The sequence below is a fragment of the Pelosinus baikalensis genome (genome assembly GCF_020819555.1).
In the GTDB taxonomy this organism is placed as follows: domain Bacteria; phylum Bacillota; class Negativicutes; order DSM-13327; family DSM-13327; genus Pelosinus; species Pelosinus baikalensis.
Genome location: NZ_JAJHJB010000006.1, coordinates 115,344 through 173,014 on the forward strand (window position 1 = coordinate 115,344; position 57,671 = coordinate 173,014).

At 37.2% G+C, this 57,671-nt stretch carries 58 protein-coding genes, 1 tRNA gene and 2 riboswitches (2 of these 61 cut by a window edge); of the genes, 55 read left to right on the plus strand and 4 right to left on the minus strand.

Features of this window, described 5'->3' with window-relative positions; all coding sequences use genetic code 11:
• The 29 genes from rpoZ to fusA all read left to right on the plus strand — a co-directional run.
• On the plus strand, positions 1–180 hold the 3' portion of the coding sequence (rpoZ, locus tag LMF89_RS06665; RefSeq protein ID WP_007934668.1) for a DNA-directed RNA polymerase subunit omega. Its footprint begins 27 nt before the window's first position; 180 of the gene's 207 nt are visible here — the last part of the coding sequence; the start codon falls outside the window, past its left edge; its stop codon occupies positions 178–180.
• 9 nt (positions 181–189) lie between these two features.
• Complete coding sequence (gene coaBC, locus LMF89_RS06670; RefSeq protein ID WP_229534435.1) at positions 190–1,386, plus strand: bifunctional phosphopantothenoylcysteine decarboxylase/phosphopantothenate--cysteine ligase CoaBC; 1,197 nt, start codon at positions 190–192, stop codon at positions 1,384–1,386.
• A gap of 56 nt (positions 1,387–1,442) precedes the next feature.
• Positions 1,443–1,545: riboswitch (SAM riboswitch) on the plus strand.
• 60 nt (positions 1,546–1,605) lie between these two features.
• On the plus strand, positions 1,606–2,796 hold the full coding sequence (metK, locus tag LMF89_RS06675) for a methionine adenosyltransferase (RefSeq protein WP_007934666.1): 1,191 nt from the start codon (positions 1,606–1,608) through the stop codon (positions 2,794–2,796).
• A gap of 227 nt (positions 2,797–3,023) precedes the next feature.
• Positions 3,024–5,456, plus strand: a complete 2,433-nt coding sequence (gene priA / locus LMF89_RS06680; RefSeq protein ID WP_229534436.1) for a primosomal protein N' — start codon at positions 3,024–3,026, stop codon at positions 5,454–5,456.
• 41 nt (positions 5,457–5,497) lie between these two features.
• On the plus strand, positions 5,498–5,992 hold the full coding sequence (gene def / locus LMF89_RS06685; protein WP_036680144.1) for a peptide deformylase: 495 nt from the start codon (positions 5,498–5,500) through the stop codon (positions 5,990–5,992).
• A gap of 5 nt (positions 5,993–5,997) precedes the next feature.
• Positions 5,998–6,939, plus strand: a complete 942-nt coding sequence (gene fmt, locus LMF89_RS06690; protein WP_229534437.1) for a methionyl-tRNA formyltransferase — start codon at positions 5,998–6,000, stop codon at positions 6,937–6,939.
• Positions 6,940–6,952: 13 nt separating this feature from the next.
• The gene (locus LMF89_RS06695; protein ID WP_229534438.1) at positions 6,953–7,720 is read left to right on the plus strand and encodes a DUF116 domain-containing protein; all 768 of its coding nucleotides are present in this window, start codon (positions 6,953–6,955) and stop codon (positions 7,718–7,720) included.
• A gap of 19 nt (positions 7,721–7,739) precedes the next feature.
• Positions 7,740–9,071, plus strand: a complete 1,332-nt coding sequence (rsmB, locus tag LMF89_RS06700; protein ID WP_229534439.1) for a 16S rRNA (cytosine(967)-C(5))-methyltransferase RsmB — start codon at positions 7,740–7,742, stop codon at positions 9,069–9,071.
• Between the two features lie 10 nt (positions 9,072–9,081).
• A complete protein-coding gene (gene rlmN / locus LMF89_RS06705) occupies positions 9,082–10,125 on the plus strand; it encodes a dual-specificity RNA methyltransferase RlmN (RefSeq protein WP_007953036.1) in 1,044 nt (347 codons plus the stop codon).
• A gap of 229 nt (positions 10,126–10,354) precedes the next feature.
• Positions 10,355–11,122 (plus strand): FHA domain-containing protein, encoded by a 768-nt coding sequence (locus LMF89_RS06710; protein ID WP_229534440.1) that lies wholly within the window; start codon positions 10,355–10,357, stop codon positions 11,120–11,122.
• A complete protein-coding gene (locus tag LMF89_RS06715; RefSeq protein WP_007953032.1) occupies positions 11,123–11,593 on the plus strand; it encodes an FHA domain-containing protein in 471 nt (156 codons plus the stop codon).
• Positions 11,594–11,599: 6 nt separating this feature from the next.
• The gene (locus tag LMF89_RS06720; RefSeq protein WP_229534441.1) at positions 11,600–12,319 is read left to right on the plus strand and encodes a Stp1/IreP family PP2C-type Ser/Thr phosphatase; all 720 of its coding nucleotides are present in this window, start codon (positions 11,600–11,602) and stop codon (positions 12,317–12,319) included.
• Between the two features lie 2 nt (positions 12,320–12,321).
• Positions 12,322–13,587 carry an FtsW/RodA/SpoVE family cell cycle protein gene (locus tag LMF89_RS06725; protein ID WP_229534442.1) on the plus strand — a complete coding sequence of 422 codons (1,266 nt, stop codon included), beginning with the start codon at positions 12,322–12,324 and terminating at the stop codon, positions 13,585–13,587.
• The gene (locus LMF89_RS06730) at positions 13,577–14,989 is read left to right on the plus strand and encodes a peptidoglycan D,D-transpeptidase FtsI family protein (RefSeq protein ID WP_229534443.1); all 1,413 of its coding nucleotides are present in this window, start codon (positions 13,577–13,579) and stop codon (positions 14,987–14,989) included. The genes LMF89_RS06725 and LMF89_RS06730 overlap by 11 nt, the downstream gene beginning before the upstream one ends.
• A gap of 17 nt (positions 14,990–15,006) precedes the next feature.
• Positions 15,007–16,887, plus strand: a complete 1,881-nt coding sequence (pknB, locus tag LMF89_RS06735; RefSeq protein ID WP_229534444.1) for a Stk1 family PASTA domain-containing Ser/Thr kinase — start codon at positions 15,007–15,009, stop codon at positions 16,885–16,887.
• 14 nt (positions 16,888–16,901) lie between these two features.
• A complete protein-coding gene (gene rsgA, locus LMF89_RS06740; protein ID WP_229534445.1) occupies positions 16,902–17,777 on the plus strand; it encodes a ribosome small subunit-dependent GTPase A in 876 nt (291 codons plus the stop codon).
• A 5-nt stretch (positions 17,778–17,782) separates the two neighbouring features.
• A complete protein-coding gene (gene rpe, locus LMF89_RS06745; RefSeq protein WP_007953020.1) occupies positions 17,783–18,430 on the plus strand; it encodes a ribulose-phosphate 3-epimerase in 648 nt (215 codons plus the stop codon).
• A 42-nt stretch (positions 18,431–18,472) separates the two neighbouring features.
• A riboswitch (FMN riboswitch) is annotated at positions 18,473–18,604 on the plus strand.
• A gap of 110 nt (positions 18,605–18,714) precedes the next feature.
• Entirely contained in the window at positions 18,715–19,845 is a 1,131-nt protein-coding gene (ribD, locus tag LMF89_RS06750; RefSeq protein WP_229534446.1) for a bifunctional diaminohydroxyphosphoribosylaminopyrimidine deaminase/5-amino-6-(5-phosphoribosylamino)uracil reductase RibD, read from the plus strand.
• Complete coding sequence (locus tag LMF89_RS06755) at positions 19,814–20,473, plus strand: riboflavin synthase (protein ID WP_229534447.1); 660 nt, start codon at positions 19,814–19,816, stop codon at positions 20,471–20,473. The genes ribD and LMF89_RS06755 overlap by 32 nt, the downstream gene beginning before the upstream one ends.
• Positions 20,474–20,488: 15 nt before the next feature.
• A complete protein-coding gene (locus tag LMF89_RS06760; RefSeq protein ID WP_007953014.1) occupies positions 20,489–21,697 on the plus strand; it encodes a bifunctional 3,4-dihydroxy-2-butanone-4-phosphate synthase/GTP cyclohydrolase II in 1,209 nt (402 codons plus the stop codon).
• Between the two features lie 4 nt (positions 21,698–21,701).
• The gene (ribH, locus tag LMF89_RS06765; RefSeq protein ID WP_007934637.1) at positions 21,702–22,166 is read left to right on the plus strand and encodes a 6,7-dimethyl-8-ribityllumazine synthase; all 465 of its coding nucleotides are present in this window, start codon (positions 21,702–21,704) and stop codon (positions 22,164–22,166) included.
• Positions 22,167–22,205: 39 nt separating this feature from the next.
• Positions 22,206–22,760, plus strand: coding sequence for a phosphodiesterase (gene yfcE, locus LMF89_RS06770; RefSeq protein WP_229534448.1), 555 nt, complete (start codon positions 22,206–22,208; stop codon positions 22,758–22,760).
• Between the two features lie 15 nt (positions 22,761–22,775).
• The gene (gene hslO, locus LMF89_RS06775) at positions 22,776–23,651 is read left to right on the plus strand and encodes an Hsp33 family molecular chaperone HslO (protein WP_229534449.1); all 876 of its coding nucleotides are present in this window, start codon (positions 22,776–22,778) and stop codon (positions 23,649–23,651) included.
• Between the two features lie 439 nt (positions 23,652–24,090).
• A complete protein-coding gene (locus tag LMF89_RS06780; protein WP_229534469.1) occupies positions 24,091–24,399 on the plus strand; it encodes a hypothetical protein in 309 nt (102 codons plus the stop codon).
• A 350-nt stretch (positions 24,400–24,749) separates the two neighbouring features.
• Positions 24,750–25,823, plus strand: a complete 1,074-nt coding sequence (locus LMF89_RS06785; protein WP_007953000.1) for a M42 family metallopeptidase — start codon at positions 24,750–24,752, stop codon at positions 25,821–25,823.
• A 3-nt stretch (positions 25,824–25,826) separates the two neighbouring features.
• Complete coding sequence (locus LMF89_RS06790; protein WP_229534470.1) at positions 25,827–26,336, plus strand: gamma carbonic anhydrase family protein; 510 nt, start codon at positions 25,827–25,829, stop codon at positions 26,334–26,336.
• Between the two features lie 21 nt (positions 26,337–26,357).
• Entirely contained in the window at positions 26,358–26,774 is a 417-nt protein-coding gene (gene ndk / locus LMF89_RS06795) for a nucleoside-diphosphate kinase (RefSeq protein WP_007952996.1), read from the plus strand.
• 160 nt (positions 26,775–26,934) lie between these two features.
• Positions 26,935–27,441, plus strand: a complete 507-nt coding sequence (locus tag LMF89_RS06800) for a cob(I)yrinic acid a,c-diamide adenosyltransferase (protein WP_007952994.1) — start codon at positions 26,935–26,937, stop codon at positions 27,439–27,441.
• Positions 27,442–27,767: 326 nt separating this feature from the next.
• Positions 27,768–29,852, plus strand: a complete 2,085-nt coding sequence (fusA, locus tag LMF89_RS06805; protein WP_229534450.1) for an elongation factor G — start codon at positions 27,768–27,770, stop codon at positions 29,850–29,852.
• Between the two features lie 298 nt (positions 29,853–30,150).
• On the opposite strand, the gene LMF89_RS06810 is transcribed toward fusA, so the two are convergent.
• A tRNA-Gln gene (locus LMF89_RS06810) sits at positions 30,151–30,226 on the minus strand.
• 103 nt (positions 30,227–30,329) lie between these two features.
• On the opposite strand from LMF89_RS06810, the gene LMF89_RS06815 reads away from it, so the two are divergent.
• Entirely contained in the window at positions 30,330–31,025 is a 696-nt protein-coding gene (locus LMF89_RS06815) for a C40 family peptidase (protein WP_229534451.1), read from the plus strand.
• Positions 31,026–31,218: 193 nt separating this feature from the next.
• Here LMF89_RS06815 and LMF89_RS06820 read toward each other — a convergent pair whose 3' ends face one another.
• A complete protein-coding gene (locus LMF89_RS06820) occupies positions 31,219–32,898 on the minus strand; it encodes a DUF4127 family protein (RefSeq protein WP_229534452.1) in 1,680 nt (559 codons plus the stop codon).
• Positions 32,899–33,082: 184 nt separating this feature from the next.
• Between LMF89_RS06820 and rsmD the strand changes: the two genes are divergently transcribed.
• The 3 genes from rsmD to LMF89_RS06835 all read left to right on the plus strand — a co-directional run bounded on the left by rsmD (position 33,083) and on the right by LMF89_RS06835 (position 34,813).
• Positions 33,083–33,652, plus strand: coding sequence for a 16S rRNA (guanine(966)-N(2))-methyltransferase RsmD (gene rsmD / locus LMF89_RS06825; protein WP_007952987.1), 570 nt, complete (start codon positions 33,083–33,085; stop codon positions 33,650–33,652).
• Positions 33,652–34,134, plus strand: a complete 483-nt coding sequence (gene coaD, locus LMF89_RS06830; protein WP_007952985.1) for a pantetheine-phosphate adenylyltransferase — start codon at positions 33,652–33,654, stop codon at positions 34,132–34,134. The genes rsmD and coaD overlap by 1 nt, the downstream gene beginning before the upstream one ends.
• Positions 34,135–34,360: 226 nt before the next feature.
• Positions 34,361–34,813 (plus strand): ATP synthase subunit B family protein, encoded by a 453-nt coding sequence (locus LMF89_RS06835; RefSeq protein ID WP_007952983.1) that lies wholly within the window; start codon positions 34,361–34,363, stop codon positions 34,811–34,813.
• A 110-nt stretch (positions 34,814–34,923) separates the two neighbouring features.
• On the opposite strand, the gene spoVV is transcribed toward LMF89_RS06835, so the two are convergent.
• Positions 34,924–36,183: a dipicolinic acid transporter SpoVV gene (gene spoVV / locus LMF89_RS06840; RefSeq protein ID WP_229534453.1), complete on the minus strand. Its 1,260-nt coding sequence runs from the start codon at positions 36,181–36,183 to the stop codon at positions 34,924–34,926.
• Between the two features lie 108 nt (positions 36,184–36,291).
• Here spoVV and LMF89_RS06845 point away from each other — a divergent pair, with 108 nt between their 5' ends.
• Entirely contained in the window at positions 36,292–37,116 is an 825-nt protein-coding gene (locus LMF89_RS06845; RefSeq protein ID WP_007952979.1) for a patatin-like phospholipase family protein, read from the plus strand.
• Here the strand turns inward: LMF89_RS06845 and LMF89_RS06850 are convergent.
• The gene (locus LMF89_RS06850) at positions 37,058–38,305 is read right to left on the minus strand and encodes a nucleotidyltransferase (protein WP_229534454.1); all 1,248 of its coding nucleotides are present in this window, start codon (positions 38,303–38,305) and stop codon (positions 37,058–37,060) included. The two genes, LMF89_RS06845 and LMF89_RS06850, sit on opposite strands and share 59 nt — an antisense overlap.
• Positions 38,306–38,588: 283 nt before the next feature.
• Here LMF89_RS06850 and LMF89_RS06855 point away from each other — a divergent pair, with 283 nt between their 5' ends.
• From LMF89_RS06855 to LMF89_RS06955, 21 genes are all read left to right on the plus strand, one after another.
• Positions 38,589–39,785 (plus strand): acetate/propionate family kinase, encoded by a 1,197-nt coding sequence (locus tag LMF89_RS06855; protein ID WP_255711052.1) that lies wholly within the window; start codon positions 38,589–38,591, stop codon positions 39,783–39,785.
• Positions 39,786–39,883: 98 nt separating this feature from the next.
• A complete protein-coding gene (locus LMF89_RS06860; RefSeq protein WP_229534455.1) occupies positions 39,884–40,378 on the plus strand; it encodes a YceD family protein in 495 nt (164 codons plus the stop codon).
• Positions 40,379–40,464: 86 nt separating this feature from the next.
• A complete protein-coding gene (rpmF, locus tag LMF89_RS06865) occupies positions 40,465–40,647 on the plus strand; it encodes a 50S ribosomal protein L32 (protein ID WP_007934595.1) in 183 nt (60 codons plus the stop codon).
• Between the two features lie 150 nt (positions 40,648–40,797).
• Complete coding sequence (fapR, locus tag LMF89_RS06870; protein WP_229534456.1) at positions 40,798–41,358, plus strand: transcription factor FapR; 561 nt, start codon at positions 40,798–40,800, stop codon at positions 41,356–41,358.
• Positions 41,359–41,372: 14 nt separating this feature from the next.
• On the plus strand, positions 41,373–42,398 hold the full coding sequence (plsX, locus tag LMF89_RS06875; RefSeq protein ID WP_229534457.1) for a phosphate acyltransferase PlsX: 1,026 nt from the start codon (positions 41,373–41,375) through the stop codon (positions 42,396–42,398).
• Positions 42,382–43,401, plus strand: coding sequence for a beta-ketoacyl-ACP synthase III (locus LMF89_RS06880; protein WP_229534458.1), 1,020 nt, complete (start codon positions 42,382–42,384; stop codon positions 43,399–43,401). Before plsX ends, LMF89_RS06880 begins: the two co-directional genes overlap by 17 nt.
• Entirely contained in the window at positions 43,391–44,329 is a 939-nt protein-coding gene (gene fabK, locus LMF89_RS06885; protein WP_229534459.1) for an enoyl-[acyl-carrier-protein] reductase FabK, read from the plus strand. The genes LMF89_RS06880 and fabK overlap by 11 nt, the downstream gene beginning before the upstream one ends.
• A 24-nt stretch (positions 44,330–44,353) precedes the next feature.
• Positions 44,354–45,298, plus strand: a complete 945-nt coding sequence (fabD, locus tag LMF89_RS06890; RefSeq protein WP_229534460.1) for an ACP S-malonyltransferase — start codon at positions 44,354–44,356, stop codon at positions 45,296–45,298.
• A gap of 1 nt (position 45,299) precedes the next feature.
• Positions 45,300–46,043, plus strand: a complete 744-nt coding sequence (gene fabG / locus LMF89_RS06895) for a 3-oxoacyl-[acyl-carrier-protein] reductase (protein WP_229534461.1) — start codon at positions 45,300–45,302, stop codon at positions 46,041–46,043.
• A 29-nt stretch (positions 46,044–46,072) separates the two neighbouring features.
• Complete coding sequence (locus tag LMF89_RS06900; protein WP_007934581.1) at positions 46,073–46,309, plus strand: acyl carrier protein; 237 nt, start codon at positions 46,073–46,075, stop codon at positions 46,307–46,309.
• Between the two features lie 96 nt (positions 46,310–46,405).
• On the plus strand, positions 46,406–47,356 hold the full coding sequence (locus tag LMF89_RS06905) for an NAD(P)H-dependent flavin oxidoreductase (protein ID WP_007952965.1): 951 nt from the start codon (positions 46,406–46,408) through the stop codon (positions 47,354–47,356).
• Between the two features lie 16 nt (positions 47,357–47,372).
• On the plus strand, positions 47,373–48,614 hold the full coding sequence (gene fabF, locus LMF89_RS06910; RefSeq protein WP_007952964.1) for a beta-ketoacyl-ACP synthase II: 1,242 nt from the start codon (positions 47,373–47,375) through the stop codon (positions 48,612–48,614).
• Between the two features lie 6 nt (positions 48,615–48,620).
• Positions 48,621–49,349 (plus strand): ribonuclease III, encoded by a 729-nt coding sequence (gene rnc, locus LMF89_RS06915; RefSeq protein WP_229534462.1) that lies wholly within the window; start codon positions 48,621–48,623, stop codon positions 49,347–49,349.
• Positions 49,350–49,439: 90 nt separating this feature from the next.
• Positions 49,440–50,498, plus strand: a complete 1,059-nt coding sequence (locus LMF89_RS06920; protein ID WP_229534463.1) for an elongator complex protein 3 — start codon at positions 49,440–49,442, stop codon at positions 50,496–50,498.
• A gap of 81 nt (positions 50,499–50,579) precedes the next feature.
• Positions 50,580–50,840, plus strand: coding sequence for a stage V sporulation protein S (locus LMF89_RS06925; RefSeq protein WP_007934571.1), 261 nt, complete (start codon positions 50,580–50,582; stop codon positions 50,838–50,840).
• A gap of 193 nt (positions 50,841–51,033) precedes the next feature.
• Complete coding sequence (smc, locus tag LMF89_RS06930) at positions 51,034–54,591, plus strand: chromosome segregation protein SMC (RefSeq protein ID WP_229534464.1); 3,558 nt, start codon at positions 51,034–51,036, stop codon at positions 54,589–54,591.
• 20 nt (positions 54,592–54,611) lie between these two features.
• Positions 54,612–55,529 (plus strand): signal recognition particle-docking protein FtsY, encoded by a 918-nt coding sequence (gene ftsY / locus LMF89_RS06935; RefSeq protein ID WP_229534465.1) that lies wholly within the window; start codon positions 54,612–54,614, stop codon positions 55,527–55,529.
• A gap of 96 nt (positions 55,530–55,625) precedes the next feature.
• Positions 55,626–55,970 (plus strand): YlxM family DNA-binding protein, encoded by a 345-nt coding sequence (gene ylxM / locus LMF89_RS06940; RefSeq protein ID WP_007952947.1) that lies wholly within the window; start codon positions 55,626–55,628, stop codon positions 55,968–55,970.
• A 1-nt stretch (position 55,971) separates the two neighbouring features.
• The gene (gene ffh / locus LMF89_RS06945; protein WP_007952945.1) at positions 55,972–57,321 is read left to right on the plus strand and encodes a signal recognition particle protein; all 1,350 of its coding nucleotides are present in this window, start codon (positions 55,972–55,974) and stop codon (positions 57,319–57,321) included.
• Between the two features lie 36 nt (positions 57,322–57,357).
• Positions 57,358–57,639: a 30S ribosomal protein S16 gene (rpsP, locus tag LMF89_RS06950; protein WP_007934559.1), complete on the plus strand. Its 282-nt coding sequence runs from the start codon at positions 57,358–57,360 to the stop codon at positions 57,637–57,639.
• A gap of 6 nt (positions 57,640–57,645) precedes the next feature.
• Positions 57,646–57,671, plus strand: the 5' portion of a protein-coding gene (locus LMF89_RS06955) for a KH domain-containing protein (RefSeq protein ID WP_007934558.1). Its footprint extends 202 nt past the window's final position; only the first 26 of its 228 coding nucleotides appear in the window; it begins with the start codon at positions 57,646–57,648; its stop codon lies beyond the right edge, outside the window.

A 57,671-nucleotide genomic window follows, 5' to 3' on the forward strand; every position in this document is an offset into this window, starting at 1 on the left:
GTTACTAAAGTTGATAGTAAATACACTTTAGTAGTACTTGCGGCAAAACGGGCTCGTGAGATTATGGATGGGGCGACTTCTTTAGTTGAGAGTAAATCCAATAAACAGGTGACGATTGCTTTAGAAGAAGTTGCGCAAGATAAAATTTCCTATGAACGGACCAAAAGTGGTATAAAATAGGAGGTTTCCATGTTGAAAGGAAAAAATATTGTAGTTGGTGTTGCTGGCGGCATCGCTGCTTATAAAATAGTAGACCTTGTAAGTCAATTAAAAAAGCAAGGTGCAAATATATATGTTATCATGACTCAGTCAGCGGCTAACTTTGTTACGCCGTTGACTTTTCGTGAAATAAGTGGACAGCCAGTTGTTGTTGATATGTGGGCTGAAACTACCAATTGGAATGTTGAGCACATTGCCTTAGCAAGTAGAGCAGATTTATTCATATTAGCGCCTGCCACAGGCAATATGATTGGTAAAATAGCAAATGGTATTGCCGATGATATGTTAACAACTACGGTAATGGCAACAACGGCCCCGGTTTTATTTGTTCCAGCTATGAATACCAATATGTATTTAAATCCGATCGTTCAAAAAAATATCAGTAGTTTAACAGAGTTAGGATATCATTTTATGATACCAGAGAGCGGGATGTTAGCATGTGGTGTAGAGGGAATAGGACGCTTACCTGATTCTAAAGTGATTTTAGAAAAAGTCCATCAGTTGATAGTTGCCCAAAATGATTTTGCAGGTAAAAAAGTCTTGATTACGGCTGGTGGTACGAAAGAAGCGATTGATCCTGTAAGATATATTGGCAATCGCTCTAGCGGGAAGATGGGATATGCTTTAGCAAGTGCTGCTGCTGCAAGAGGAGCAACTGTTACGTTAATATCAGGACCTACCAATTTAAAAGTTGCCTGCGGAATTAAAGTCGAATATGTAGAAGCCGCATCAGATATGAGGACTGCTGTATTGGCGCATTATAATGAGAGTGACATTGTAATCAAAGCTGCTGCTGTAGCCGATTATCGTCCACAAAGTACTGCAGAACACAAAATTAAGAAGACTGGCGATACATTACAGCTTGTGTTAGAAAGAAACCCTGATATATTATTAGAACTTGGTCAGTTGAAAAAACAGCAGATGCTAATTGGCTTTGCTGCGGAAACTCAGCAGCTGGTTCTCCATGCTCAAGAGAAACTAGCAAAAAAAAATCTGGATATGATTATTGCTAATGATGTATCTGTTCCAGGCGTTGGGTTTAATGCAGATCACAATATAGCGAAGGTGTTATACCGTGATGGGCGGATTGAAGAGTTATCCAAAATGTCCAAAGAACACATGGCAAACATTATTTTGGATAAAATTCTCGCAGAATGTCGAAAATAGGTTGATTTTTTTATTATTTTACATTAGTATTTAATTTGATACAATTTTATATGATATGCTCATCAAGAGTTGGTGGAGGGATTGGCCCAATGAAACCGCGGCAACCATTTGGAATCCAAAACGGTGCCAATTCCTGCGGAATAATCCGCAAGATGGGAGAGTGTAACACCCTCCCTATGGGTGTTTTTTATTGTTTATTAATAAATGGGGGTATGATTTGTGAAAAAAAAGAGAGTTTTATTTACATCAGAATCAGTTACTGAAGGCCATCCAGATAAAATAGCAGATCAAATTTCAGATAGTGTATTAGATGCAATCATGGCAAAAGATCCAATGGGACGTGTAGCTTGTGAAACTCTTATTACGACAGGGCAAGTACATGTAGTTGGTGAAATCACTACAAGTTGTTATGTGGATATCCCAAAAATTGTACGTGACACGGTGAAAGAAATTGGTTATACACGTGCAAAATATGGTTTTGATGGAGATACATGCGGTGTGCTGGTTTCCATTGGAGAACAATCAGCTGATATTGCTTTAGGCGTTGATAAGTCTTTAGAGGCCAAACGAGGTCAAATGGACGAAATTGAATCCATTGGGGCTGGTGACCAAGGAATGATGTTTGGTTATGCTACCAATGAAACTCCTGAATACATGCCATTAACAATCGCTCTAGCTCATAAATTGGCTCGTCGTTTAGCAGAGGTGCGCAAAAATGAGGAAGTAAGTTATCTGCGTCCTGATGGTAAAACTCAAGTTACAGTAGAATACGAAGACGGTAAACCCCTTCGCGTTGATACCATTGTTATATCGACTCAGCATGGCCCTGAAGTTGAACTGGCAACCATTGAAAAAGATCTGATTGAGAAAGTAATTGCTCCTATTGTTCCAGCAGAATTATTAGATGAGAAAACCAAATACTATATCAATCCGACAGGTCGTTTTGTAATCGGTGGACCACAAGGTGATGCTGGTTTGACTGGTCGAAAAATAATTGTTGATACCTATGGCGGAATGGCTCGTCATGGTGGTGGTGCTTTCTCTGGTAAAGATTGTACCAAAGTTGACCGCTCTGCAGCTTATGCTGCACGTTACGTAGCTAAGAATGTTGTTGCAGCAGGATTGGCAGATAAATGTGAAATTCAGCTAGCCTATGCTATTGGTATGGCTCATCCAGTATCGATTATGGTAGAAACTTTTGGGACTGCTAAGGTGGATGAAGATGTAATTGCTGAGCTTATTAAAAAGCATTTCGATTTGCGTCCGGCTGGTATTATTAAAGCGTTAGATTTACGTCGCCCTATCTACCGCCAAACAGCGGCTTATGGGCATTTTGGTCGTACGGATGTGGATTTACCATGGGAAAGGACCGATAAAGCAGAAACGCTTCGTAAAGAGGCTAATCTATAATTGGGACGTTAGCTGTTTTAGCAGGATTTTTCTGAATTTCATGGGAATTGTATATGCTATAGCCAAAAAAGAGGGAACAATGAGCTTCCCTCTTTTTAATTTTATGATAATTATGAAGGTAAAAATCAGTTATATGCTACAAAATCGTGTTAAGATATAAATAGGCAAGCTGAATCCTCTAAAAGGAATACCTTTAAAAGACTATTTAATAGCGAATGGTGGTAAATATGCAACGTATTGCTCAAGTTTTAATAAACATTACAACTAAAAATATTAATAAAGCTTTTTCTTATAGCATTCCTGAACATTTGGATTATGTTGATGCAGGATGGCGTGTTTTAGTACCTTTTGGTAATCGTAAATTAGAAGGTTTTATTATTGATATTATAATAGAGGAAGACTCGAATAGTATTGAGTTAAAGTCAATTATCGATATATTAGATAATGACAAATGGTTTGATGAGCATATGATGCATACAGCTAGATGGATTAGTGAATATTATCTTTGTAATTTAGTAGATGCCATGCGTTTATTTATTCCAGGAAAATCGGGTGTGAAAAGTGTTGTTGCTTATTCTATCGAGATGGAAGTGGACACAGAAACAACACTAGTTGCCTTATCTGCTAAATATCCAGAATATAGCCAAGTACTGTCATATATAGAGATGCACAGCCCTATTCTTTCCGTTAAGCTGGAAAAGAAATTTGGCCCAAGCGTTTTAAAAGCGATAAGATACTTAGTGAGGAATAAGATCATAGTCGCTGAATCAATTGCCAAAAAAATGGGTACACACCGTTATAAAACGGTAATGAGTTTACTAATGGATGCCGAAGCAACTCGAGAGCAAATTAACAAGTTGGCAAAAAAGCCAGCACAATGCCGTTTGCTGCAATACTTGATAGATCACGGGCAATTGGCATCTGATGAATTGAAAAAGAGTAATACCAGCCATGACACTGTAAAAAAATTAGTACAGGACGGTCTTATAAAACTTGAAAAAGTTCAAGTGGTACGTGATAGTTATGCGGATATATGTAAAGTAAGGAATAATATATCATTAACAGTAGAGCAGCAGCAAGCATTAGAAAAAATTATGCCAAAGATGGAAGCAAAGGAGTTTCAATCGTTTTTACTGCATGGTATTACTGGCAGTGGAAAGACACAGGTGTATATTGAAGCGGTAGCGGCTGCGCGTCAAAAGAATCGCCAAGCCATTGTTCTTGTTCCTGAGATTGCTCTTACTAGCCAAATTGTCTCAAGATTTAAAGCTAGATTTGGTGATGATGTTGTTGTAATGCATAGTAAATTGTCTACTGGCGAACGTTATGATGCTTGGCAGCGACTTCGAGGCAAGCAAGCTGGTATTGTAATTGGTGCACGTTCTGCCATTTTTGCGCCCTTGCCAGATCTCGGTATTATTATTATGGATGAAGAACATGAATTTACGTACAAACAAGAAGAAACACCTCGTTATCATACAAGACAAGTCGCTATTACAAGAGCGACTTTGTCTGGAGCGGTGGTCATTATGGGCAGCGCTACGCCAGCAATTGAGACTTATTTTCAGACTCAAATGAGTCAACATACCTTGTTGCTTATGTCAAAGCGCATTGCTAATGCAAATTTGCCTGCAGTCACTATCGTTGATATGCGGGAAGAATTGCGTAAGAAGAGACGAAGTGTCATATCACTTCCCTTACAAGAACTGCTGCAAGAGACTATAAGTCGTGGAGAACAAGCTATTATTTTACTGAATCGTCGTGGTTATGCTACCTTCGTCATGTGTCGGGAATGTGGACATATTGTACGTTGTAAGCATTGCGATATTTCTCTTGTGTATCATTCTGTAGGGAAGAAGCTGAAGTGTCACTATTGTCAGTGTATTGAAACGGTTCCGGATATTTGCCCTGAATGTAATAGCCGCTATATTCGGTTTTTTGGAACCGGCACACAAAAGCTACAAGAGGAAATAGTAACATTGTTTCCCCATATTCGTGTAGTGCGAATGGATCAGGATACAACAGGTGGAAGAATGGCCTATGATCGTATTTTAGAGGCATTTGCTAAAGGAGAATATGATCTTTTACTGGGGACACAGATGGTGGCTAAAGGGCATGACGTGAAAAACGTGACGGCCGTTGGCATTATAGCAGCTGATAGTATCTTAAATTTACCGGATTTTAGAGCAGCGGAGCGTGTATATGCGTTGCTAACTCAGGCAGCAGGTCGTGCAGGTCGCGGTGATAAAGCAGGAAAAGTCGTAGTACAGACGTATAATCCTGAACACTATGCAGTACAGGCAGGAGCTAATCAGGATTATCAAAGTTTTTATGAAGCTGAGATTGTGTATCGTAAAGCGCTTTGTTATCCACCTTATGGACAAATCATAAAATTAACTGTTCAGGCTAAAGAAGAAAGTATGGCTCGCAGCCAGGCTGATCAAATAATCAAAGAATTGCGAAGTTTAATGGCGGAAAGTAAGACTGTAGAAATAATAGGGCCGTTTCCCGCTCCGATTGCTAAAGTCAATGATATATTTCGTATGAACATTATTATAAAAGCAAAGGATCTCACTAGTGTGAGGACTCACATAACATCTATGGGATTAACCATACGTCCAGATGTTATGATTGATGTGGAACCTGTTAGTATCATGTAGAATAATTTGTTTAGTATAGGCGTGGATTTTTGTATAGTTCTATGATAAAATTTGTGCAGGATTTATCCAAGGTAGGAGGGTATTATAACTGTATGGAAATTAGAAAAGCTGGTGACAAAGTATTAAAAGAAATAGCTGAGCCTGTAGCTCGCGTTGATAGAAAAATAAGGAAACTTATTGATGATATGGCTCAAACTATGTATAATGCTGATGGAGTTGGATTAGCAGCTCCGCAGGTTGGCGTATCTCTTAGGGTGATTGTTTTGGATGTGGATGACGAGCTGATCGAATTAATAAATCCAATTATTATAAAAAGTGAAGGCTGTGAATTAGGTAATGAAGGATGTTTAAGTGTCCCTGGGGTTTTTGGTGAAGTTGAGAGGTTTTCTGAAGTTACCGTTACAGGATTAAATCGTTTTGGTAAAAATATAACTATTACAGGGACTGGTTTGTTAGCTAGAGCCCTGCAGCATGAAATTGATCATTTGGATGGCATATTATTTATTGAAAAAGCAAAAACCATTCATAAGGGGTAATTGATATGTCAAAATTAAGAGTCGTATTTATGGGGACGCCAGATTTTGCTGTTCCTTGTTTAGATGCATTAGTTAAAGAAGAATATAATGTTGTTGCAGTGGTAACTCAGCCTGATCGACCTAAAGGGCGAGGACAAAAACTGGCAGAGTCCCCAGTAAAGCAGGCTGCAATTTCTTATAAATTACCTGTATTGCAACCTAATAAAGTAAAAGACCCTGCATTTCAAGATGTATTGTTCTCTTTAAAACCTGATATTATTGTTGTTGTTGCTTTTGGACAGTTATTGCCCAAAACGCTATTAGATTTACCTCCTTTGGGTTGTATAAATGTGCACGCATCTTTATTACCTTTATATCGGGGAGCTGCACCCATCCATTGGTCAATTATTAAAGGTGATAAAGTAACTGGTGTCACCACAATGTTTATGGATATTGGCATGGATACAGGGGACATGATATTAAAGGAGAAGGTATCCATTTCTGAAATGGATACTACTGGCGATATCCATGATAAGTTAAAAAATATTGGTGCAAAGGTGCTTAGTGAGACGATGAAATTAATTGTGGATAAGAAAGCTCCACGTATTGCACAAAATAATGAAGAGGCTACCTATGCTTCTATGTTGACAAGGGAATTAGAACGTATCAATTGGCAAGAACCGGCAGCTGCCATTCATAATTTGGTTAGAGGTCTTAATCCCTGGCCTGGCGCTTATTGTTTCTATCAAGATAAAAACTTAAAAATCTGGCAAACTAGGATTTATCCAACAGATGATATAGTAGCTCAGTCAGGGAGAATCGCTAAGATTACTGCAGAAGGTTTTGTAGTAGAAACAAGGCAGGGCTTGCTGGAAATTTTAGAAGTTCAGCCTGCCAGTAAGCGTCGTATGAGGGCAATTGATTTTATATGTGGTTATGGGTTAAGTGTTGGCGATATCTTAGAATAGAAGGTGAATTTTCATGATAGAGGTGATGGCTCGTCCCAAGAAACGCTTGTTTTTGGCACTTATATTAGCTAGTTTGTTAGTGGCTACTCTTTCTACTTATGGATTGTGGATGGTAAGCTTCCCAGGATTAGCAAATATCAGCACTCACTTGCCGATTATTCTTGGCGTTTTCTTGGCATTATTTATCTTGGCTATTGGAATTGGAGTTGGTGGAATCATTCTAGCTATTTTAGGTTTTTCTACTCTAGCTTTATTCCAAGGACCTGCTTGGTCTGCTATTAATTTATTATTTCCCCTTGCCATTCGAATTGGTAAAATCTTTGATGTGGAAAAGGAAAGAGTCGAACGTTCCTTTATTGAAGTTAGTAATTACTTAATACAGCAAAAAAGAATTAAAGTTGCACCTGAGAAACTCTTAATTCTTACACCACATTGTATTCAAAAAGAGATGTGTCAGTATAAAGTGACTCACGATATTAGTAATTGTCGAAAATGTGGTGCTTGTCAGGTAGGAGATTTACTGACGATTTCAGAAAAATTTGGGGTACATGTAGCAATTTCTAATGGAGGGACATTAGCTCGTAAGGTGGTAAAAACCTTGCGTCCCCATGCCATTCTAGCCATTGCTTGTGAACGAGATTTGACAAGTGGTATTCAAGATGTGTTTCCGATTCCCGTTATTGGTGTTTTGAATGAAAGGCCAAATGGACCATGTTGTAATACGCGAATTGATATTAAACGAGTTGAGAAAGCGGTACAAGATTTTATTCTTAAAAAATAAAGGTAGTAAAGGTGAACAAATGGATGCACGTGAAATTGCTCTTAAAATTATCAATGATGTGACAAGTAATCATGCTTATGCAAACATAGCCTTAGTGAGAGAGCTCAATCGTCACAAGATTTCTGATCAAGACCGTCGATTTATTACAGAATTAGTATATGGTACGATTAAGGCCGGTGAAACCTTGGATTGGATTATTGGTCACTATGTAACTAGGTCGTTAAATAAAGTTGCGCCAGTTATTTTGAATATTTTGCGTATGGGAATGTATCAGATCTTCTTCTTGTCCAAAGTTCCTGTATCCGCAGCTTGCAATCAAGCAGTAGAATTAACAAAAAAATATGGACATACTGGTACTGTGAAATTTGTAAATGCGGTGTTAAGAAACGCTGGTCGGGGACCTGAAAAAGTAATTTATCCCGACAGAGAAAAGAATATTGTCAAATTCTTAGCCTTAAAATATTTTCATCCCCAATGGATGGTGGCTCGATGGGTGAAACGTTTAGGCGCTGATGCTGCTGAAGAGTTGTGCCAGATTAATAATGTGACTCCAGCTCTTTCATTACGTACCAATACGTTGAAGAATACCAGAGAAGAACTGTTAGATATTTTAAATCTAGAAGGTGTAAGTGCGGAAGCATCGGTATGGACTCCAGAAGGAATTGTATGTCATAGTTATCCAGCGCTTAGTACATTAAAATCGTTACGTGATGGATTATTTCAAATACAAGATGAAAGCTCTATGTTAGTTGCTCACGTTCTGGCTCCTAAGCCAGGCGAGTTTATTATTGATGCTTGTGGCGCACCTGGAGGTAAAAGTACCCATATCGCAACGTTAATGGAAAATAAGGGGCGGGTTTTGTCAACGGATATTTATGAACATAAATTAGCTCTAACCCAGGAGAACGCTCAGCGATTAGGTCTGACAATTATTGATGTGCAGAGTCTGGATGCGACAACCTTAGGCGATAACTATGCAAGACAAGCGGATAAAGTATTAGTGGATGCACCTTGTTCTGGATTAGGAGTCTTACGGCGAAAAGCTGATTCTCGCTGGAGAAAGACCGAGGATATGTTTAAGGAATTACCGATATTACAAATGGCTATTTTAAAAAGTGCTGCGGAATGCGTAAAATTGGGTGGCACCTTAGTATATAGTACTTGTACAACTGAGCCGGAAGAAAACCAAGATGTTGTTAACAATTTTTTGAAGGGAAATCCGGATTTTGCCTTGCAGCATGCCGGGGAAATGTTTCCAGTTACAGAAAATAAGGCTGAGATGGTGCAGTTATGGCCACATATTGATCATGTAGATGGATTTTTCATTTCTCGTTTAGTGCGAGTGAAATAGGTGAACAAAAATGAATATTAATATTTTTGGAATGTTTATAGAGGAGATTGCAGCGGCCATCCAGCCCTATGGTTTGCCTAAATACAGTGCTGTGCAAATTGCAAAATGGATGTATCAGGATGGGGTTTATGATTTTAAAGATATGACGAATATATCCAAGAAACATAGGACATTATTAACGGAGTACTTTGTGATTCATTCTGTAACGGCGCGAGCTGTTGAACAATCTTCAGACGGTAAGACTAGTAAATATTTGTTGGAGTTTCATGATGGCATGGCAGTAGAAACTGTTTTAATGCGCCAGTTCTATGGTAATAGTGTGTGTATATCAACTCAGGTTGGATGCGCCATGGGATGTGTATTTTGTGCATCCACTTTAAATGGTGTTTCAAGGAATTTAACTGGTGGCGAAATGTTGGCGCAAGTTTTATATATTAATAAAGTATTGCAGCAGGAAGGGAGCACTGTGAATACCATTGTTATTATGGGATCAGGAGAACCCTTGGCCAATTATGACAATGTTTTAAAATTCATTAAATTATGCCATGCCGAATATAGCCTTCACTTAAGTTATCGAGGCATAACATTATCTACATCTGGTTTAGTGCCAGAAATAAACAGATTAGCAGCAGAGGGATTGCCGTTGACGCTGTCTATTTCTCTGCATGCATCGAATAACGAATTACGTTCTTTGTTAATGCCAATTAATAATCGCTATTCCCTACCGGAGGTCATGGCTGCAGGCGATTTTTATGCCGAACAAACAGGCAGGCGAGTGACATACGAGTATATATTAATTGCAGATCTGAATGATAAGATAGAACATGCTAAAGAGTTGGCGATTTTGATGAGGGGACGTCTGGCCAATGTCAATTTGATTCCCGTTAATCCAGTAATTGAGCGTGGATTATTACGACCTGACAGCAAAACAATTCAACACTTTGAGAAGATTCTTCTTGAAAGAAGAATTAACGTTACAGTTCGTCGTGAAATGGGAACAGATATACGTGCTGCCTGTGGGCAGCTTCGAAATAAAGTTTTAAATGAAAATTAAAAGCTAAGCAAAAATAAATAGTATCTTGACTTTCTTATAAGCAAAATTAGCATATAATTTTGTTCTAAGGAAATAGTTGAGGTCTATACCTGCCAAATAAGGACTTGGTACAAGCCAGGTCTTTTTTATGTTACTGATTTAAATAAAATGGGATAATATTACCTTATTTTGACTATGCTGATAATATAACGTATAATAAAATAGATTAAATTATTGGTGAGGTAATGACATGAAGTTTGTAAGAAGTTTAGAAAATATGTTTGAAAAATATATTGAAGGCTTTTTTAATAATAAATTTTCCAGTGGGTTACAGCCTATTGAAATTGGTAAGCAATTAGTTAGGACAATGGATGATGAAAAAACAGTGGGTATTTCTAAAACCTATGTTCCTAATTTATACATCGTTTATTTAAATAATGCAGATTACAGTCGAATCGTTTCTTATAGCCAGACGATTTGCAAAGAGTTATCCCTTTACATAGCAGGTCAGGCAGAGCAAAGGCAATATACGATTATCGGTACACCTGTAATCGAATTTAATGAGGATATAGGGATTACAAAAGGTAATTTTCGCGTGGTTAGTTTCTTTAGTGAACCACTGCCAGAAGAAAATAAGTTGGAAAGTGAAGATCCTGGATGTCATCTTGAGTCGGATACTCGTGTGTTTGATAAAGTAGAATGTAATATGATGGGTAAGGAGCCATGTTTATTAGGGACATTAAAAGTTTTGGAAGGACCTGATATAGGAGTAAAAGTTGATGTAAAGAACAATCGAGTGAATATTGGTCGACGGGCCAGTAATGAATTACCACTTACGGATTTAAATACATCTCGTTTACAGGCTTATGTGATCGTAGAGGATAAAAATCACATCTTATATGATGCTAAAAGCCTTAATGGCACATATGTTAATGATCATCGGATTATGCGTAAAGAATTAGAAAATGGTGATCATATAAAAATAGGTAATACTGTTATTTTATATGAGGTGAATTAAATGCCCAATAAGGAGGCTTTTTTCAACTATATTGGAATAGTATTACAATATAGTTTGCTAGGATTAATCTATTATTTTTTAAGCAAAGTCATAAAAATTATATATACTGATTTAGACCGATCAGGACAAAAAAAATTATCTATAGGAAATGAAGGTAATCAATCTAATTTTCATAAGCGGGCTAATCTGCTTGTTGTTGATAGCGGACACATCAAATTATCCCAGAATAGTTTTTCTTTAGATGATATTACATACCTTGGACGTAATGAACAAAATGGAATTATCATTGATGATTCATTTGTATCTCATGAACATGCCAGTATTAATAAAGGACAGCAGGGATATTTGCTGACAGACTTGAACAGTACCAATAAAACGTATTTAAATGGTCAGCCTATAGTGGAGGCGACTTTATTGAAAAATGGTGATTTAATTAAAATTGGAGCGGTAACATTTAGCTTTAAGGGGTGAGGGGTATTGCTAGCACATGTAATTTCTGATATTGGGTTGGTTAGAGAAACAAATGAAGATAGCTATATCTGTGATCCGCCGCATTTATTTATTGTGGCGGATGGCATGGGAGGTCATGTGGCTGGAGAAATTGCAAGTAAGCTTGCAATAAGTACAGTTAATGGTTATATTCAAGAGCATGTGGGGAAGGATAATCTTGAAATATTGTTAAAAGACGCGATAATACAGGCGAATACCTCAATATATCAAATGGCACTGTCTAAAGAAGAGTTCAGTGGTATGGGTACTACTGTCACAGCTTCTTATATAGATGGAGATACAATATACTGGGGTCATGTTGGTGATAGTCGTATGTATCTATTGCGTAATGGAAAACTTAATCAACTAACAAATGATCATTCCTTAGTTTGGGAATTGGTCCAAAGTGGTAATATAACTAGAGATGAGGCCTATGTTCATCCTAAAAGGAATTTGTTGACTCGTGCAGTTGGTACTAGTTGCCTTATTACAGTTGATACTGGTTTTGTACAATGGAAGCCAGGTGATATTGTATTAATGTGTACAGATGGGCTAACAAATATGGTCAGTGAGCAGAATATCTGTACTCTAATGCAGAGAAAAGATTGTGAAATTTCTTCTATTGTAGAACAATTAGTAAATCAGGCTAAAGATGCTGGTGGGTTTGATAATATTACTGTGATCTTGTTAAAAAATGAGGACAGATAGGCATGATTAACACACGACAACTGGAGCGTAACTTGCTTGTAGTTGCAGGTATAATTATGTTAAATGGCATTTTAGCAGTTAACTTAGCTCATGGTGTTCTAAATTACCAGACCCTAGGGGCAGTCGCTTTCATCTTTGCCGGATTTATGGCTGCCAATGTAGTATTATGCAAAGTTGGACATACTGGTGATCCTTTGTTTTTACCTTTGGCATCTTTATTAGTTGGAATAGGGCTAATTATCATTTTGAGACTTAAACCAGAGCTTTTCATGCTGCAAGTGATGTGGGTAGGTGTGGGCTTAAGTGCTTTTCTAATCTCAGCAATTCTTGCTAAGCGATTAGAACAAATAGCTTACTTTAAATATATCTGTGGTTTTATTGGTGTTGGATTATTATTATCAGCGATACTATTTGGAGTAGACATTGGCGGGAATAAGAATTGGATCATCATGGGACCTGTTCGGTTTCAACCTTCTGAGTTTGCAAAGATCTTTATCGTATTGTTTTTAGCAGCCTATTTGAGTGAGAGGCGGGAATTACTTACTCTTGCTACGAAGCATTATGGCCCCTTTGTATTGCCCCATCCAAGATTTATTGCACCTCTTATTGCAGTGTGGGGTCTTGGAATGTTAATGTTTGTTTTGCAGCGGGATATGGGTGCCGCTTTATTATATTTTGGTCTTGCCATTATCATGACATATATGGTTAGCGGCAGATCCAGTTATGTGATAATTGGCATGATCTCATTTCTAGTTGGTTCTGTAATCTGTTACAATTTATATTCTCATATTCAACTGCGAGTTGATATTTGGCTTAATCCTTGGAGTGATCCCTCGGGCGGGGCTTATCAAATTGTTCAATCTTTGTTTGCTTTAGGATCGGGAGGAATCATGGGAAGTGGTCTCACTTATGGATTTCCTACGATGATTCCTGAGGTTCATACAGACTTTATTTTTGCAGCGATTGGAGAAGAAATGGGGCTTATCGGTGCGGGAGCTGTCATCTTGCTTTATATCCTTATGATTTACCGTGCCTTTCGAACATCTTTGTTGTCTTTAATGCCCTTTAGTATGATGGTTGCTGCTGGACTAGCAGTTTCCATGGCGTTGCAGACTTTTTTAATTATTGCTGGTGTCATTAAATTTTTCCCTCTAACAGGTATTACTTTACCTTTCATTAGCTATGGCGGGAGTTCCATTGTTTCTAATTTTATTTTACTCGGTATGTTATTTTCCATATCGGAAGTGAGAGGCTACGATGCGAAATGACATGAATGATTTGGCTAAGAATATTCGTAAGGTTGCTTTTGGACTATTAAGTTTATTGGTTGTTTTACTTTTCTATTTAACTTATATTCAAATAGTTCAAAGTGATTTTTTAATAGCGCATCCCTTAAATCGCCGTACTCTTGAAGCTTCTCGTATGATTCCCCAGGGTATGATACTCGATAAGAGTGGTGAAAAGCTAGCATATAGTAAAAAAGTAGGAGATAGTTTTAAACGGGAATATCCTTATGGATCAATTGCTGCTCAGGTAGTGGGCTATGATAGTATTACCTATGGTCGGAGTGGTGTTGAGAGTACTTTCAATAGTGACTTAACAGGAAATAATACCTCCATTGCTCATTTAGGTGCTGTAAGCCATTTATTTACGAACAGGTCTGGTAATAATGTGGTGTTAACATTGGATGCTACTGTGCAGGAAACAGCCTATAAAGCACTTGGTAATCATAAAGGTGCAATTGTGGCGATCAATCCTAATACAGGAGCTATATTAGCGATGGTAAGCAAACCAAGCTTTGACCCCAATGAAATTGATCAGCAATGGAAACGTATTTCTACTGATAAAAACAGTCCTTTATTAAACCGAGTAACCCAGGGATTATATCCTCCAGGGTCTACGCTTAAGGTTATGATTGCAGAGGCAGCACGCAGGGAAAAGGTAATCGATTTAAAAGAAAAAATATATTGTGAAGCGGCTTTAAAGATTCCACCAGACTATATTTTACAAGAAAGCCATTTGGAAGCTTATGGGAATATTAATTTAGAAGAAGCATTAGCTGTTTCGTCCAATGTATTTTTTGGTACATTATCTTTAAAATTAGGGTATAAAAAAATGGAAAATACCTTTGAGCGATTTGGATTTAAGCGTTCTGTTGGTCAAGAATTGCAAGAAGTTGCTTCTCATTTGCCTGATTTTTCCTCTTTAGGAGATGGAGATCTAGCGCAAACAGGTATTGGACAAGGAAGTTTATTAGTTACTCCTTTGCGGATGGCTATGTTAGCAAGCAGTTTCGCAAATGAGGGGAAAATTATGAGACCCTATCTTGTTGACAAAATAACAGGCGTAGATGGAAGTCTTATAAAAACGTTTGCACCTGAAGAATGGCTTACTCCCACAACTCCTCAATTGGCTGATGAAATTAATAAGATGATGGTGAAGGTAGTTCGCAATGGTACAGGTACAGCGGCCTCTTTGCCAGGAGTATTAGTAGCAGGTAAGACTGGTACAGCAGAGAATTCCCAAGGCGATTCTCATGCTTGGTTTATTGGTTTTGCACCAGCAGATAATCCCCAAGTTGCAATTGCGGTAATTGTTGAGAACGCTGGATTTGGGGGAAGCATTGCAGCGCCGATGGCTCGTCAAGTATTTAAGGCGGCATTACAATAAGGAGGTGATAGTTCACCATGATTGATCGAACTCTTGATAAAAGATATACTATTTTGGAACATATTGGCGGCGGCGGTATGGCTGATGTTTATCGTGCTCATGATAAACTATTGGATCGCTCTGTAGCTGTAAAAGTGCTACGCTCGCAATTTGCTAATGATGAAGAATTTGTTACTCGTTTTCGTCGCGAAGCGCAGGCTGCTGCCCGACTATCCCATCATAATATTGTGAATATGTATGATGTTGGCAAAGATGATGAAGTACATTATATTGTTATGGAATATATTTCAGGTGAAACTCTTAAGGAACGTATTTTGCGAGAGCCACTGCCGATTGAAATGGCCGTGAGAATTGCTGCAGATATTGCAGAAGCATTAGAACACGCTCATCAAAATAATTTAGTGCATTGTGATATAAAGCCTCATAATATCCTTATGACTCGTGCAGGACGTATTAAAGTTACAGACTTTGGTATTGCAAGAGCTGTAAGTTCTGTGACGATGCATCATACCGCGACGATTATTGGATCGGTGCATTATTTTTCGCCAGAACAAGCGAAAGGAACTGCAGTTGGAGCAAAGTCTGATATTTATTCTTTAGGGGTAGTTCTTTACGAAATGCTGACAGGTACAGTGCCTTTTAATGGTGAGACACCGATTAGTATTGCATTGAAGCACTTACAAGAAGAGCCTCGTCCTATACGAGAATTAAAACCAGAGGTACCGCCATTGTTAGAAGCTATTGTATTAAAGGCAATGGCTAAAGATGTATCTAATCGTTATAATGATATTGGTGAAATGATTACGGACTTAAAGTCCGTACAGAATTATTTCAGAGATGATCATACGCGACGCTTATCAAGAGGAGATTTTCCCACACAGATATTGCCACGTTTAGATGAGCCCATTATATCTCAAGCCAATTCGGGGACTGCGCTAGAAGTGGATAATAATAATTTGCAGAAAAAAAATCATTCCAAACGAGTAGTATGGGGACTGGTATTATTACTGCTATTTGGTTTTATGATAGGTGCCTTTTTCGCATTTGGTAAGTTCTGGAGCAACAATGAAGTTACTGTGCCTAATGTTATTGGTAAGCAAGTTGAGGTTGCCCGCAGTCTTTTAGTAGATCAAAACTTGCGAGTGAATGTATCCGAAGCATTTAGTGATAAAATACCAGCCGGACATGTTATTTCCCAATCTCCAGATGCTGGAAATATTGTAAAAGAGCAGCGTATGATTAATCTTGTCGTTAGTAAGGGTGGCGAAATTACTGTAGTTCCTGATCTTAGAGGACTTAGTCGGCGAGATGCAGAGCTGCAAATTAAAAATGCAGGACTTGTGGTAGGGAGAATTGATGAGCAGTTTAATGCTGATACGCCTGTTGATGTTATTATTAATCAGCAGCCGCGGCCACCTGCACAGGTTAATAAAAATACAGCGATTGATCTTGTTGTAAGTAAAGGGGCTGGTCCGCGCAAATTTGCTTTGCCAGATTTCCGTGGAACGCCAATTAATACTGTAAATACTCAATTTGAAAGTTTAAAATTAAAGGTTGGTAAAGTAACAGAAGAAGTGAGTGACAAATATCCTTCTGGGACGATTATTGGACAAAACCCCAGTCCTGCTGCTGAGATTACAGAAGGTGCAGCCGTTGACTTAACGGTTGCCAAGGGAAATACTAGTGCTACCAAAAAGGCTGTAGTGCAGATCACTGTTCCTGAAGGAGCAATACGGCAAGCTGTACAAATCGTCATAACAGATACAAATGGACGGCGTGTAGTTTATGAAAATGTACACAAGCCTGGTGATAAGGTTGAAAAAACAGTTGATGGTGTAGGACAAGTAAGAGTACAAGTATATATAAATGGTGTATTGTTGCAAGAGCAAACAATATAACAGGAGGCAAAAAAGTGCAGCATGGGGTGATATTGAAAACATATAATAGTTTTTATTATGTGAAGACCAATGCGAAAGTAACAATGTGTACTTTGCGAGGACGTTTTAAGAAAGAGCGCTTTTCTCTTCTAGTAGGGGATGAAGTAGAGTATAATATAACAGAAAATGGCAAGGGAATCATTGAAAAGATTTTACCGCGTCGTAGTATGCTGCAACGACCGATGATTGCGAATATCGATCAAGTGATCATCACTTTTGCAGCAGTAAGCCCAGATATCAATACCATATTAATAGACCGATTTTTAGTATTGGCTGAAATGTCAGATTTAGATATTGTCATCTGTATTAATAAAATTGATTTAGCAGATAGTGAGGAATTAAAACCAATTCTCGAACTATATCGTAGCATTGGCTATTGTGTTATTACGATATCTGCTAAGATGGGTGTTGGCATAGAAGAATTACGTAATCAGCTATCTGGGAAGATTAGCGTATTTGCCGGTCCCTCTGGGGCTGGTAAATCTACGATCTTAAATACTGTAGAAGAGGGTCTTACATTGGTAACTGGTCAAGTCAGTGAAAAGATAGGACGTGGTAAACATACGACTCGCTTTGCTGAATTGTTACCTCTTTCTAGTGGCGGATTTGTAGTAGATACACCAGGTTTTAGCTTTACTGAGTTTGAGAATGTGAAAAAAAATGAACTGATGTATTATTTTCCTGAAATTGCAGCCGTTGTGCATGAGTGTAAATTTAATACTTGCCTACATTTAAAAGAGCCTCAGTGTGCTGTAAAGCAGTTAGTGACAGAGGGGCGTATTCAGGAGCAACGCTATCATTCCTATACTGAAATATTGGCAGAAATTCAAGATAAGAAGAAAGGATTTTAAATAGTATGATTAAAATTTCACCATCGATTCTTTCAGCCGATTTCTCGAAATTAGCTGAAGATATAAAACTAGTAGAGGCAGCAGGTGCTGATATGTTGCACATCGACATAATGGATGGTCATTTTGTGCCGAATCTTACTTTTGGGCCACCTGTTGTAGCTGCGATTCGTAAGGTTACTACATTGTTATTTGATGTACATTTAATGGTTAATAATCCTCAAGATTTCATTGAACCCTTTGCTAAAGCAGGAGCCGATCTTTTAACAATCCATGTTGAAACAGCTCCACACTTGCATAGAATCTTGCAATGTGTTCGAGAACTAGGGCTAAAAACGGGAGTGTCCCTTAATCCGGCAACACCGCTATCATCAATCGAAGAAGTACTTGGAGAAGTGGATATGGTCTTATTAATGACTGTAAATCCGGGATTTGGCGGTCAAAAATTTATCCCTAGTATGATTCATAAAATAGCGAAACTAAAAAAAATGATTGATGAACGTAATCTGAAGGTCGATATACAAGTTGATGGAGGCATAAATCCAGTAACGGCTAGAGAAGTTGTAGCTGCAGGTGCCAATATTTTAGTAGCAGGTTCTGCGATATATCAGGCAGATGACATAAAAAAAGCGATTTGTGAAATTAGAGGGACTTGATTATTTCCCTTAATGCTGGTAACATATACAGTAATTGAATAAGTAAGCCTTTGGGGCAAGGTGAAAAAGAGCGATCTTTTAACTCCTTACCGGCGGTGATTAGCCCGCGAGCCGTATGGCTGATCCGGTGGAATTCCGGAGCCGACAGTATAGTCTGGATGGAAAAAGGTGATGATTTAAGTCTTATATAAGGCTTAATCAATGTTGCATTCTAATGTTCTATGAGGCTGTTAAAAAGTTTTTTTAAACTTTTTTAACAGCTTAATTTTTTTGGAGGGTCAATTATGGATGAAAAGTATATGGGGCAGGCATTAGCTTTAGCTCAGTATGCTAAAGGTCGTACCAGTCCCAATCCTATGGTTGGAGCGGTGATTGTTCGTGATGGGCGAGTGGTTGGCGAAGGATGGCATAGAAAGGCTGGTACGCCCCATGCTGAAATTAATGCATTGCAGCAAGCTGGAGATTTAGCCTATAATGCCAGTATCTATGTTACATTAGAGCCTTGCTCTCATCATGGCAGAACAGGACCATGTGTGGAAGCTTTAATTGCAGCTGGTATTAAAAAAGTAATTATTGCCATGACAGATCCTAACCCCTTAGTAGCCGGGCAAGGTATTTCTAAGTTACGTGAGGCTGGGATTGAAGTAATAGAAGGTGTCTTGGCAAAGGAAGCAGCAAAGCTAAATGAAACGTTTATAAAATGGATTTCTACGAAAAAGCCTTTTGTACTTTTGAAAAGTGCCATGTCTTTAGATGGGAAAATTGCTTCTTATACAGGACATTCTAAGTGGATCACAGGGGTAGAATCACGAATTTATGTTCATCAATTACGAGATACTTATGATGCTATCTTAGTCGGGATTGGTACAGTGCTCGCTGATAACCCCACTTTAACTACTCGTCTGGCGTATCAGGGGAAAAATCCTATTCGTGTGGTCGTTGACAGTATGGCACGCACACCAATTCATTCTAATGTCGTTACGGATGGATTAGCGCGAACCATGATTGCTGTTACTGATAAAGCACCTCAAGAAAAAATTGATGCTCTTAGAGCTTATGGTGTGGAAGTAATCGAGTGTGAGAAAACGACGGCTGGTGTGAATTTGTCTCATTTATTTAAGATATTAGGTGAGCAGCAAATTACGAGTACTTTGATTGAGGGTGGAGCTGCCATCAATGCTTCTGTTCTAGAAGATAATTTGGTTGATAAAATCAATTGGTTTATTGCTCCTAAAATAATTGGTGGTGTGGATGCTCCAGGTCCAGTTGGCGGAAAAGGGATAGCTGATGTAAATGACGCCAAAGGATTTGAAGATATACATATGGAAGCAATTGGAGAAGATATATTAATTAGCGCATATCTGCGTAACCGGGAGGGACGAGATGTTTACCGGACTTGTGGAAGAATTAGGTAAAGTCAAAGCCATTGCACGTGGTGTAAAATCTGTGCGTTTAACGGTAGCGGCAAATAAGGTCTTACAAGATGTTAAATTAGGCGATAGTATTGCTGTTAATGGAACTTGTCTTACGGTAGTTGAATATGATGCATATTACTTTACGGCTGATGTTATGCCAGAAACAGTGGATAGTACAGCCCTGGCAAGTTTACAAATTGGTTCTAAGGTAAATCTTGAGAGAACGCTTAGTATTGGTGATCGCTTTGGCGGTCATATTGTAAGCGGGCATATTGATGGTATTGGAATCATTCGAACTAAAGATAATAATGATAATGCCGTAATTGTTAAAATAGAGGCTGGTTCCGAGGTTATGCGCTATATTGTAAAAAAAGGTTCTATTGCAATTGATGGTATCAGTCTCACTATCGTAGATTATGGACAGGATTGGTTTAGTGTATCATTAATACCTCATAGCGCTTCTGCCACTACATTAGGATTTAAGAAAACGGGGGATGTCGTAAATCTAGAAGTGGATGTTATTGGAAAATATGTAGAGAAGCTGCTAAATTTAGACTCGGCTCAACAACAATCTAAAACTTCTGCTATTAACATGAATTTTCTAGAGAAAAATGGGTTTACACTATAAATTGGAGGAATGAACATGAAATTTAATACGATTGAAGAAGCAATTGAAGACATTAAAAATGGTAAAATCATCGTGGTAGTTGATGATGATGATAGAGAAAATGAGGGCGACTTATTAATGGCTGCTGATAAAGTGACTCCTGAGGCTATTAATTTTATGGCGACTCATGGACGTGGGCTTATTTGTATGCCAGTTATTGGTTCTAAATTGGACGAACTGGGTATTGGTGCGATGGTATGTGACAATACGGATCCAAATTGTACTGCTTTTACAGTATCGGTTGATGCACATACTGTGACAACAGGTATTTCAGCCCATGAAAGAGCAGAAACGATTAGGGCTATGTTAGACCCCAATGCTCTCCCAGAACATTTTAGAAGACCAGGTCATATTTTCCCATTGCGGTATGTAGAAGGCGGGGTCTTAAGACGTGCAGGGCATACGGAAGCCGCAGTTGACTTACCAAAGTTAGCTGGATGTTACCCTGCAGGTGTAATTTGCGAAATTATGAATGATGATGGCAGAATGGCTAGAGTTCCAGACCTACTGGAATTTGTTGCGAAACATAATCTGAAGATCATTTCCATTGCAGAATTAATTAAGTATCGGAAGGCTAATGAATCATTTATCATACGCGGTGCAGAAACAAAAATGCCAACTAAATATGGCGATTTTCAATTAGTTGCTTATGAGAGCAAATTAGATAATCAATGTCATGTTGCTTTAGTGAAAGGTGAAGTGGCAGGTAAAGAAAATGTACTAGTGCGCATACATTCAGAATGCTTAACGGGTGATGTATTAGGATCACTGCGCTGTGATTGCGGCGAACAACTAGATAATGCATTAAAACGTATTAGTCAGGAAGACGCAGGGGTCCTGGTTTATATGCGCCAAGAAGGTCGTGGAATTGGTCTTGCCAATAAAATTCGTGCTTATGCATTGCAGGATCAGGGTAAGGATACAGTAGAAGCAAATGAAATATTGGGTTTTGCACCTGATCTCAGAGATTATGGGATTGGAGCTCAAATATTAGTCGATTTAGGGTTAACAAGTATTAAGCTGCTTACGAATAATCCTAAAAAAAGAGCAGGTTTAGAAGGTTATGGATTAACGATTACGGAAAGAGTACCTGTGGAAATTAAAGCGAATAAATTCAATCAACGTTACTTATCTGTTAAAAAAGTAAAGTTAGGGCATTTACTTAAACAATATGGGGAGGAATAAGAATATGGTAAAATTTATTGAAGGACAATTAGTAGCTGAAGGATTAAAAATTGGTGTTGTAGTGGCGAGATTCAATGAGTTTATAAACAGTAAGCTGTTAGATGGAGCTTTAGATGGTCTTAAAAGACATGGTGTAAAGGAAGAGGATATCGAAGTTGCTTGGGTACCTGGTGCATTTGAAATACCTTTAGTAGCACAGAAAATGGCTAACAGCAATAAATATCAAGCTGTGATATGCTTAGGTACTGTTATAAGAGGAAGTACTAGTCATTATGATTATGTTTGTGCAGAAGTATCTAAAGGAGTAGCTCACGTTGGTATGGCTACAGGTGTTCCTACTATCTTTGGTGTTCTTACCACAGAAAGCATTGAACAAGCAATCGAAAGAGCAGGTACGAAAGCAGGGAATAAAGGTTTTGAGTCTGCAGTAACCGCTATTGAAATGGCTAATTTATTAAGGCAAATATAATAAAAGTAAAATATTTCCAGGGAAATGGTGAGTGATTACATGAATATTGGTATTATCAGTGATACTCATGGTTGTGCAAAAACATGGGAAACAATTTATGATAAATATTTTACACAGTGTGATTTTATTATTCATGCTGGAGATATACTATATCATGGTCCACGAAATGATATTCCGGCAGAATACAATCCTAAGCAATTAGCAAATGTACTGAATGATTGTCCTATTCCCATTATAGCAGCGTGTGGTAATTGCGATGCTGAGGTGGATAGCATGGTATTAAATATGCCCATACAGTCACCCTACACTTATACGATGGTAGATGGCTTACGTATTATTGCTACGCATGGACATAATCTTACAGATGATGCTAAGAAGGAAATGGCAATCAAGTTTAAGGCCAATTTATTTATCACAGGGCATACTCATGTAGCAGTACTGGAAAAAAATAATAACATTGTGTATTTGAATCCAGGATCGCCAGCGATGTCCAAGAGAGCCGATGGACTTGGTACATTTGCTAGGTTAGCAGGAGATACTATTGAGGTTTTAGATGCTATGAGTGGGCAAGTTTTAATGTCAGAAAGGTTATAAAGGGGGGGGGAAATCATGGGGGACCATATTACAAGGGCAACTATAGTGGGTGGAGTGCGGGCTTTTGCCGCGGTGACTACAACCCTAGTAGAAGAGGCTAGAAAACGCCATGATTGTTATCCGGTAGCAGCTGCTGCTCTAGGGCGGACTATGACTGGAGCTCTATTATTAGCTGCAAATCTTAAAACAGATGAGAGCATTACAATAAAAATTAGTGGAGATGGTCCTCTAGGTGAGGTTGTTACTGATGCTCATGCTAATGGAAGCGTTCGTGGGTATGTTAAAAATCCACATGCCCACTTACCCTTACGAGAGGGGAAGTTAGATGTTGGTCATGCTGTTGGTAAGGGGCAGATATCTGTTACTCGATTTACAGGTTTAAAGCAGCCTTTTACAGGTAGTGCAGAATTAGTGAGTGGTGAAATAGCTGAAGATATTACTAATTACTTATATGTATCAGAGCAAACTCCGTCAACAGTAGCTTTAGGTGTTTTAGTGCAGCCAGATATGATTGTTACTGCGGCTGGAGGATTTATGGTACAAGCGTTACCTAATGCTGATGATGAGGTTTTAAGTAAAATTGAAAAAAATATAGCTTTATTACCACCCATTTCCCAATTGATAAGCGAGGGATTAGATGCAGCTGGTATCATAAATCGAATCTTTGCTGGCTTATCAGTTACCATTTATGAAGAAGTTCCTTTGGAATTTAAATGTACTTGTTCCTTGGAAAAGGTGCAGAAAGTGCTGGTTAGTCTTGGTGTAGAAGAGATCAACGATATTTTAGTTGAGGATGGAGAAGCTGAAGTTTGTTGCCCTTTTTGTAGTGCTAAATATCAATTTAATAAAAGTAATCTAGAAGAAATAATCGACATAATTGAAAAACAATAGAAAGACTGGGTTATACAATGAAAAAAGGTACTTTATGCTTTGCGTAAAGTACCTTTTTCATTGTATAAATTAGATTTCCTAAAGTAATTTTAAAAATATCAGCAAGAGGAAAAATCATCAGATGAACAGCAGAAAAATAACAAAATGATGATGATGATAATAATAGACCAATTACCACCACAGCCGTTGCCATTACCTCCAAACCCGAAGCCCATAATTATTCCTCCTTTTTTCATGCGTAGTCTTGTGACTTACTACATTGTATGCTTACTAGGCGGAGTAGGTGATAATTGAACAAATAATCTTAGTTAAAGGAAAGCAACATTTATTTGTTTTTCCTTCTTAAGATATTCCCAAGCGACATTAGGTATGTGTGCAGGAGTTTATAACTTCTCGCCGAATTTTGTACATACAAATTAGAAGGAAGAGAGAGTTGCAGATGATAATTAAAAATGCTTTAGAACAAATTGAGGTCTTAGTGCGTAATCTCAAAAAGGAAAATAATATGGAAAGGCTATTATGCTATTCTGCAGTTATTACCATACTTAATCGTATCGAAGATATTACAAAAGAAGAGAGGATACCCAATTACGTAATCTATAAAAATGACTTATTGGAAAGTTGCGAAAAAATTTGCAACTTAGAGGACAACACTGGAGATGTTGGTCAACTTATTGGAAAGGCATTGGTAGCAATCCGTAATTTAAAGTCCTATCAATGTTTTAATGTGGATAATCATCATATTTAATTGTTGAATCAATATAAGATACAAATTTGATTGGGTTATCCTAGCAATGGGATAACCTTTTTACGATTTAGAATGAAGTAGGGATTTAGTGAGTACATTTAATTAGCCCTTTTATGAATTAAAGTAGGCAAAAGAGGAATTTTATTATGAGAAATAGAAAACAATACCAGGAGAAACTCGTTTCCTTTTTGGGGTGTATGTATAGCAACAAAAGATATTATAGTCGGAATCATTGAAAAATAAGAATAACGATTAATTCGCCATGGCTAGACTACTTCACTATATGGGTTTATCAATAGTGAATGTATAGTTGTTTTGAAAGTACACTTATAGAAATAAAGGAGGATATTGTGGATAAGACATTAGTATGGTTAAAGAAAATATCGGAGGTTCCTGGAGTATCCGGATTTGAGCATCGTGTAAAGGATTTACTGTTAGAAAAAATTAATAATCATGTAACGGTATCCTATGATAAGTTAGGCAGTATCATATTTGAAAAAGAAGGTCAACAATCTGGGCCTAAAATTATGTTAGCTAGTCATATGGATGAAATTGGATTTATGGTAAAAAATATTACTAAAGAAGGTTTTATTAAATTTGTCACTTTAGGTGGTTGGTGGGAACAAGTCATGCTAGGGCAAAAAGTTACATTACTATCTGCCAAAGGCGATATTCCAGGTGTTATTGGTAGTAAGCCGCCTCATGTTCTGACTCCAGAAGATCGCAAGAAGGTTGTACAAAAGCGTGAGATGTATATTGATGTTGGGGCTAGTAGTGAAGAAGAGGCTAAAGTTAAATTTGGAATTCGTCCTGGTGATGCGATTGTTCCATATAGTGAATTTACTGTTATGGCAAATGAAAAACTTTTAATGGCTAAAGCCTGGGATAATCGAATTGGTTGTGCCATAATGGCGGAGGTTATGGAACAACTTGCTTTAGAAAAACATTCAAATACCGTATATGGGGTAGGAACTGTCCAAGAGGAAGTTGGTTTACGGGGCGCAACGACTAGTGCAGGTGTTGTCAATCCAGATCTTTCATTCGCAATTGACACTTGTATTGCTGGGGATACACCGGGTATTTCTGAAGATCAGGCATCGAGTAAGTTAGGTAAAGGTGTTGCGATTTGCATTTATGATGCTAGTATGATTCCACATACAAAATTGCGTGATTTCGTTATTGAAATTGCTAATGAAAATCAAATTCCTTATCAACTGCAATTTACAGAAGGGGGTGGGACGGATGCTGGGCGCATTCATGTTCATGCAAAGGGAGTACCTAGCTTGGTATTGAGTATCCCTACACGTTACATACATAGTCATCACAGTATTATCCATCGGGATGATTACCAGTCTGCAATCGAGTTATTAATGGCAATCATAAAGAAGTTAGATGCTACGACATATGATAAGTTGGTGAATTAAATGTTGAAAGATAATGTAATACCTTATAAGGGAACCGTTCCTCAAATTGATGATAATGTATTTTTGGCTGGTGGCGCATATATTATAGGTGATGTTACAATTTCCTCCCATGCCAGTATCTGGTTTAATACTGTAATACGCGGTGATGTTCATCCTATCAGTATTGGCAGCTTTACGAATATACAGGATAACTCCACGATTCATGCAATGCATGACTATGAAACGATTATTGAAGATTATGTTACTGTTGGTCATGGAGTTATCTTACATGCTTGTCATATAGGCAGTAATTGCCTTATAGGTATGGGATCTACTATATTAAGTTATACAGATATCGGAGAAAATTGTATTATCGGTGCAGGATGCCTCATCACAGAGCATAAAAAAATTCCTCCTAATTCTTTGGTGATGGGAGCACCAGGAAGAGTGATCAGAACAGTAACCGAAGAGGAAATTGAAAATATTAGGCAATCTGCTCTTAATTATTATAAAGAATCATTACATTATCGTTAAGAAATTGAAGAGGTGATACTCATGGAAAAGACCTTACTTCTATTAAAACCTGATGCTATCGTTAAAGGTGTATGTGGGCAAATTATTGATCGCTTTGAAAAACGTGGTTTTAAAATTGCTGCAATAAAGATGGTGCAATTAACCAGGAAGCAAGCTGAAATTCATTATTATGAACACACTGATAAACCCTTTTTTCATGAATTAGTCGATTTTATTACCTCTAGTCCTCTTATTGCTATGGTAATAGCAGGAGAAAATGCGATTAAAGCTTCAAGATTTATGATGGGGTCGACTAATCCTATTGATGCTGCAGCAGGTACGATTCGTGGAGATTTCGCGTTAAATATTAGAAAAAATATCATTCATGGCTCTGATAGTTTGATAAGTGCAGAAAGAGAAATTAAGAATTTTTTCACTGAGAAAGAACTTTATTTATAAGGTTTCTCTTTGAAAAACAGCCATCTATAGCCATGCAGGTAAAGGATGAACATAACTATAAGCGTAGGGTAAGTAAAACGGTGAAGTGTTAGTTATGCTCATCCTTTGACGTTCTAAATGAAGCTTTAGACTACTATAAGATTTAAGGAGGAGATTTTCCATGAAAGTATATACAAAAACTGGCGATAAAGGAACTACAGGTTTATTGACGGGAGAGCGCATTGACAAAGATAGTTTGAGAGTAGAAGCTTATGGTATAGTTGATGAAATTAACTCTGCTTTAGGATTAGCAAGGGTGTGGTGCTGTAAAAACGATAATAAAGATATTATTTATAGCGTACAAAAAATGTTAATGATGGTCATGGCAGATCTTGCTAGTGTTAATAAGGAATCATATTATATTACGGAAGCTCATGTAAAACAATTGGAGCAATACATTGATGCACTTGATGCTAAGCTGCCTCCATTAAAAGAATTTATTATTCCTGGTGGAAGTGCCGGGGCTGCTGCTTTGGATTTAGCTCGCACTACTGCTAGAAGAGGGGAACGGCAAGCCATTAAATTGTCAAAGCAAGAAGACGTAAACGAACAAGTTTTAATTGCTTTAAATCGGTTATCTGATTTATGCTTTATGTTATCTCGAGCAGAACTTGCGCAAAATCAATAATGAATATCAGATACACCAATGCCTCTATCGTAGCATACAATATAAATATATAATGTGTGTATCATGTTAAGTAATGAGGGAGGCGAACGCGGTGAAACCTTTAAAAATCTATGTTATGTCAGTACCTAAGCCACTGCGTAAAATTATGCAGCTGTTTTGTAAAAGTTCGTAAGCTGATTAAAGAATAACCGCCTATTATAGGCGGTTATTAATTTTTATAATGAATAAACTGAAAAGAAGGAATGTTCAGTATTCACGGAGAAGTGTAAAAAAAGTTATATTAATTAGTATGGGTAGAAGGCTAAATTAATATAGGGGGAATTAATTTGAAAGAGTACAGAAGTGATAAGCTTAGAAGCGTGGGCATTGTGGCTCATGGTGGGGCAGGAAAAACAAGTGTTGCTGAAGCTTTATTATTTAATGCAGGAGCCATAACCCGCATCGGACGTGTGGATGATGGGACAACGACCACAGATTTTGAGCCAGAAGAAATTAAACGAAAAGTAACGATTAGTGCGGCGTTAGCGCCGTGTGAGTGGCGTGATCATAAAATTAATTTTATTGATACTCCTGGATATGCTGACTTTGTTGGGGAAGTAAAAAGTACATTAAGAGCTGTTGATAGTACTTTAGTTGTAGTATGCGCTGCATCAGGAGTTGAAGTAGAAACCGAAAAAGTTTGGCAATATATTAGTGAACTAAATTTACCTCGTATTGTTTTTATTAACAAAATGGATCGTGAGAATGCGGATTTTTATAATGTAATTCAGGAGATGAAAGATAAATTTGGTTCCATTATTTTGCCAATTCAACTACCCATTGGCGCAGAAGAAAACTTTAAGGGGATTATCGATTTAGTAAGAATGAAAGCAATTTTACCTTCCCCTAGTCAACGCTCTCAAGGAGCAGAGGCAGATATTCCAGAAGATTTAAGAGAAATGGCTTTGGAACTTCGTCAGAAATTGATTGAAGTTGTCGCCGAGTCAGATGATGATCTTTTAGCTAAATACCTGGATGGAGAAGAATTATCAGATGACGAAATAAAAATAGGGTTAGTAAAAGGTGTCTTTCAAGGAAATATAATTCCTGTTATGTGCGGTGCAGCCTATAAAAATATCGGAATACAAGAAATTATGAATGCAGTATTGGATTATACTCCATCTTCTGAAGCTAGTCGTTTCTTAGGGACTCATCCTGTCTCAAAGGAAATTGTGGAGAGAAAAGCTTCTGATGGTTTTTCAGCATTAGTATTTAAAACCACTGCGGATCCTTTCGTTGGGCGTCTTAGTTATATACGCATATTTTCAGGATCTATGAAACCTGACAGTATGATATATAATGCATCTAAGGAAAAAACAGAGAGGATTGGAAATCTTTTTACATTGCGTGGCAAACATCAAGAACCTTTAAATATTATATATGCTGGTGATATTGCTGTTGTTGCAAAATTACAGGAGACAGGAACAGGTGATACCCTATGTGAGAAAGATAAACCTATGATTTTTGAACCGATAACATATCCTAAACCGATGTTTACGATGAGTATTGAAGCGAAGAATAAAGGCGATGAAGACAAAATTGGAAATGCTTTAAATCGTCTTATGGATGAAGATAAAACATTTAAAGTTGTAAAAAATGTGGAAACGAAACAATTATTGATTAGTGGTATCGGGGAATTACATACGGACATTATGGCAGAACGTATGAAACGTAAATTTGGTGTAGATGTAATCCTATCAGACCCTAAGGTTCCTTATCGGGAAACTATTCGTGGTTCTGTCAAAGTAGAAGGAAAGCATAAAAAGCAAAGTGGTGGTCATGGACAATACGGGCATGTATGGCTACAATTAGATCCATTACCGATGGGGACTAATTTCGAATTTGTTGATTCCATTTTTGGTGGAGCTGTACCGCGTCAATATATTCCTGCTGTTGAAAAAGGAGTGCGTGAGGCACTCGTAGGTGGTATTTTAGGTGGCTATCCAATGGTAGATGTAAAAGTAACTCTATATGATGGTTCGTATCATAATGTTGATTCTTCAGAAATGGCATTTAAAATTGCCAGTACAATGGCTTTACGTAAAGGCGCTTTACAAGCAAAGCCAGCATTATTAGAGCCAATTTGTAATGTTAATATAAATGTACCAGATTCTTTTATGGGAGATGTAATTGCTGATTTAAATGGTAAACGTGGACGAATTCAAGGAATGGAGCCTATTACTAAAGGAGCTGGCGTTATTAAAGCACAAGTTCCCATGTCCGAAATGTTTCGTTATGCGATTGATTTACGTTCTATTACCCAAGGACGCGGTCATTTTGATTTAAACTTTTCTCACTACGAAGAAGTGCCTCAACGTATTGCAGAAATGATAATAGCTACTAGCAAAAAGGAAAAAAATGAAGAACATTAATTACATTTGAAAAGCAGGCTAAAGGTCTGCTTTTTATTTTATGTCAAATCATAGTAAAAAATAAAATTTTATAAATTGAAGGAATTTTTAGATTATTTAGCTAATATTATATATGGAAAATAAATGTGCAATTAAGTGATTTCATATCGATTAATATGCAAGGGAGTGACTTGTCTTTTATTCAAAATTAGAATAAGCTATAAGTATATAATAATTGGGATATTTATGTAAAAAAAGATAGTAAAATAGCATCCAGTAAAATACTGAATGCCATTGGGTTTATATTTTAAGTTATAAATGGCAGGGGCAGCTGGACTCGAACCAACGGATGCGGGAGTCAAAGTCCCGTGCCTTACCAACTTGGCTATGCCCCTGTAAATGGATACATTAAGAAATATATAATATTATATTCTTTACCCACGAATATTAATTATACGTATCTAATATAGATATGTCAATAAAATTTAAGGAGAATCTATGATAAAAATATCAAAAAATATAATAAGTTTAGTTGTATGCTGCGCAATGTTTTTTATCATATATGGTTCTGCTGAAGCACAGAGTTTGAAATTGCAATTAGGCATGTCTGGGGAAGCTGTATATTTATTACAAAGTAAGCTGCAGGAACTTGGGTTTTACTCAGGAGAACTTGATGAAAAATTTGGTTCTGGTACGTTAAATGCCGTTATCCGGTTTCAAGAAGCCTGCGACCTTGAGGCTGACGGTATTGTAGGTGCTCAAACACTTGCTGCGCTGCATCAGTATAAAACAGGCAACATAAGCAGTCGAGGTCAGATGACAAGAAGACCAGAAAAAAACATTGGTTCTTTTGCACAAAAGTTTATTAACGTTCCTTATCAATGGGGCGGTTCCTCTCCTAGTGGATTTGATTGTTCGGGATTTATATACTATATTTTTAACCAATACGGTATCTTTATGCCTCGTATGGCTGATGAACAATTTAAAGTTGGATTGGCAATCCGTGTATCTGAGCTACAAGCTGGAGATTTAGTTTTTTTTAGCACTTACGAGCCAGGTCCATCCCACGTGGGAATATATATTGGTAATGATCAGTTCATTCATGCCAGCTCTGCTGCAGAAAGAGTAATAATAACAGCTTTATCCAAGCCTTATTATCAAGCAAGATACCTTGGTGCGCGAAGAATGCTATAATGACGGACGAACTGGTAAACAAAGAAAACAAGGAAAACAAAGAAAACAACCATTAGCCTGGTTGTTTTTTATTTTATCGCTGACCAAGGCGATCTTAGACTCCATCTTCTACAATCGGGAGTTAAGAGCGGTTTAGTAAGTCATAAGTATAGTGTGATTTAGATCGGTGAGGAAGTTAAAAGTCCATCGCCAATTAACTCTTCTTTATAGCAGTGAGTGCTAATGTTGGTTTTATCCATATTTCAAATGTACGTTGCCAAGGTAAATAGGTTTGTATCTCTAAGTCGGTTATAACAATTTGTTCTAATCCTTGATCCGTACGAATTGTGATGGGAGAATTTCTTAATCCTTCACGTAATAAATGCTTTCCTTTACTAACCATCATTTTTTGCACTTGAACATTCGTTTGATAATAAGCGGTTTGTAAATGATAAGGGTCTATCTTTCGTCTTTGTAATTGTTTGTTAATGTACGGATTAATTTCTTTTTGGTAATATAAATCATCTAAGAACCTTGCTGTTAGAAACTCTAAATTTTCTTTGTATACAGCCATTACTTCTGTTAAGTTGCTTTCTTTCTTTAATGCTTTCGTAAAGATACTAGCTTGAGTGACAGCGGTTCCAATCGAGTTACTGGTAGTATTCCACCCTGCGTAAGCAATAAGTTTAGGAATATCAACCTCCTGTGCTAACAACACAGGTAATAATGTTTCAGAAGCTTGAAAACTCTCTGTTAAGTCGACTAAGGCTACTTGATAGCCTTGATCTAATAGATTTCTAATTTGTTCAGCCGAAGATGAAAATGTTGATTGATTATTCGTAGTACCAACATGTACATAAAGAATAAAATCAGCTTCATCTATCTTTTCTACCTCTACGGCACCAGCAATCCTGATTTTTTCCTGTACTGTTTTGGCTACAGTATGAGGCATAAAGGGCATAATAAGCTGTGCAGCATCGTGATTGGAATACATCACAAAGACTTTTGGATGATCGTTGGAATATTCCATTGCAATGTGTCCTAAAAGGCTTATGGCTACTTCATCGGTACCACGAGTAATGAATACTTTATTTGCGAGTGAAGGTTTCTGTGACAGTTGATGCTGTAATTGTTGTTTGTTCATGTTGGGAATGCCAAAGGGTTGACCATCATCTTGCCCAATCACTAAGCCAGCGAGCATTCCTTGTTCTACCATATTCATTAGTGTTAGATTTAGTGTAGTATTTTTTTCATATAGAGCGGTATAATGTTGTATAACATTAGCTGGAAGTTGCTTTTCTAACGAATGTATTGTATTGATATCTTCAGTATTTTCAAAAGTATAAACTTGGTCTTTGATTACTGAGTATTTTAACATATTTTTTTGATAAGCAATATTTTCTTGATTATCCGCAATCAATAATCGAGGAATAATATTAAAAGCATACATTTTCAAATGGGGACTTTCTTGGTGTATAACGGTTAGCAGATCAAGGACTTCATTCGTGTCTTCAGTGCTTCCCATAGATAGGCGCGATGCTAATAAACTCCCGTGGATTAGCATGTCAGTTGAAATAATAGCTGCATCTGCCTGTGGGCTTACTTGCTTTAGCCAGATGCGCAGTTCCTTTTTATTAGCGGGAGTTTTATAGTTATCCAATAATTCTGGTTGAGGAAGTAATACTCGAATTCCTGCGATTTGACCTAATTGTTCCACGAATTGTGTACAGGGGGGGCGGCTATCTAAAGGAAGTAAAACTACAGTTAACCAATAATTTGTATTGAATTTCCATGTCATAATAGGATCCGATCTCCAATGAAAAATATGTAAAATAATAGTAGCTGCAATAAAGAAAGGGATGATAAGAACGAAATATTTAAAGTTCTTGGACATAATAAGGCACCTCGTTATGAAAATATACTACATAATCATACCATATGTTTTGTAAATCACAAAAGATGATATGTGACCTATCAAAAAATACAAAATATAAAAGTATTATAGTTGTATAGTAAAAAATATGTAGTATACTATAAAAATATGTTACAATAAAAGATGTGATTATAGGTGATTTAAGATGAGAATAATTACAGGAAGTGCCAAGGGTATAAAATTAAGTGCACCACGCGGTCTTGGAACGAGACCTACAGCTGATCGAGTTAAAGAAGCGGTCTTTAATATACTAGGAGATATTGTTGTTGATGCTCAGGTGCTGGATATTTTTGCAGGTACAGGGAATTTGGGGTTGGAAGCATTGAGCCGTGGTGCGTCAGCTGCCGTTTTTATTGACAGCAGCATTGATAGCATTACAAGCATCAAAGAAAATGCACAGCGTACTAAATTGATTGGACAAGCGGAGATTCTTAAAAATGACGTAATAAGGGCTCTAGATCGATTTGCAGGAACTGGTCGTTCATTTGATTTAATTTTTTGCGATCCTCCTTATAATAAAGGATTGGTTCAAAAAGTATTAGAAAAAATTGAAACAAATGCAATAGTAAATCCAAAGGGGATACTTGTTATCGAACATTCTAAGCATGAAGAAATAAAAAATCAATGGGATCATTTGCAGCTAAGACGTGTTGAAAAATATGGAGAAACATTAATCAGTTTTTTATTATATAATACCAATCAGGAGGTTAGATAGTGCGCATTGCAGTTTGTCCAGGAAGTTTTGACCCAGTAACCAACGGTCATATTGATATTTTTGAAAGGGCTAGTAAATTATTTGATGTATTAATTATAGCCGTATTTCATAACCCTAACAAAAAACCTCTTTTTGACATGGCGGAGAGGGTAGAATTATTAACATTAACAACTAAGCATATCCCTAATATTCGCATTGATTCTTTTTCAGGTTTACTGAATGAATATGCTCATCAACAAAATGCTAATATTATTGTTAGAGGTCTGCGGGCATTAAGTGATTTTGAATATGAATTCCAGCGGGCGTTATTAATAAAAAAAATCGATCCGACGTTAGAAACGGTATTTATTATGACTAGTAGTGAATATTCATTCATAAGTTCAAGTGGAATAAAAGAATTGGCTAGCTTTGGTGGCTGTATAACAGGATTGGTGCCTAAGGGTGTAGAAGATAGAATTGGTAGTCGGATTAAAAGAATCTAATTTATCCGATGACTAAACCGCTCTAAGACTCTCACTTTCTACAAGTGGGAGTCAAGAGCGGCCTAAGTCCTAAGGATAAGTGTAGTAAGATCAGGTGGAGTTTAAACTCCATCTGAATTCAAGTTTTCTTTATCATAGCACTAGCGTTGTGATATACACGGAATTTACACCAAAACATTTTTAATGAAGAATGTATTGTAAGTAATACCGAATGGGGAGAGGTTTTATGACTATTGAAGGAATATTAGATGAATTAGAGGGACTATTAATCGATGCTGCACGTGTGCCTTTTACGAATAAAAGAGTTTTAGAAGAAGATGATGTTGTCCGGTTGCTTGATGAATTACGGGAGGCATTGCCAAAAGCAATTTCTGATGCTAGTAAGATCATGGAAGAACGGCAACGTATTTTAGAAGATGCTCAAAAAGAAGCTCAAAATATTGTTGAAAAAGCTAAAAGCTATACAATTAAACTAACTGATGAAAATATGATTACAAAACAAGCACAAGAGCAGAGTGCCGAGATTCTTACCCAAGCACATAAGCAAGCATCCGATTTGCACGATGATGCAGTGGTATATGCTGATCAAGTTTTTAAGCATCTTTCAGGGAATTTAGAAAAAGCATTAGAAGTTGTTAAGCAGGGGCACAGTGAACTTCACCAACAACAAAAGAAATAAAATAAGATTTACTAGCAAGGCAGCCGTAAAAATAAGGAGGAGTATGTTTTTCCTTATTTTTATGGCTGCTTTGTTTTGCAAATCTTATAAGTGTTATAGATTCTAAAGAATTAATAGCTTTTTTTTCTTATATATCCATATAATTCTCTAATAATGTGTATCGCAATAGATAAGGCAATCATAATACTTAACAATACTAAAATCTGATAACTTACTTGTTCAATTCTTGTAAGAAATGAACTAACAGGCGTTGAATTAGGAGTTAGTAGAACTGGTAAAATAAATAGTTGTGTGGCATTCATAAAGGAAGATTTCATTAAGAATATTGTAATGATCGCTGCTAAAATCGCGTGCAGAAGCCTCCCTACCATATAAGGGAACATTCGTATGCCTGACTCAATAACGATGCTGGCTACTTGCCCGTGTACTGAAAGGCCGCTCCATGCAATGATTATACTTGCGACTACTGTTTTCTCAAGTAACGATCCATCGGCTTGACTTGCTGCTAGTGCACCTAAATCGATTTCGAATAAACCGCTCACTAAAGCAGGAGCAAGATTTGTGGTGAAGCCGATCAATCCTAATAATCCTGCAAAAACAGTTGCTAATATATCAGTAATGCCGATAATAGATAAAATGCGCAAAAAGACAGAGAAAAGGATAATAAAGCCACCAATTAATAAGATGGTATTCATTGAATTTTTTACTGAATCGCCCAATAATTGCCCCATAGAGCGTTTATCTTCCTGTTTAGCAGCGTATAGAGCCCGAAAGGCTCTTAGTAAGATATTTCCCTTTACTATTTTTGTTTCGTTAGTATAATCATCTCGCTTGCGGCCGTGGAAGCGAAAGACAATCCCAACAAGGAAACTAGAAAGATAATGTGCCAGTGCAATAACTGCACCTAATTCTGGCATCCCAAACATGCCAACAGCAACGGCGCCAAACATAAATAGAGGGTCAGCTGTATTAGTAAAAGATAATAGTCGTTCCGCCTCAACAGCAGTACAGAGTCGATTTTTACGGAAATTGCCTGTTATTACAGCATCCATAGGATATCCAGAAGCTAATCCCATAGATAAAGCAAAAGCTCCCACTCCTGGCACATTAAAAACAGGTCTCATTAATGGTTCTAGTAAAATACCGATAAAATGAACTACACCCAATCCCATTAGAAGTTCGGATAAAATAAAAAAAGGTAATAAGGAAGGGAAAACAACAGTCCACCATAAATTTAGTCCCATAATCGCAGAATCAAATGCTTCTTTTGGGTAATTCACCATAGAAATAGTAATAAAGACTACACTAAACGCCATAAAATATGCTAGTAGACGCGAATGGTATCGTTTTCCTCTGCCGAAAATTCTCATATAATTATCTCCTCTCCTATCAGGCGGTCTTTAATATATATTGAAATATGAGAGATAATATAACTATATGAGATAGGAATTAATAAAATAGCTCTAAGGAGTGGTTTGATGCGGCCGAAAATTGGCGTGGCTCTTGGATCTGGTGGATTAAGAGGGTTAGCACATATTGGTGTACTCAAGGTTTTAGAAAGGGAAGAAATTCCTATTGATTACATTGCAGGTTGTAGTATTGGTAGCTTAATTGGAGCTTTATATTGTTCAGGACAAACGCCAGAAACTATTTTACGATTAGCGAAACACTTGAAACCTCGCCATTGGATGGATTTTATGATTTCAAAAATGGGAATTGTTTCTGGTGACAAAGTATTGGAAATTATACATTTACTAACAAAAGGAAAAAAATTTTCGGATTTGAGGATTCCGTTAGCTATCGTTGCCACAGATATAAAACAAGGCAAGGAAATTATCTTTACGGAAGGTAATGTAGCTGTTGCTGTAAGAGCAAGTACTTCGGTACCAGGATTTTTTGTGCCCTTTATCTTAGAAGATATGCTACTCGTTGATGGTGCAGTGCTAAATCCTACTCCCATTGATATAGTGCGAAAAATGGGGGCTGATATTGTCATTGCTGTAGATTTGGCACATGCAGGAACGATTTGTAACATTACGAATATTTTTGATGTCATTATTCAGTCAATCGACATTATGGAACGGGAGTTATTCAAATATCGACAACACAATTGGGATATATTAATTCGGCCAGATGTTGCTCATATTCAACCAAGTTCTTTTGAATATATGGATGAAAGCGTACTCCTAGGAGAACAAGCAGCAGAGAAGATGATTTTAGATATTAAGCATTTATTAAATCATTCTATGTTGGAATATAAAGAGCTGGATAACGAAAATCCCATGCACCCATATTCCAACTAGAGGAAGGGATTCCTAAACTATAAATATCACTGGCTAAAGTGTCAACAGACAGCATTTGTTGCAGTGGAGTAAGGGTATCTGTATCACGTTGTTTGCTGCTTAGATAATGAGTGGTTTTAGTTATCAGAGGTATCGCATTAGTTTGGTTCATCTTTTTTAAAAGTAAACGTCCATTTTGATTAAAGGCTAAAATTCGAGCATATAAAGGACCTTCTTTATCAAAACTTGCTAATTGATCCTGTGTAGCTCCTAATAACGCATGAATCAGGATACGCTGTAAACGTGTATAAGTATAACGCTTGCTTTTTAGTAGTGCTAACAAATGCTCTATATTTGCTGCCAATAGAGAAGAATCACGGATTTTGTAATGCAGCCCCTCTGACACATTCGGTAATTTTTCTAATTGTTTAGAACTTGTTATTCTTAATTGGGCTAATACAATAGAAGAGAAGTTAGATAAAGTAACTGGTCCACGCTTTTGGGACAGAAGGTCATAAAGTATTTCCGACGTTGTTTCAGGGACAGACATTTTTATTTCGTCAGTAATGGTCATATGATTTATAATTGCTTGCCTTATGGCCGTGGCACTGGCAAAGGATGAGGTAATCGTAGTATCATTATATTTTGACAGTTGCCTAGTAACTGCAATTGGCTGCAATGTCGGTGAAAACTTTTTTATAGCACGTAAATATTCTACAGCTAAAATATTATTAGAAGAAGATATAATATTGCCCGCAATGTTATATTGCTTTTCTAAGGCTTGTCCTAAAGCGGAGGCATACGTATTACCTAATTGCAAGTTTATATGCATTTGGTTCATGATATTTACATCATTTGCAGCTGTGGCAATTTTATTCAATAGTTCCAAGTCGGCGTGTTCCGCTCCAAAACAAACATGGCTGACAATACCTAAAGAATGCAAAAGACGAATACCTCCAGCAGCGAAATACTGAGCACTGCGAACTGCAAATACAGTAGGAAGTTCAATAATAAGATCTACACCACCCCGAATTGCCATTTCGGCTCTTTTCCATTTATCAAACATTGCTGGTTCGCCTCTTTGTACAAAATTTCCACTCATAACACCTATGACAAAGGGACAGCCAGATCTTTTTTTTGCAGCATCTATATGCCATTTATGACCGTTATGAAAAGGATTGTATTCAACAATAACACCAACTGCTTGCATAATAATATGGTCACTCCAGTTTCAAAAGATTATTATAACTGTGTATTCAGTTATAATATCCATTATACTGATAAAACTCTACAAATATAAATAAAAATACCCAGATCTCTACTTCTTTTTGTAATTTATAAAAGAAAATTGCTAATACTATAGAAAAACAGTTTTTTTTAGTTACTTTGTATAAAATTAAAGGAAAAAATAGTACTGTGTCGAAACTTAAGTACTTGTATGATCGTATAAAGAGAATAGTAAAGAAGAGAAGAATGCGAGGAGGAATTGAATTATGAAAGTTTTAGTAGTGAATTGCGGAAGTTCTTCTATCAAATATCAATTATTTGAGATGAATGATGAGTCAGTAGTAGCAAAGGGGTTAGTTGAACGTATCGGTTTAGATGGAGCAGTGTTAACTCATCAGCCTGCTGACAAAGAAAAAGTTGTTATTAATGCTAATATTTCAAATCATACAATCGGTATTAGCTTAGTATTAGAGGCATTAACTGATGCCAAACATGGAGTCATTTCTAGCATGAAGGAAATTGATGCGATTGGACATCGTGGTATTCATGGCGGTGAAAAATTTTCTGACTCTGTGCTGGTAGATGCAGGTGTAATAAAGGCAATTGAAGATTGTATCGAAATGGCACCTCTTCATAACCCACCAAGTATTGCAGGAATTAATGCTTGCACTGAATTAATGCCAGGAATACCACAAGTTGTAGTGTTTGATACTGCTTTTCATCAAACAATGCCTAAGAAAGCTTTCATGTATGGATTGCCTTATGAAGCGTATGAGAAATATGGCATTCGACGTTATGGCTTCCATGGAACTTCTCACAAGTATGTGTCACAACGAGTTGCTGACTTAATGGGTAAAGATTATAATGATTTAAAAATTATTACTTGTCATTTAGGTAACGGATCTAGCGTAGCTGCCATTGAAAATGGAAAATGTGTTGATACCAGTATGGGGTTCACACCACTAGAAGGACTTTTGATGGGAACCCGCTGTGGTAATATCGATCCAGCTATTATTCCATTTTTGATGAAAAAAGAAAATATGACTATGGAAGAAATTGATACTTACATTAATAAAAAATCAGGTGTTTTAGGAGTTTCTGGAGTATCAAGTGACTTTAGAGATATTGAAAAAGCCGCCCAAGAGGGGAATGAACGTGCTCAATTGGCATTGGATATGTTTACATATGAGGTTGTAAAGTTTGTTGGCAGCTATGCAGCGGCAATGAATGGCGTTGATGCAATCATCTTTACAGCTGGTGTTGGTGAGAACTCTATCGAAATGCGTGAAAATATTTCAAAGGGTTTGGAATATTTGAATACTAAAATTGATTATGAAAAAAATAATGTTCGTGGTAAAGAAAGAGAAATTAGTACTGACGGCTCTAAAGTAAAATTGTTTGTAATTCCTACAAATGAAGAATTAATGATCGCTCGAGATACAAAAAGTATTTGTACTAAGTAATATTATTGTCGATAAGAAAAGACTTGGTGTTAGCCAAGCCTTTTCTTGTTGACAAAATATAGAGGGGTAGCTATAATTAATGAAGGTTGAGGTGGAAAATGATGAAAATTAATGTCTTACAGGCTAAAAAGGCTATTGGTAATGAACAAACATTTGAATTTGTCACTTCTGCTGAAGAACTAGCTATCGAGGGTGAAACTCCTTGGAAGAGTAGTGTTATACACGTTGAAGGCAAATTGATAAATAATGGACGAGTAATAGCTGTTGAAGGTATGATCTCTGCTAATGCTCAATATCAATGTAGTTGCTGTTTAGAGGATTTTTCTGCAAATATGGAAATTCCTTTTAGTGATAACTATCAGCAAGCTATTGATGATGAAGCTGATTTGGCTTGTTATACTGGTGATGAAATTGATATTGCCGATTTAGTGCGTGAAAGCTTAATATTAGCAGAACCATTGAAAAGCTTATGTAGTGAAACTTGTCGAGGATTGTGTCCTCATTGTGGTATTAATCTTAATACTGCGCAATGCGGTTGTCAGGGTAAGTTAATCGATCCAAGACTCGCAGTACTGCAAAAACTTTTAAAGTGAAATTTAAAGGCTTTTCTAACTGCGTTGCTTGAATTTTATTTATCCGATAACCATAATTGAAACCCTGTTAAGGAGGTGTGTAGTAAATGGCAGTACCTAAGCGTAAGATGTCCAAAGCTCGTCGTGACAAACGTCGTGCGAATTGGAAATTAACCGTTCCTGGCTTTGTAGCATGTCCACAATGTCACGAATTGAAAATGCCTCATAGAGTTTGTCCTGAATGTGGTCATTACAATGGTAAGGTAGTTATAAAAGCAAAAGCAGAATAAGATCTTACTTAGTGAGCAAGATAAGAGTTACTCGAACTTTTTTCTTGCTCACTGTTTTTTTCTTGCTTTTTATTTGCTAAGTGATTATAATAGTAACTGGTTATAGTAGCAACTACTAAAAACTAGTGTAATGAAATAAAACTGGGTGATATGATGGCGCGAATTCATAAAAAACTACGACAAGAAATACTTAAGGAAAAAATAGATTCAAACCCATTTCTTACGGATGGCGAATTAGCAGTATTGCTAAATGTAAGTATTCAAACTTTGCGACTAGATCGCTTGGAGTTAGGTATTCCTGAATTGCGAGAACGTACGAAACAAATGGCAGAACGTGCTCAAGATAAATTAAAGGCAATTACCAGTAATGAAATTGTAGGCGATTTAATTGATTTAGAGTTGGATAAACAAGGAATCTCCATTTTACATATAACGCCTGAAATGGTTTTTGAAAAAACGCAGATTGCTCGTGGGCATTATGTGTTCTCGCAAGCAAATTCCTTAGCTCTTGCCGTTATTGATGCGCCTACAGCACTGACTGGTGTTGCGAATGTAAAATATAAAATGCCAATTCACGTTGGAGAAAAGTTAATAGCGAAAGCTGAAGTAATCAGAAAACGTGGAAATAAATCGTTTATTTGGGTAAAAACTAGAAATGAAAAGCAGGAAGTATTTCGTGCTAAATTTATTATGGTATCTTTAGAACCATGAAAGGGAGACTATCAATGAAAGTTGCCGTTGATGCCATGGGTAGCGACTATGCACCGGAAGAAATTGTATTAGGAGCAATACAAGCCGCTAGCGAGTATCAATGTGAAATTGTTTTAATTGGAGACGAAATCCAAATTAAAAAAGTATTGGATAAAGCAGGGCAGTGGAAACATTTAAATATCAGTGTCCAGCACGCTAGCGAAACAATTGAAATGCATGAACATCCTGGAGCAGCAGCTCGTAAGAAAAAGGATGCATCGATTGTTGTGGCTACACGTTTAGTTAAAGAGGGTTTATGTGATGCCGTTGTTTCAGCAGGTAGTACAGGTGCCGCAGTAGCGGCTGCATTATTCGGACTTGGACGCATCCCTGGTGTGGAAAGACCCACCATTGCTACTCCTATTCCGAATCTTACGGGCACAACTGTATTATTAGATTCTGGTGCTAATGTGGATTGTAAGCCAAAACATTTAGTACAAAGTGCAATTATGGGCTCTATTTATGCTCAATATATTTTGGATATAAAAACTCCTCGTGTGGGTTTGTTAAATATAGGTGAAGAAGAAACGAAGGGAAATGAGCAAGCTTTAGCTACGTACCCGCTTTTAAAGCAATTGCAAACAGTTAACTTTATTGGTAATGTAGAGGGAAGAGATATTCCTAAAGGAACTGTTGATGTAGTTGTGTGTGATGGTTTTGTAGGTAATGTAGTATTAAAATTGGGAGAAGGTTTAAGTAGCGCTATTATGCAGTTGATAAAAGAGAGTATTAAAAATAGCGGTATTTTAACCAAAATGGCATCATTAATGGTTTTACCTGCATTAAAAGGCTTAAAACGAAAGCTTGATTATGCAGAATACGGAGGAGCTCCTCTTTTGGGTGTTAATGGGTGTTTTATTATTTGCCATGGAAGTTCTAAGGCAAAAGCTATAAAAAATGCAATTAGAGTTGCGACTGAATTTACACAAAATAATGTTGTTGAACATATAAGTGAAAATATTGCACGGGAAGGAGTTGTTACGAATGCAGGAGATGAATAAAGGGGTAGGTATTATTGGTATCGGCAGCTATGCCCCTGAGAAAATAGTTACAAATAAAGATTTGGAAAAAATAGTCGAGACTTCTGATGAGTGGATTGTTAGCCGAACTGGTATAAAGCAACGTCATATTGTTGAACCGGGGGTTGCTACTTCTTCCTTGGCAGCTCTGGCTGCTGAAAGAGCTTTACTGGATGCTGGTGTAACTGCAGATGAAATTGACTTGATTATTGTGGCTACGGCTACTCCAGACATGTTGTTTCCTTCTACTGCATGTCTGGTACAAGATAAAATCAAGGCTAGTAAAGCAGCTGCTTTTGATTTATCAGCAGGATGTTCTGGTTTTGCCTATGGTCTGGTAACCGGTACCCAATTTATTAAAACCGGATTGTATAAAAAGATTTTGGTTATTGGGGCAGAAACATTATCAACTATTCTTGACTGGAATGACCGAAATACTTGCGTGCTATTCGGTGATGGTGCTGGAGCCGTAGTTTTAGGAGAGGTTCCTGCAGGTTATGGAATTTTAGGAGTTGAACTTGGTGCTGATGGCTCAGGTGGAGAACTATTAAAAATGCCTGCAGGTGGTTCACGTATACCAGCTACAAATGAGAGCATTGGGCAGCGTTTGCATTATCTTCAAATGAGTGGAAATGATGTTTTTAAATTTGCTGTTAAAGTAATGGGAGAAGCTGCGGTTAAGGCTTTAGAAAATTCAGGTTTATCTCATACGGATGTAGATTGTTTAATTCCTCATCAAGCAAATATTAGAATTATTCAATCCGCTGCTAAACGATTAAAGCTACCTATGGAAAAAGTCGTTATAAATGTTGATAATTATGGTAATACTTCTGCTGCATCCATTCCTCTTGCAATGGATGAAGCAATGAAAAATGGTAGGCTTAAAAATGATGATATAGTTGTATTAGTTGGATTTGGTGCAGGACTTACATGGGCATCTTGTGTCATCAAATGGTACAAGGAGGATAAAGCTGTTGAAAAATAAACTTTGCCAAATATTAAATATTAAGTATCCTATATTGCAAGGTGGAATGGCTTGGGTAGCTACTGCTGAACTTGCTGCTGCTGTTTCCAATGCTGGTGGCTTAGGCATTATTGGCGCTGGTCATATGCCACCAGATGTGCTTCGCAGGGAAATACAGAAAACAAAATCGTTGACCAAAAAAGTTTTTGGTGTTAATATCATGCTTATGTCACCATTTGTAAAAGAAGTGATGCAAGTAGTGATCGATGAGAAAGTAGCAGTAATTACTACGGGTGCTGGTAACCCGGCAGAGTATATACCAGCTTTAAAAGAGATCGGTAGTAGAATCATACCTGTGGTTGCTTCTGTAGCATTAGCTAAAAGATTGGAGCGGACGGGTGTAGATGCTATTATTGCTGAGGGGCAGGAAAGTGGCGGTCATGTTGGCGAAATCAGTACCATGTCTTTGATTCCTCAAATTGTCGATGCAGTAAGTGTACCTGTAATTGCAGCAGGTGGTATCGCCGATAGTAGAGGCATGGCAGCAGCTTTAGCCTTAGGGGCTCAAGGTGTTCAAATCGGTACTCGTTTTGTGGCATCTTTAGAATGTATTGCACATTCTAATTATAAAAATGCTATTTTAAAAGCAAAAGATCGTTCTACAATTGTAACTGGCATTGCAACTGGTCATCCTGTAAGGGTGCTTACCAATAAATTTACCCGTGAATATCATGTCATGGAAAAAAATGGATCTTCTCCTGAAGAGCTTGAACAGTTAGGTGCAGGTAAACTACGCATAGCTGCTCGTGAAGGCGATGTAGATCATGGTTCTGTTATGGTTGGACAAATCTCAGGTATGATTACAGATATTAAGTCTGTAGAAGAGATTATCCAAGATTTGGTTAACGGTCTACCAAAGGTTTTATCTGGTATATCTGATAATATTTAACTATAGTTAAAGGGAAGGTATAATATGAAAAAGATAGCTTTTGTTTTTCCTGGTCAAGGCTCGCAAACGGTAGGAATGGGAAAAGAATTATATGAAAACTTTGATGTAGCTAAAAAGGTATTTCAGGCGGCAGATGAGGCATTGGGATTTTCAATTTCTCATATGTGTTTTAATGGTCCAGAGGATGAATTGCGAAAAACAGTGAATACACAACCTGCCATTTTGACAGTCAGTATTGCTTTATATGAAGTGCTAAAAGAACATGGTATCGTACCTACAATTGTAGCTGGGCATAGCCTAGGTGAATATTCTGCTTTAGTAGCAGCTGGTGCGATCTCTTTTAGTGATGCTGTACAATTAGTTCGCAAACGTGGATTGTTTATGCAAGAAGCAGTTCCATTGGGGGAAGGTAGTATGGCAGCAATACTTGGCAGCGATCGTCAAATTGTTATTGATATTTGCCAAAAAGCAGAGGCTGAATTTGGCGCTGTCCAAGCTGTGAATTTTAATTGTCCGGGGCAAATCGTTATTGCGGGAAAAGCTAAGGCCGTTGAAAAAGCAGCTGAAATGTTAAAAACGGCTGGCGCGAAACGAGCTGTAATACTACCAGTAAGCGCTCCTTTCCATAGTACATTAATGAAACCAGCTGCTGAGAAGTTAGCAGTAGAGTTAAGTAAAATAACGATCAATGACGCAGTAATCCCAGTTGTAGCTAATGTTAATGGACAAACTCTTACCAAGAGTCAGGATATTGAAGTTTCTTTAGTGAAGCAAGCAGATCATCCTGTAGAGTGGGAAGAGTGTGTAGCCGAGATCGTGAAATTTGGTGCTGATACGTTTATTGAAGTGGGCCCTGGAAAGGTATTATCATCTTTTACTAAAAAAATTGCTAAAGAAATAGCGAATTTAAATGTAGAAGATAGTAGTAGTTTAGAAAAAACCCTTGATTATTTCAAGGAGGTTCGTTAAAATGCATTTAGATGGAAAAGTTGCAATTATCACTGGTGCTTCTAGAGGTATTGGTCGTTCTGTTGCAATTGAATTAGCAAAATTAGGCGCCAAAGTTGTAATTAACTATGCTGGTAATGAAGTAGCAGCAGAGGAAGTTAAAAACATAATAGTCGCTGCTGGTGGTCAAGGGATTATTGTAAAAGCAGACGTTGGTGATGTGGAAGCAGTAGATGCGATGGTTAAAGAAACAATTAATACTTTTGGTAAAATTGATATTTTAGTAAATAATGCTGGAATTACTCGTGACAATCTTTTAATGCGAATGAAAGAGGAAGATTGGGATGCAGTTATGAATATCAATTTAAAAGGTGTCTTTGTTTGTACAAAAGCTGTTTCTCGAATTATGATGAAGCAAAAAGCCGGTAAAATTATCAATATGACATCTGTTGTTGGTTTAATGGGGAACGCAGGTCAAGCAAATTATGCTGCAGCTAAAGCTGGCGTCATTGGATTTACTAAATCGATGGCTAAAGAATTGGCTTCGAGAGGCATTACTGTAAATGCGATTGCTCCAGGGTTTATTAGTACTGACATGACTGCTGTCTTATCTGATCAAGTTAAGACAGAATTAACTGAAAAAATACCTGCCGGAAGATTAGGTAGTCCTGAAGATGTTGCAGCTGCTGTGACGTTCTTAGCGTCAGACTCGGCAAATTATATTACGGGTCAAACATTGAACGTTGATGGCGGTATGTTAATGTAAATCGTTGCCTTTGAAAGGAGGTGAATATCGTGACAACATTTGACAAAGTTAAACAAATTTCAGTAGAACAACTTGGTGTTGATGAAGCTGATGTTACTATGGATTCTACTTTTATAGATGATTTAGGTGCTGACTCTCTTGACATCGTTGAGTTAATTATGGCCTTTGAAGAGGAATTTAACATTGAGATTCCTGATGAAATTGCTGAAAAAATTAAAGCTGTAAAAGATGCGGTAGAGTACATAGAAAAAGAAAAACAAGGTTAATTTTCTAGTATTAAAAATGGAAAGTCCCGTGAAATAATGATTTTTTCGCGGGACTTTCTTAAAAGACAATGTCCTATCGAATGGAGGAGTTATAACTTGAAACTTCCAGAACTTAAAATAGGTAATTTAGTAGCAAAAATACCCATCATACAAGGTGGGATGGCAATTCGAATTTCGACAGCTCCTTTAGCAGCTGCTGTAGGTGAAGCTGGTGGTATTGGACTAATTGCTGCTTCTGGTATGAGTTTTGATGAATTGCGCAAAGAAATTCGCTTAGCGCGTTCACTTACTAGCACAGGTATCATTGGTATTAATGCAATGGTTGCAGCAAGAGAATTTGCAGGTCTTGTAAAAACTGCAATTGAAGAAGGAATTGATTTGGTAGTCGCAGGTGCGGGGTTTTCTCGCGATATGTTTGGATTAGGAAAAGAATCAGGTACACCGATTGTACCCATTGTCTCTTCAGCAAAATTAGCAAAAATTTCGGAATCATTAGGCGCTTCTGCCGTAATTGTTGAAGGTAAAGAAGCTGGTGGACATTTAGGTACAGATCAACCCCTACATTCATTGCTTCCTAGTATAAAAAATGCAGTGAAAATACCAGTGATTGGTGCTGGCGGCATCATTAGCGGTCAAGATATTGTTGATACATTAAGGCTGGGTGCAGATGGCGTGCAAATGGGAACGAGATTTGCTGCCAGTGAGGAATCAAATGCTGCTCCTGCTTTAAAAGCATTTTATTTAAAAGCTAGACCAGAAGATATTGTGGAAATCAACAGTCCAGTGGGGATGCCTGGTCGCGCTTTATTGAATCCATTTGCAGAGAAAATTATTGAAGGTACTGCACCGATTCCTGAAAGCTGTGATGCTTGTTTAAAACATTGTAAAAAGAACTTTTGCATTATTAAGGCATTAATTCGCGCTCAACAGGGTGATGTAGAAACTGGATTAGTATTTACCGGTGAGTACATTCATAAAATAGATGAAATACTACCTGTTAAAGAGATTTTCAATAGACTTCTTGCAGAGGTTGAAGTTATAAATTAACGTGAGGTGATTCCGTTTGAAAAAACGAGTTGTGGTAACAGGATTAGGTGCGATAACACCTATCGGAATTGGTAAAGATGAATTCTGGCAGTCTCTTTTAAACGGTAAATCTGGTATCGGTAAAATCACTCATTTTGATGCGAGTGAATATACTACCCAGATTGCTGGTGAGGTTAAAGATTTTGATCCCGCAAAATATATTGATAAAAAAGAAGCGAAACGCATGGACCCCTTTACTCAATTTGCTGTTGCTGCTAGTAAAATGGCATTTGAAGATTCAGGAATTAATTTGGAAACCGAAGATCGTACCCGTATTGGCACTATGATTGGTACTGGTATTGGTGGAATGGATACATTAAATGAACAATACAAAAATTTATTTGATAAAGGACCAAATCGTATCAGTCCGTTTTTTATCCCAATGATGATTGGTAACATGGCTGCTGGACAAACATCGATTACCTTTGGTTTACAAGGTCCATGTAGTTGTGTAACTACAGCTTGTGCAACAGGAACCAATGCAATTGGTGATGCTTTTAAAGTCATTCAACGCGGCGATGCAGATGTCATGGTGGCTGGTGGTACGGAAGCGGCTATTTCTCCTATTGCAGTAGCTGGTTTTTGCTCAATGAAAGCCCTGTCAACGCGTAATGATGAACCAGAAAAAGCTTCACGCCCTTTTGACAAAGACCGTAATGGCTTTGTAATGGGTGAGGGAGCAGGTGTAGTTATTCTTGAATCTTTAGAACACGCAGTTGCCAGAGGCGCACATATTTACGCAGAAGTTATCGGTTATGGTTTTAATGCTGATGCTTATCACATTACTGCACCTGCCCCTGAAGGAGCACAGGCAGCAAAATGTATGGAGATGGCTCTTAAAGATGCTGGTATTGCTCCAGAAGCTGTTGATTACATTAATGCCCATGGTACTTCGACTCCTCTTAATGACAAAAATGAAACATTGGCAATCAAATCATTATTTGGTGAGCATGCATATAAATTAGCTGTTAGCTCTATCAAATCCATGACTGGACATTTACTAGGTGCAGCAGGCGGCATCGAATGTATTGCTACTGTTTTAACCTTGGAAAATGATATGATTCCTCCTACTATTAATTGTGATGCGCCCGATGAAGAAATGGACTTGGATTATGTTCCTCATACATCTCGCAAACAAGTCGTAAATGTAGCATTATCTAATTCTTTAGGTTTTGGCGGACATAACGCAACTATCTTATTAAAAAAATTCGAAAATTAATATGATATGATTGAAATGCTTACGAAAAAAAGAATGGACGCATTATCCAGGTTATCGAATACATTAGGTGTGCAATTTACAGATATCAATTTATTGCATCAAGCTCTTACCCACACTTCTTATGCGAATGAGTGTAAAAAAATACTAATTTCTCATAATGAACGGTTGGAATTTCTCGGTGATGCTGTATTAGATTTGATTGTTAGTGAATATTTATTTCGCCAATTTAGTCACCTTCCTGAAGGGGAATTGACAAAGGCTCGAGCAGTAATTGTCTGCGAGCCTACTTTGGCTCGGTGTGCTGCTGAACTTGGTATTGGAGAATATTTATTTTTAGGAAAAGGTGAGACTAGCTCAGGTGGCCGTGAACGCGTGTCTATTTTGGCAGATTCATTTGAAGCTGTAATTGGTGCTATATACTTAGATAGCGGTTTTCTTCAGGTTAGTAATTTTGTATTAAGACAGCTTCAGGCTGATTTACACTTAGTTGCACGTGGCGAATACGTGAAGGACTATAAGACCGTACTGCAAGAGGTTGTTCAAAAGAAAAACGACAGTAAGATCACCTATGAGATTATCTCTGAAAATGGTCCTGATCATAATAAACTATTTGAAGTAATTGTTTTAGTAAATACAGATTTATTTGGTAAGGGTTTAGGTAAAAGTAAAAAAGAGGCTGAACAATATGCTGCAAAGCAAGCATTAGTGAAGTTAGGAATTATAAATAATAATTAATGTAGGCGACCATACGGTCGTCTATATTAATTATTATTTATAATTAGAAATTGATTGAGTCTTGACTTGGAAAATAGCGAAGGAGTGTTTATGAGACATTATATTATACCTATATTTATTCCACATTATGGTTGTAAACATAGTTGTATTTTTTGTAATCAACGAAAAATTACGGGTAGAGATACTCCTGTAAGGCATCAGGAAGTACAGGCTATCATTGATGAACATTTGGCAAGAATCACAGAAAAAAGGCACATCGAAGTGGCCTTTTATGGTGGCAGTTTTACTGCCTTGCCTCTTAGTATGCAGTCAGAATTATTAGAACCAGCATATACAGCTTTAATAAACAAGAAAATTCATGGGATTCGTCTTTCAACCCGTCCGGATTGTATTACACATAGGATTTTGGAAAATCTTAAAAAGTTTGGAGTATCTATCATCGAATTAGGAGTGCAATCTTTGGATAATACTGTATTGGAGGCGAGCGCTCGGGGGCATAATGCACTACATGTATTTCAGGCAATGAACCTTATAAAAAAAATGAATATAACCTGCGGCATTCAATTAATGCCAGGTTTACCTTTAGAAGATTGGAACAGTTTGATTCATACTGCATATGGTGTTATTAAGCTTGTTCCAGACTTTGTGCGTATTTACCCTACTTTAGTCATTGCCAATACTCAACTGGCTACTAGGTATGATGATGGAAGTTATAAGGCTTTATCTTTATCAGCAGGAATTATTCGTAGCGCCTATTTAAAATTATTTTTTGAACAGCAGGGGATATTAACGATTCGTACTGGCTTGCAAGCAACAGAAGATTTGGACAAAGGCAATATTGTATTGGCTGGCCCCTATCATCCTGCATTTGGAGAAATGGTAGATTCCTATATTTTTTATTGCATGCTAGCCCATTTCATAGAGTCGATTCTTTCTATGGACAAGAATGATCCTATCATTATCCATCATCATTCTCGTGATACTTCTAAAATTAGAGGCATTTCTAATCAAAATATAAAACAAGTAAAGCGTATCTATGGTATTGACCATCTTATTCTAAAACAAGATGGTCATAATAAGGATGAAATAGGATTTGAGTATAACAATCTATATTATGTACTTAATAAAAAAATGATATTTTTTATTTAAATTATAAAAAAAGGTATTTCTGGAAAATCCAGAGAATATCATGTATTGTAATACGTCCTGATACCAAAAGGAGGTTAGCTAATGGATGTGCTCAAAGTATCTGCACAGTCAAATCCTAAATCGGTAGCAGGTGCCTTAGCTGCAGTGTTAAGAGAAAAAGGTTCTGCGGAAGTCCAAGCAGTAGGTGCCGGCGCAGTGAATCAAGCCATCAAAGCAATTGCAATTTCTCGTGGATTTGTTGCACCCAATGGTATTAATCTAATTGCAATTCCTGCCTTTGCCGAAATCATTATTGATGGTGAACAGCGCACTGCGATTCGTTTTATTGTGGAACCCAGGTAACAATTGATTTTAGTGCTAAATTCCTAAGCGTAATCAGGGACCTAATCGAAGTTGAAATTAATATAGCTTTTTAATTTCGTAAATATGCCTGTTTGCTCAGCAAGCAGGTTTTTTACTTAAGTTTATTGTATAAACAACCAACGCATGGTAAAATTCTAAAGTTAGATATAATAATATTGTGTGGTGATTTAGTTTGCTGTTACGTAGGCTTGAAGCATATGGGTTTAAATCTTTTGCAGATAAAACAGAAATAGAATTTGGCAATGGTATTACTGCTATTGTAGGTCCAAATGGCAGCGGAAAAAGTAATATTTCCGATGCGATTCGTTGGGTTCTTGGTGAACAAAGTGTTCGCAATCTACGCAGCACAAAAATGGAAGATGTAATATTTTCTGGTAGCTTAGGTCGCAGACCTTTAGGTGCAGCTGAAGTATCCGTAATTTTTGATAACAGTGATGGTACCCTACCCTTAGATTTTAGTGAAGTTATCATTACTAGGCGAGTCTTCCGATCTGGTGATAGTGAATATTTCATCAATAAAGCAGCATGCCGTTTAAAAGACATATATGAATTATTGGCTGATACAGGTCTAGGCAGGGATGCGATGACTGTCATTGGACAAAATAAAGTCGATGAAGTTTTAAATAGCAAGCCAGAAGAGCGGCGTTTATTATTTGAAGAATCAGCTGGTATTTCCAAGTACAAACAACGAAAAAAAGATGCAATGCGCAAATTAGAAGATACTACTCAAAATCTCATTCGAGTGTCCGATATTACAAATGAAATTGAAGATCAACTTGTTCCACTTAGAGAAAGTGCTGAAAAGACAAAGCAGTATAATACTCTTAAGACCGAACTAACATCTTGTCAAGTGACATTACTGCTTAGCACATTAGACAAGTCTGAGAAAATAATAGAAAGTGCCAACTTGCAGAAAGAGCATTTAACAGAAAATGAACTTACTGTAAGTACAAATTTGAATTTAAAAGAAACTGATAAAGAGAAATTGGCAACTGAGTTAATACAAGTAGAAGAAAAACTTACTTCTTATACGACTTTTATAAATGAGGCAGAAACAGAACTAGAAAGAATTCATGGTAAGGTTGCTGTACTAGAAGAACGAATCAGTCAAGGAAAACGTAATCAAGAGCGTATAAGTGATGAAGAAATCCGTGTCGGAAAACAAAAAAATGAACTTGAGAAAAAATATAGTGAAGTAAATGAAATTCTAATTGAGAAAAAAAAGTTCACAGAGAATCTGCAACAAATCTTAATTGACAAAAATGTGCTCTATCAAAATATAGTTACCAGTTTAGAACAAGCAGAAAAGCAGTTAGAATCTAGTAAAGACAAAACTCTTACATTTTTACAAGAAATTGTTGAAGAACGAAATAAACTTGTGACAATTAAAAATGATATTGTAAGAATCGAAACTCGGGAACTTAACTTTGATCAAGAATATCAGGGTTACCAGACCCAGTTACAGCAAGCAGAATCAGCATATACATCTCTCTTGGCAGAGCAAGAGGCAATACAAGTTAAGATTACACAATTAAATCAAGAAAATAACGCCTTGCAAATCAAGAAAAAAAATACTGAGGATACCTTACAACAATTCTTGCATCAAGAACAACAATTGACTAGACAGGTAAACGAATTACAATCCCGGTTCAAAATTTTATCGAACATGCAAAATGACTATGAAGGCTTTGCTCGTGGAATAAAAAGTATTCTGAAAAGTGACGCTCCTTGGCATAGAGGGATTTGTGGTGCAGTGGCGCAAACGATTACAGTGCCTGATGAATATGTTACGGCCATTGAAATTGCATTAGGTGGGGCGCTACAACACATTATTACGGAGAATTCCGACATCGCTAAAGAGGCCATGCATTTTCTAAAAACGGAGCGCTTAGGACGAGCTACCTTTTTACCTTTAAATACGATTAAACCTTTTAAACCTAGAGATACAGAAATAGCTGCTGCTAAAATGAATGGCTCATTAGGATTTGCTGCTGATCTTGTAACTTGTGATTCACGTTATCGCAAAGTAATTGAGTTTTTATTGGGACGTACGATTATAGCAAAAGACGTTGAGATTGCTCTTACCATCGCTAAACAATCCGGCTTTTCGGTAAAAATCGTTACATTAGACGGCGAAGTATTAAATCCAGGTGGTTCGATGACAGGTGGCAGCACGGGTAAGCGAGAAACTAGTTTTTTAGGGCGTAATAATGAAATCACTGCCATTAAGTTAAAATTAGATGAGGGACGAAATAGTTTCGAGGCAATGCAAGAAAAGGTAATAAACGTTAGAGCTGAGGTACAAAATATTAATTATGAGCTGGCTGCGATTCAAGAACAGCGTCAGCAGATGGATGTTCGTCAAGCTGAAATTACGGTTCATACTGATAAAATGCAATTTGATATAAAGCGGATCACTTTAGCAATTACTACTATTAATAATGATAGAGCTGCATGCTCACGAGAAAAAGAACAGTTAGAGGTCACTTTATCTCAGTGTAAAGCAAGGATTGTTTCTTTAGAAAACCGTGATGGCCAGCACAAGCAGACAATTGCGCTAGAACAGCAAAAATGTAAAGAGTTGCAAGCTTCAAAAGATATATTGCAGACGAGTCTCACTGATCTTAAAATTGACATTACAGCAGTGCAGCAAGAAATTGCTGGGTTTGTTGCCAATTGTGAGCAATCAGAACAAGCTAAGCAATTACTACAAGAGCAGCTTCAACAGTTGTTTGCAGAACGCACTGACATTGCAGCGCAAATATTACAGTCCAGTCAAGAGTTATCTGATACCTCTTCAAAATTTAAAACACTCACAGAAGAAAAGATCAACTATGAGCAACATCATAAAAATCACTATGGAATAAAGCTTAATTTATTGGTAGAAATGCAAAACCTGGAAAAAGAACTAAAAGATTTGAGGCGTAACCACCATGAAGTACAAACTCGTCTACATGAGAGTGAACTTTTGGCAACTAAATATAGTTTTGAAGTTACACGCTCTTTAGAACAGCTAGAGCAACAGTTTTGCCTTACGATCGATCAGGCAAAAGAACTTTGCCGTACTGAAAGCTTAGATTCTATTAGCAAGTTAATAAAAAACTTAGAAAAAGAACTTATGATACTAGGGCCAGTAAATCATGGCGCAGTAGAAGATTATATTCGTTTACAAGAACGATGTGATTTTCTTAAAAATCAATTTCAAGATTTAACATCTGCTAAAGAATACTTGGCCTCGATTATTGCCGATATTGACAAAACAATGTCAACTAAATTTTTAATCGCTTTTACAAAAATTAATGAACATTTTTGCGATATTTTTTCTCGTTTGTTTGGGGGTGGACAAGCTCAATTAAAATTAGTTGACCCTGATAATATTCTACATACAGGTATAGAAATTAGCGTACAGCCACCCGGGAAAAAAATGCAGAACTTAATATTACTATCAGGCGGTGAACGAGCTCTTACGGTGATTGCTCTGTTATTTTCTTTCTTAGCTTATCGTCCTGCTCCATTTATTGTGGTAGATGAAATCGATGCACCTCTAGATGAAGCAAATATCGATCGATTACGTGAGTTCTTACGTGATTATGCTCGCCATACTCAATTCATCGTTGTTACTCATCGCAAGGGGACAATGGAGGCTGCTGATATTATACATGGAATTACGATGGAACAATCAGGTATATCACGTTTAGTTTCTGTTAAATTAACAGATGAAATAAAGTAGTTGAACTGGAGGAATATAATATGGGTTTTTTTGGAAAATTAAAAGCTGGTTTAGAAAAGACTAGAAAGAATTTCACGGAGAAGATTGAACAATTGGTGGTTGGATATGCAACTATTGATGATGAGTTTCTTGATGATTTGGAGGCCGTATTATTATCGGCGGATGTAGGTGTGCATACAACTGCCAAATTAATGACTGATATCAAAAAAGGTATCAAGAGTAAAGATATTAATGGTCCTGAGGATTTAAAACCTTTTTTACAAAATAAAATCAGCGAAATGCTGACAGAAGATAGTAATGAGATCAAACTTGCTGCTGCTCCTCCTACTGTAATTGTTGTTGTTGGTGTGAATGGTGTAGGTAAGACGACGACGATAGGAAAGTTAGGTCAATATTATAAAGAGCAGGGGTATAAAGTAATATTGGCAGCAGCGGATACCTTTCGTGCAGCTGCTATTGATCAGTTAGAAATATGGGGAACGAGAACGGGTTCTGAAATCATTAAGCATAAGGAAGGTTCTGATCCTGCTGCGGTGGCTTTTGACGCAGTGCAATCCGCTAGAGCTAAGAAAGCTGATATTGTTATTATTGATACAGCTGGAAGACTACATACAAAATCGAATTTAATGGAAGAATTAAAAAAAATCGGACGTATAACCAGCCGTGAGATTCCTGATGCTCCTCATGAAACCCTGCTAGTCTTGGATGCAACAACGGGGCAAAATGCTATTAATCAAGCAAAACTATTTGGAGAAGCAATACCATTGACAGGAATTGTACTCACTAAGCTAGATGGTACTGCAAAAGGCGGAGTAGTCATTGCGATTAAGTCTGAGCTGAATGTACCTGTAAAATGGATTGGAGTAGGAGAAGGCGTCGGTGACTTACGGCCTTTCGTGCCGCAGGAATTTGCAGAGGCATTATTTGGTGACAAGTAAAAATACTTGACAGCAAATACATTTTATTTTATAATATGGTCTGTAAAGTATTTTCCCTTGTCAGGCAAGAGGTGATAAAAACTGTTAGATAAAATATTGCGTATTATTTTATTATTTGATTTTTATGGTGCTTTGTTGACTAAGAAACAACAGCTTGCTATAGAAATGCATCACCTAAATGATTTATCACTGGCTGAAATTGCTGATGAATTAGGGGTAACAAGACAAGCAGTCCATGATATTTTAAAGCGAGCAGAACAGGTGCTTACAGAATATGAAGAAAAACTTAAGTTTGTTGAAAAACACCAACGTGAACAACAGGCTATACAACATATATATGAATTGATGCATGAGTTGCCAAAAGAAGTACAGCAAGTACCTACGTTACGTTTGGCACTACAAGAATTGAATTGTTTATTAGACTATTCAAAAGAGGTGTAGTATGGTTTTTGAAGGGTTAGCCGACAAGTTACAAGAAACGTTTAAGAAACTACGGGGTAAAGGTAAGTTATCGGAAACAGATATTAATGAGGCAATGCGTGAAGTACGAATGGCTTTATTAGAGGCCGATGTTAACTTTAAAGTTGTTAAGGATTTTATCGCGAATATAAAAGAAAAAGCAATTGGGCAAGAAGTGATGCAAAGCCTAACACCTGCCCAATTTGTAGTAAAAATAGTTAATGATGAACTGACCGCTCTTATGGGTGGTACGCAAAGCCGCATTACGGTTTCTTCACGCCCTCCGACGATCATTATGCTTGTTGGGTTACAAGGTGCTGGTAAGACAACTACCGCAGGTAAATTAGCTCACTTACTTAAAAAGCAAAGCAAACGACCTTTATTAGTAGCTGCGGATATATACCGTCCTGCTGCTATAAAACAATTGCAAGTTTTAGGCGGACAATTGGATATACCTGTCTTTACGGTGGACGAATGCAAAGATGCGGTGTTGATTGCACAAAAAGCAATTGAATATGCCACTTCTTATGCTAGAGATACAGTGATTATTGATACTGCTGGTCGTTTACACATTAATGAAGATTTAATGCAGGAATTAAAATCAATCAAAACAAAAGTAAAGCCACATGAAATCTTATTAGTAGTGGATGCTATGACAGGGCAAGACTCTGTTACAGTAGCAGAGTCTTTTAATAAGGATTTAGGATTAGATGGTGTGATTCTTACTAAACTAGATGGGGATGCTCGTGGTGGCGCAGCATTATCCATTAAAGCTGTTACCGGCTGTCCAATTAAATTTACGGGTATGGGCGAAAAATTAGATGCTCTTGAAATCTTTCATCCAGATCGTATGGCATCACGTATCTTAGGGATGGGGGATGTCCTTAGCTTAATCGAAAAGGCTGGTACTTCCATTGATTTGGAACAAGCCAAAGAGATGGAAAAGAAGTTACGTAAAGATGATTTTAACTTAGATGATTTTTTAAGCCAATTACAGCAAGTGCGTAAGCTAGGTCCTTTAGACCAAATATTGGGTATGTTACCTGGCATGGGTGATTTGAAAAAATTAAAAGATGTTGAAATTGATGAGAAAGAATTGACACGTACGGAAGCTATTATACGTTCGATGACTAAGAAAGAACGACGCGACGCTTCGCTTATAAATGGCAGTCGTCGTAAGCGTATTGCTATGGGGAGTGGCACTAGAGTGCAAGATGTCAATAAATTACTCAAACAATTTGCGGAAGCAAAAAAAATGATGAAGCGTTTTCAAGATATGCAGAAAAGTGGTAAAAAATCTTTTGGTGGTTTTAAATTACCCTTTATGAAATAATTAAAAAATGGATATTCTATGAAGGAGGTGATTTTTGTGGCAGTAAAAATTCGTTTAATGCGTATGGGTGCGAAGAAAAACCCTTTCTACCGTGTAGTTGTGGCTGATTCTCGTGCTCCTCGTGATGGACGTTCTATCGAAACTTTAGGACATTATGATTCCACTGTTGAACCTGCAATTGTTAAAATTGATGAAGATAAAGCCATCAGTTGGATGCAAAAAGGTGCGCAACCTACTGATACCGTTAAAGCTCTTTTCAGCAAAGCTGGTATTATGAAAAAATGGGATGAACTAAAGCGTACGAAGAAAGAGGCGTAATGAACTATGAAAACATTAGTTGGGGTTATCGC

What these genes read in the sequence shown, in the direction of transcription:
- rnc (WP_229534462.1), top strand. Translation starts at nt 48,621, where the DNA reads ATGATTGAAATGCTTACGAAAAAAAGAATGGACGCATTATCCAGGTTA.
- LMF89_RS06710 (WP_229534440.1), top strand. Translation starts at nt 10,355, where the DNA reads ATGAAGTTTGTAAGAAGTTTAGAAAATATGTTTGAAAAATATATTGAA.
- rsmB (WP_229534439.1), top strand. Translation starts at nt 7,740, where the DNA reads ATGGATGCACGTGAAATTGCTCTTAAAATTATCAATGATGTGACAAGT.
- spoVV (WP_229534453.1), bottom strand. Translation starts at nt 36,183, where the DNA reads ATGAGAATTTTCGGCAGAGGAAAACGATACCATTCGCGTCTACTAGCA.
- LMF89_RS06715 (WP_007953032.1), top strand. Translation starts at nt 11,123, where the DNA reads ATGCCCAATAAGGAGGCTTTTTTCAACTATATTGGAATAGTATTACAA.
- LMF89_RS06850 (WP_229534454.1), bottom strand. Translation starts at nt 38,305, where the DNA reads ATGCAAGCAGTTGGTGTTATTGTTGAATACAATCCTTTTCATAACGGT.
- ffh (WP_007952945.1), top strand. Translation starts at nt 55,972, where the DNA reads ATGGTTTTTGAAGGGTTAGCCGACAAGTTACAAGAAACGTTTAAGAAA.
- LMF89_RS06855 (WP_255711052.1), top strand. Translation starts at nt 38,589, where the DNA reads ATGAAAGTTTTAGTAGTGAATTGCGGAAGTTCTTCTATCAAATATCAA.
- ftsY (WP_229534465.1), top strand. Translation starts at nt 54,612, where the DNA reads ATGGGTTTTTTTGGAAAATTAAAAGCTGGTTTAGAAAAGACTAGAAAG.
- fmt (WP_229534437.1), top strand. Translation starts at nt 5,998, where the DNA reads ATGTCAAAATTAAGAGTCGTATTTATGGGGACGCCAGATTTTGCTGTT.
- LMF89_RS06920 (WP_229534463.1), top strand. Translation starts at nt 49,440, where the DNA reads ATGAGACATTATATTATACCTATATTTATTCCACATTATGGTTGTAAA.
- LMF89_RS06725 (WP_229534442.1), top strand. Translation starts at nt 12,322, where the DNA reads ATGATTAACACACGACAACTGGAGCGTAACTTGCTTGTAGTTGCAGGT.
- pknB (WP_229534444.1), top strand. Translation starts at nt 15,007, where the DNA reads ATGATTGATCGAACTCTTGATAAAAGATATACTATTTTGGAACATATT.
- fabG (WP_229534461.1), top strand. Translation starts at nt 45,300, where the DNA reads ATGCATTTAGATGGAAAAGTTGCAATTATCACTGGTGCTTCTAGAGGT.
- LMF89_RS06695 (WP_229534438.1), top strand. Translation starts at nt 6,953, where the DNA reads ATGATAGAGGTGATGGCTCGTCCCAAGAAACGCTTGTTTTTGGCACTT.
- priA (WP_229534436.1), top strand. Translation starts at nt 3,024, where the DNA reads ATGCAACGTATTGCTCAAGTTTTAATAAACATTACAACTAAAAATATT.
- LMF89_RS06800 (WP_007952994.1), top strand. Translation starts at nt 26,935, where the DNA reads ATGAAAGTATATACAAAAACTGGCGATAAAGGAACTACAGGTTTATTG.
- coaBC (WP_229534435.1), top strand. Translation starts at nt 190, where the DNA reads ATGTTGAAAGGAAAAAATATTGTAGTTGGTGTTGCTGGCGGCATCGCT.
- ribD (WP_229534446.1), top strand. Translation starts at nt 18,715, where the DNA reads ATGGATGAAAAGTATATGGGGCAGGCATTAGCTTTAGCTCAGTATGCT.
- rpe (WP_007953020.1), top strand. Translation starts at nt 17,783, where the DNA reads ATGATTAAAATTTCACCATCGATTCTTTCAGCCGATTTCTCGAAATTA.
- LMF89_RS06815 (WP_229534451.1), top strand. Translation starts at nt 30,330, where the DNA reads ATGATAAAAATATCAAAAAATATAATAAGTTTAGTTGTATGCTGCGCA.
- yfcE (WP_229534448.1), top strand. Translation starts at nt 22,206, where the DNA reads ATGAATATTGGTATTATCAGTGATACTCATGGTTGTGCAAAAACATGG.
- fabD (WP_229534460.1), top strand. Translation starts at nt 44,354, where the DNA reads ATGAAAAAGATAGCTTTTGTTTTTCCTGGTCAAGGCTCGCAAACGGTA.
- rlmN (WP_007953036.1), top strand. Translation starts at nt 9,082, where the DNA reads ATGAATATTAATATTTTTGGAATGTTTATAGAGGAGATTGCAGCGGCC.
- rsmD (WP_007952987.1), top strand. Translation starts at nt 33,083, where the DNA reads ATGAGAATAATTACAGGAAGTGCCAAGGGTATAAAATTAAGTGCACCA.
- LMF89_RS06730 (WP_229534443.1), top strand. Translation starts at nt 13,577, where the DNA reads ATGCGAAATGACATGAATGATTTGGCTAAGAATATTCGTAAGGTTGCT.
- hslO (WP_229534449.1), top strand. Translation starts at nt 22,776, where the DNA reads ATGGGGGACCATATTACAAGGGCAACTATAGTGGGTGGAGTGCGGGCT.
- rpmF (WP_007934595.1), top strand. Translation starts at nt 40,465, where the DNA reads ATGGCAGTACCTAAGCGTAAGATGTCCAAAGCTCGTCGTGACAAACGT.
- LMF89_RS06780 (WP_229534469.1), top strand. Translation starts at nt 24,091, where the DNA reads ATGATAATTAAAAATGCTTTAGAACAAATTGAGGTCTTAGTGCGTAAT.
- LMF89_RS06760 (WP_007953014.1), top strand. Translation starts at nt 20,489, where the DNA reads ATGAAATTTAATACGATTGAAGAAGCAATTGAAGACATTAAAAATGGT.
- plsX (WP_229534457.1), top strand. Translation starts at nt 41,373, where the DNA reads ATGAAAGTTGCCGTTGATGCCATGGGTAGCGACTATGCACCGGAAGAA.
- def (WP_036680144.1), top strand. Translation starts at nt 5,498, where the DNA reads ATGATAAAATTTGTGCAGGATTTATCCAAGGTAGGAGGGTATTATAAC.
- ndk (WP_007952996.1), top strand. Translation starts at nt 26,358, where the DNA reads ATGGAAAAGACCTTACTTCTATTAAAACCTGATGCTATCGTTAAAGGT.
- LMF89_RS06925 (WP_007934571.1), top strand. Translation starts at nt 50,580, where the DNA reads ATGGATGTGCTCAAAGTATCTGCACAGTCAAATCCTAAATCGGTAGCA.
- LMF89_RS06820 (WP_229534452.1), bottom strand. Translation starts at nt 32,898, where the DNA reads ATGTCCAAGAACTTTAAATATTTCGTTCTTATCATCCCTTTCTTTATT.
- LMF89_RS06755 (WP_229534447.1), top strand. Translation starts at nt 19,814, where the DNA reads ATGTTTACCGGACTTGTGGAAGAATTAGGTAAAGTCAAAGCCATTGCA.
- LMF89_RS06835 (WP_007952983.1), top strand. Translation starts at nt 34,361, where the DNA reads ATGACTATTGAAGGAATATTAGATGAATTAGAGGGACTATTAATCGAT.
- ribH (WP_007934637.1), top strand. Translation starts at nt 21,702, where the DNA reads ATGGTAAAATTTATTGAAGGACAATTAGTAGCTGAAGGATTAAAAATT.
- LMF89_RS06880 (WP_229534458.1), top strand. Translation starts at nt 42,382, where the DNA reads ATGCAGGAGATGAATAAAGGGGTAGGTATTATTGGTATCGGCAGCTAT.
- LMF89_RS06845 (WP_007952979.1), top strand. Translation starts at nt 36,292, where the DNA reads ATGCGGCCGAAAATTGGCGTGGCTCTTGGATCTGGTGGATTAAGAGGG.
- LMF89_RS06860 (WP_229534455.1), top strand. Translation starts at nt 39,884, where the DNA reads ATGATGAAAATTAATGTCTTACAGGCTAAAAAGGCTATTGGTAATGAA.
- fapR (WP_229534456.1), top strand. Translation starts at nt 40,798, where the DNA reads ATGATGGCGCGAATTCATAAAAAACTACGACAAGAAATACTTAAGGAA.